This is a genomic window from Paenibacillus sp. FSL K6-4396, assembly GCF_038002525.1.
GTDB lineage: Bacteria > Bacillota > Bacilli > Paenibacillales > Paenibacillaceae > Paenibacillus > Paenibacillus amylolyticus_B.
Window position 1 is genome coordinate 4,902,084 of the sequence record NZ_JBBOCR010000001.1, and the last position, 57,671, is coordinate 4,959,754.

The 57,671-nt window shown below is 45.0% G+C and carries 53 protein-coding genes, 3 tRNA genes and 1 other annotated feature (2 of these 57 cut by a window edge); of the genes, 6 read left to right on the plus strand and 50 right to left on the minus strand.

Annotated elements, in window-relative coordinates:
- A protein-coding gene (locus tag MHB85_RS21585; RefSeq protein WP_341073684.1) for a hypothetical protein crosses the window boundary here: on the plus strand, positions 1–197 show its 3' portion. It extends 61 nt beyond the left edge of the window; the window shows 197 of its 258 coding nt (coding positions 62–258); the start codon falls outside the window, past its left edge; its stop codon occupies positions 195–197.
- Between the two features lie 11 nt (positions 198–208).
- Here MHB85_RS21585 and MHB85_RS21590 read toward each other — a convergent pair whose 3' ends face one another.
- The 5 genes from MHB85_RS21590 to MHB85_RS21610 all read right to left on the minus strand — a co-directional run bounded on the left by MHB85_RS21590 (position 209) and on the right by MHB85_RS21610 (position 6,729).
- The gene (locus tag MHB85_RS21590; RefSeq protein ID WP_341073685.1) at positions 209–2,875 is read right to left on the minus strand and encodes an AAA family ATPase; all 2,667 of its coding nucleotides are present in this window, start codon (positions 2,873–2,875) and stop codon (positions 209–211) included.
- Position 2,876: 1 nt separating this feature from the next.
- Entirely contained in the window at positions 2,877–3,407 is a 531-nt protein-coding gene (locus MHB85_RS21595) for an ABC-three component system middle component 1 (RefSeq protein WP_341073686.1), read from the minus strand.
- A 1-nt stretch (position 3,408) separates the two neighbouring features.
- Positions 3,409–5,079 carry a dsDNA nuclease domain-containing protein gene (locus MHB85_RS21600; RefSeq protein ID WP_341073687.1) on the minus strand — a complete coding sequence of 557 codons (1,671 nt, stop codon included), beginning with the start codon at positions 5,077–5,079 and terminating at the stop codon, positions 3,409–3,411.
- A gap of 783 nt (positions 5,080–5,862) precedes the next feature.
- Positions 5,863–5,948 (minus strand) — tRNA-Leu (locus MHB85_RS21605).
- 331 nt (positions 5,949–6,279) lie between these two features.
- Positions 6,280–6,729 carry a hypothetical protein gene (locus MHB85_RS21610; protein ID WP_341073688.1) on the minus strand — a complete coding sequence of 150 codons (450 nt, stop codon included), beginning with the start codon at positions 6,727–6,729 and terminating at the stop codon, positions 6,280–6,282.
- 207 nt (positions 6,730–6,936) lie between these two features.
- Between MHB85_RS21610 and MHB85_RS21615 the strand changes: the two genes are divergently transcribed.
- Positions 6,937–7,161, plus strand: a complete 225-nt coding sequence (locus MHB85_RS21615; RefSeq protein ID WP_036614778.1) for a hypothetical protein — start codon at positions 6,937–6,939, stop codon at positions 7,159–7,161.
- 117 nt (positions 7,162–7,278) lie between these two features.
- Here the strand turns inward: MHB85_RS21615 and MHB85_RS21620 are convergent, their stop codons facing one another.
- Entirely contained in the window at positions 7,279–7,761 is a 483-nt protein-coding gene (locus tag MHB85_RS21620) for a NucA/NucB deoxyribonuclease domain-containing protein (protein ID WP_091014144.1), read from the minus strand.
- Positions 7,762–7,869: 108 nt separating this feature from the next.
- Positions 7,870–9,018: a sensor histidine kinase gene (locus MHB85_RS21625; protein WP_341073689.1), complete on the minus strand. Its 1,149-nt coding sequence runs from the start codon at positions 9,016–9,018 to the stop codon at positions 7,870–7,872.
- A gap of 313 nt (positions 9,019–9,331) precedes the next feature.
- Here MHB85_RS21625 and MHB85_RS21630 point away from each other — a divergent pair, with 313 nt between their 5' ends.
- Both MHB85_RS21630 and MHB85_RS21635 read left to right on the plus strand, forming a co-directional pair.
- Positions 9,332–9,520, plus strand: a complete 189-nt coding sequence (locus MHB85_RS21630; RefSeq protein WP_341073691.1) for a DUF6199 family natural product biosynthesis protein — start codon at positions 9,332–9,334, stop codon at positions 9,518–9,520.
- A 140-nt stretch (positions 9,521–9,660) separates the two neighbouring features.
- Positions 9,661–10,884: an MFS transporter gene (locus tag MHB85_RS21635; RefSeq protein WP_341073692.1), complete on the plus strand. Its 1,224-nt coding sequence runs from the start codon at positions 9,661–9,663 to the stop codon at positions 10,882–10,884.
- 41 nt (positions 10,885–10,925) lie between these two features.
- On the opposite strand, the gene MHB85_RS21640 is transcribed toward MHB85_RS21635, so the two are convergent.
- From MHB85_RS21640 to pyrR, 21 genes are all read right to left on the minus strand, one after another.
- Positions 10,926–11,255, minus strand: coding sequence for a DUF1904 family protein (locus MHB85_RS21640; protein WP_017687348.1), 330 nt, complete (start codon positions 11,253–11,255; stop codon positions 10,926–10,928).
- Positions 11,256–11,414: 159 nt separating this feature from the next.
- On the minus strand, positions 11,415–11,531 hold the full coding sequence (locus MHB85_RS21645) for a YjcZ family sporulation protein (protein WP_017687347.1): 117 nt from the start codon (positions 11,529–11,531) through the stop codon (positions 11,415–11,417).
- A gap of 116 nt (positions 11,532–11,647) precedes the next feature.
- Positions 11,648–12,322: a hypothetical protein gene (locus MHB85_RS21650; protein ID WP_091014136.1), complete on the minus strand. Its 675-nt coding sequence runs from the start codon at positions 12,320–12,322 to the stop codon at positions 11,648–11,650.
- Between the two features lie 171 nt (positions 12,323–12,493).
- Positions 12,494–12,673 (minus strand): hypothetical protein, encoded by a 180-nt coding sequence (locus tag MHB85_RS21655; protein ID WP_091014133.1) that lies wholly within the window; start codon positions 12,671–12,673, stop codon positions 12,494–12,496.
- 138 nt (positions 12,674–12,811) lie between these two features.
- On the minus strand, positions 12,812–14,368 hold the full coding sequence (locus MHB85_RS21660; RefSeq protein WP_091014131.1) for a hypothetical protein: 1,557 nt from the start codon (positions 14,366–14,368) through the stop codon (positions 12,812–12,814).
- 241 nt (positions 14,369–14,609) lie between these two features.
- On the minus strand, positions 14,610–15,035 hold the full coding sequence (locus MHB85_RS21665; RefSeq protein WP_091014129.1) for a hypothetical protein: 426 nt from the start codon (positions 15,033–15,035) through the stop codon (positions 14,610–14,612).
- Between the two features lie 183 nt (positions 15,036–15,218).
- Positions 15,219–15,292: transfer RNA gene (locus tag MHB85_RS21670), tRNA-Ile, on the minus strand.
- A gap of 56 nt (positions 15,293–15,348) precedes the next feature.
- A tRNA-Met gene (locus tag MHB85_RS21675) sits at positions 15,349–15,422 on the minus strand.
- A 71-nt stretch (positions 15,423–15,493) separates the two neighbouring features.
- Positions 15,494–15,685 (minus strand): hypothetical protein, encoded by a 192-nt coding sequence (locus tag MHB85_RS21680; RefSeq protein ID WP_047843730.1) that lies wholly within the window; start codon positions 15,683–15,685, stop codon positions 15,494–15,496.
- Positions 15,686–15,793: 108 nt separating this feature from the next.
- A complete protein-coding gene (locus tag MHB85_RS21685) occupies positions 15,794–17,245 on the minus strand; it encodes an ABC transporter substrate-binding protein (RefSeq protein WP_091014127.1) in 1,452 nt (483 codons plus the stop codon).
- Between the two features lie 21 nt (positions 17,246–17,266).
- Positions 17,267–18,130 (minus strand): ABC transporter ATP-binding protein, encoded by an 864-nt coding sequence (locus tag MHB85_RS21690; protein ID WP_341073694.1) that lies wholly within the window; start codon positions 18,128–18,130, stop codon positions 17,267–17,269.
- A gap of 2 nt (positions 18,131–18,132) precedes the next feature.
- Complete coding sequence (locus MHB85_RS21695; protein WP_091014125.1) at positions 18,133–21,051, minus strand: ABC transporter permease; 2,919 nt, start codon at positions 21,049–21,051, stop codon at positions 18,133–18,135.
- A complete protein-coding gene (locus MHB85_RS21700) occupies positions 21,051–22,160 on the minus strand; it encodes an efflux RND transporter periplasmic adaptor subunit (protein ID WP_192134151.1) in 1,110 nt (369 codons plus the stop codon). Before MHB85_RS21700 ends, MHB85_RS21695 begins: the two co-directional genes overlap by 1 nt.
- The gene (locus MHB85_RS21705) at positions 22,123–23,052 is read right to left on the minus strand and encodes an ABC transporter ATP-binding protein (RefSeq protein WP_223199737.1); all 930 of its coding nucleotides are present in this window, start codon (positions 23,050–23,052) and stop codon (positions 22,123–22,125) included. Before MHB85_RS21705 ends, MHB85_RS21700 begins: the two co-directional genes overlap by 38 nt.
- Positions 23,053–23,342: 290 nt before the next feature.
- Positions 23,343–23,984, minus strand: a complete 642-nt coding sequence (gene pyrE / locus MHB85_RS21710) for an orotate phosphoribosyltransferase (RefSeq protein ID WP_192134155.1) — start codon at positions 23,982–23,984, stop codon at positions 23,343–23,345.
- Entirely contained in the window at positions 23,981–24,721 is a 741-nt protein-coding gene (gene pyrF, locus MHB85_RS21715) for an orotidine-5'-phosphate decarboxylase (RefSeq protein WP_274599281.1), read from the minus strand. The genes pyrE and pyrF overlap by 4 nt, the downstream gene beginning before the upstream one ends.
- A 102-nt stretch (positions 24,722–24,823) precedes the next feature.
- Entirely contained in the window at positions 24,824–28,042 is a 3,219-nt protein-coding gene (gene carB, locus MHB85_RS21720) for a carbamoyl-phosphate synthase large subunit (RefSeq protein ID WP_149846739.1), read from the minus strand.
- Between the two features lies 1 nt (position 28,043).
- Complete coding sequence (gene carA, locus MHB85_RS21725) at positions 28,044–29,186, minus strand: glutamine-hydrolyzing carbamoyl-phosphate synthase small subunit (protein ID WP_192134156.1); 1,143 nt, start codon at positions 29,184–29,186, stop codon at positions 28,044–28,046.
- A gap of 428 nt (positions 29,187–29,614) precedes the next feature.
- Entirely contained in the window at positions 29,615–30,919 is a 1,305-nt protein-coding gene (locus MHB85_RS21730) for a dihydroorotase (protein WP_192134157.1), read from the minus strand.
- Positions 30,920–31,045: 126 nt separating this feature from the next.
- Entirely contained in the window at positions 31,046–31,957 is a 912-nt protein-coding gene (locus tag MHB85_RS21735; RefSeq protein ID WP_036614815.1) for an aspartate carbamoyltransferase catalytic subunit, read from the minus strand.
- Positions 31,957–32,520 (minus strand): bifunctional pyr operon transcriptional regulator/uracil phosphoribosyltransferase PyrR, encoded by a 564-nt coding sequence (pyrR, locus tag MHB85_RS21740; protein WP_192134158.1) that lies wholly within the window; start codon positions 32,518–32,520, stop codon positions 31,957–31,959. Before pyrR ends, MHB85_RS21735 begins: the two co-directional genes overlap by 1 nt.
- 711 nt (positions 32,521–33,231) lie before the next feature.
- On the opposite strand from pyrR, the gene MHB85_RS21745 reads away from it, so the two are divergent.
- A complete protein-coding gene (locus tag MHB85_RS21745; protein ID WP_192134159.1) occupies positions 33,232–35,907 on the plus strand; it encodes a YhgE/Pip domain-containing protein in 2,676 nt (891 codons plus the stop codon).
- Positions 35,908–36,003: 96 nt separating this feature from the next.
- Here MHB85_RS21745 and MHB85_RS21750 read toward each other — a convergent pair whose 3' ends face one another.
- The 8 genes from MHB85_RS21750 to lspA form a co-directional block, all read right to left on the minus strand.
- Positions 36,004–37,308, minus strand: coding sequence for a DUF6080 domain-containing protein (locus MHB85_RS21750; protein WP_192134160.1), 1,305 nt, complete (start codon positions 37,306–37,308; stop codon positions 36,004–36,006).
- Positions 37,309–37,339: 31 nt separating this feature from the next.
- On the minus strand, positions 37,340–37,660 hold the full coding sequence (locus tag MHB85_RS21755) for an EamA family transporter (protein ID WP_314825574.1): 321 nt from the start codon (positions 37,658–37,660) through the stop codon (positions 37,340–37,342).
- Entirely contained in the window at positions 37,647–37,937 is a 291-nt protein-coding gene (locus MHB85_RS21760) for an EamA family transporter (protein ID WP_197997836.1), read from the minus strand. The genes MHB85_RS21755 and MHB85_RS21760 overlap by 14 nt, the downstream gene beginning before the upstream one ends.
- Positions 37,938–37,963: 26 nt before the next feature.
- Positions 37,964–38,596: an HAD family hydrolase gene (locus MHB85_RS21765; RefSeq protein WP_082762814.1), complete on the minus strand. Its 633-nt coding sequence runs from the start codon at positions 38,594–38,596 to the stop codon at positions 37,964–37,966.
- An 18-nt stretch (positions 38,597–38,614) separates the two neighbouring features.
- The gene (locus tag MHB85_RS21770) at positions 38,615–39,505 is read right to left on the minus strand and encodes a decaprenyl-phosphate phosphoribosyltransferase (RefSeq protein ID WP_341074261.1); all 891 of its coding nucleotides are present in this window, start codon (positions 39,503–39,505) and stop codon (positions 38,615–38,617) included.
- Positions 39,506–39,708: 203 nt separating this feature from the next.
- On the minus strand, positions 39,709–40,962 hold the full coding sequence (locus MHB85_RS21775; RefSeq protein ID WP_036674844.1) for an LL-diaminopimelate aminotransferase: 1,254 nt from the start codon (positions 40,960–40,962) through the stop codon (positions 39,709–39,711).
- A gap of 110 nt (positions 40,963–41,072) precedes the next feature.
- Entirely contained in the window at positions 41,073–42,035 is a 963-nt protein-coding gene (locus tag MHB85_RS21780) for an RluA family pseudouridine synthase (protein ID WP_397376315.1), read from the minus strand.
- Positions 42,028–42,522, minus strand: coding sequence for a signal peptidase II (gene lspA, locus MHB85_RS21785; RefSeq protein WP_091028497.1), 495 nt, complete (start codon positions 42,520–42,522; stop codon positions 42,028–42,030). Before lspA ends, MHB85_RS21780 begins: the two co-directional genes overlap by 8 nt.
- A gap of 222 nt (positions 42,523–42,744) precedes the next feature.
- On the opposite strand from lspA, the gene MHB85_RS21790 reads away from it, so the two are divergent.
- Entirely contained in the window at positions 42,745–43,482 is a 738-nt protein-coding gene (locus MHB85_RS21790) for a TraR/DksA C4-type zinc finger protein (RefSeq protein WP_192134164.1), read from the plus strand.
- A gap of 31 nt (positions 43,483–43,513) precedes the next feature.
- Here MHB85_RS21790 and MHB85_RS21795 read toward each other — a convergent pair whose 3' ends face one another.
- The 14 genes from MHB85_RS21795 to ftsA all read right to left on the minus strand — a co-directional run.
- Positions 43,514–43,873, minus strand: a complete 360-nt coding sequence (locus MHB85_RS21795) for a DUF5665 domain-containing protein (RefSeq protein WP_192134166.1) — start codon at positions 43,871–43,873, stop codon at positions 43,514–43,516.
- A gap of 165 nt (positions 43,874–44,038) precedes the next feature.
- Positions 44,039–47,137: an isoleucine--tRNA ligase gene (gene ileS, locus MHB85_RS21800; protein WP_192134168.1), complete on the minus strand. Its 3,099-nt coding sequence runs from the start codon at positions 47,135–47,137 to the stop codon at positions 44,039–44,041.
- Between the two features lie 519 nt (positions 47,138–47,656).
- Positions 47,657–47,949, minus strand: a binding site (T-box leader).
- Positions 47,950–48,006: 57 nt separating this feature from the next.
- Positions 48,007–48,516, minus strand: coding sequence for a DivIVA domain-containing protein (locus tag MHB85_RS21805; RefSeq protein WP_017687316.1), 510 nt, complete (start codon positions 48,514–48,516; stop codon positions 48,007–48,009).
- 147 nt (positions 48,517–48,663) lie between these two features.
- Positions 48,664–49,446, minus strand: a complete 783-nt coding sequence (locus MHB85_RS21810) for a YlmH family RNA-binding protein (protein ID WP_091014083.1) — start codon at positions 49,444–49,446, stop codon at positions 48,664–48,666.
- 15 nt (positions 49,447–49,461) lie between these two features.
- Complete coding sequence (locus MHB85_RS21815; RefSeq protein ID WP_036674839.1) at positions 49,462–49,731, minus strand: YggT family protein; 270 nt, start codon at positions 49,729–49,731, stop codon at positions 49,462–49,464.
- A 7-nt stretch (positions 49,732–49,738) separates the two neighbouring features.
- Complete coding sequence (locus MHB85_RS21820) at positions 49,739–50,206, minus strand: cell division protein SepF (protein WP_017687313.1); 468 nt, start codon at positions 50,204–50,206, stop codon at positions 49,739–49,741.
- A complete protein-coding gene (locus MHB85_RS21825) occupies positions 50,197–50,898 on the minus strand; it encodes a YggS family pyridoxal phosphate-dependent enzyme (protein ID WP_017687312.1) in 702 nt (233 codons plus the stop codon). The genes MHB85_RS21820 and MHB85_RS21825 overlap by 10 nt, the downstream gene beginning before the upstream one ends.
- Positions 50,899–50,904: 6 nt before the next feature.
- Positions 50,905–51,804 carry a peptidoglycan editing factor PgeF gene (gene pgeF, locus MHB85_RS21830; protein WP_192134170.1) on the minus strand — a complete coding sequence of 300 codons (900 nt, stop codon included), beginning with the start codon at positions 51,802–51,804 and terminating at the stop codon, positions 50,905–50,907.
- Between the two features lie 51 nt (positions 51,805–51,855).
- Positions 51,856–52,248 carry a YlmC/YmxH family sporulation protein gene (locus MHB85_RS21835; protein WP_017687310.1) on the minus strand — a complete coding sequence of 131 codons (393 nt, stop codon included), beginning with the start codon at positions 52,246–52,248 and terminating at the stop codon, positions 51,856–51,858.
- A 174-nt stretch (positions 52,249–52,422) separates the two neighbouring features.
- Entirely contained in the window at positions 52,423–53,205 is a 783-nt protein-coding gene (gene sigG, locus MHB85_RS21840; RefSeq protein ID WP_017687309.1) for an RNA polymerase sporulation sigma factor SigG, read from the minus strand.
- Positions 53,206–53,316: 111 nt separating this feature from the next.
- Entirely contained in the window at positions 53,317–54,039 is a 723-nt protein-coding gene (sigE, locus tag MHB85_RS21845; protein ID WP_017687308.1) for an RNA polymerase sporulation sigma factor SigE, read from the minus strand.
- 11 nt (positions 54,040–54,050) lie between these two features.
- Positions 54,051–55,031 (minus strand): sigma-E processing peptidase SpoIIGA, encoded by a 981-nt coding sequence (spoIIGA, locus tag MHB85_RS21850; RefSeq protein ID WP_091014080.1) that lies wholly within the window; start codon positions 55,029–55,031, stop codon positions 54,051–54,053.
- Between the two features lie 261 nt (positions 55,032–55,292).
- Complete coding sequence (gene ftsZ, locus MHB85_RS21855; protein ID WP_192134172.1) at positions 55,293–56,408, minus strand: cell division protein FtsZ; 1,116 nt, start codon at positions 56,406–56,408, stop codon at positions 55,293–55,295.
- 150 nt (positions 56,409–56,558) lie between these two features.
- Positions 56,559–57,671, minus strand: partial view of a cell division protein FtsA gene (gene ftsA / locus MHB85_RS21860; RefSeq protein ID WP_036614863.1) — the 3' portion only. 171 nt of this gene lie beyond the right edge of the window; only the last 1,113 of its 1,284 coding nucleotides appear in the window; its start codon lies off the right edge, out of view — the gene reads right to left on this strand; the stop codon is at positions 56,559–56,561.

The window sequence follows — 57,671 nt, forward strand, 5'->3', positions numbered from 1 at the left end:
TTCTTGGATTTGAAATCAATAAATTGTCTGAGGATGTTTCGATAAAAATTTTAAAGTGTTTCTCAACTTACCAAGTAACTAAATTATTTCCAACAAATTATAGAGTAATTGTTGAAAGTAACACAAATGTCGCTTTTGCCAAGAATTTAGTTGACGCGGTTTGTATCGCAGCTTTAAAAGCTAAAGGATACTACTGACTAATTCCAAGTTAATGAAACTTAATGTGTTTTATATTATCTTTTGTAAGAGTTGGCGAATCAATCATGAAAAGTTGAATTTGTTCTCTTCTATGTTCATTTTTCTTTATAAATAATTTAACAAAATCAAGATCGTGTGTGGAAAATAAAAGTTGCTTTTTTATAATACTTAATACATCACAAACTGAGAATTGATTTACGTCATCCATATTCTGTATCGGATCATCAATTCCTACAAAATCTAGAATACTCACTTTCTGCGATTCGTTTATTGCCAGAAATATCGAGATAGCAAGAACATTTAGTTGACCTGAACTCAAAGTATATTGCGCGTTTGAAAGCCCCTCACCCTCGTTAGGAAGTTGAACCATGATTTTCAATTCTTCATTTCCACCCTCAAATCTTATGGGAACTGTGCTCGGAAGCGGATTAAGGTAACGGAAATATCGCTGAATAGTAGAATAAGAACTATTAAGTATATCTTCTGCAGTAGTCCCTAATTGTAATGCTACCTTATTAAGAAACTCCGATATCTTAGACAATTTCAGATCATACTTTTGCTTTATCAAAGCATCTTTCTTCTCCTTTTCTAAGGAAAGCTCTTTTATCTTGATATTAACTCGTTGATTATTTGAAAATTTTTCGGAAAACGACGCCACCAGATTAAACTCTATTTGTAGATCTATTTTCTTTTTCTGATACTGTTTAATTAATTCATCAATGGGATAAGTCAATTCTAGTTCTGATAAAATATCGGGAATGGGAGTAAGTACTTTGTTAAAATTCTGCACCTTTATTTGAGTAGTTTTAATTTCCTCTTTCATGTCATTTATGTAAGAGACTACTCGATTCTGTGCACGTTGCAGACGGTGTAATTCACCGGGAACATCTGCATCATCAAGTGCATGCTGGAGACCCGTAACAGAACGAAGATTATCCAAATCTTTTCTTACCATTGCTAGTGACTGAATTGCCTCTTTTGACACTTCATCCATTTTAATGTGAGAAAGAAGATTATTCCTGGTCTTCTCAAGTTCAGGTTTCGTTCCTAACAATAGTTCATTATCATAATTAGGGAGGTTTTGAATTGCATTCAATCTTTCAATTGAAGAGCGATGTTTATTGTCAATTTGTTTAATTTCATCTTGATGAGAAATAAGCTCTCTATTGTTACTTTCAATTCTCATTGACAGTCTCTCTTTATTTTGTATTAACTCCTCCGTAACCTCAGCATATTGCCTTATCTTTTCTAAGTGTTCTTCAATCGATGAATAAATTTTGCTCTTTAGTTCACTTCCATGGTTAGCAGAGCATACTGGGCAAGTTCCATCTTTGTCATTATTTTGTATGGAAACATATTCATACACACTTCGTACATCTGCTACTAGTTTTATCATAGGCCCGCCAGAATGATTTTCTATCCTTTTATTCACAACCTGAAGCATTGCTTCAAGTCGTTTACTTCTACGCACAAATTTTGAGAGCCTTTTTTCTGCACCTAACTTGCGGTTAGGAAGATCTTTTTTTTCATTTCTCAACTTTTGATATTCTTCAAGATAAGATATAGCTAAATCATATTTAACTAATTCCTTTTGCTTATCAGAAATAGATTTTATAATATTATCCAAATCAAGAATTTCCGGGGAATTTGATGAAGATTGAAGCAATCTTATAAGCCTTTTTTCTTCTTTCTCCATTTTTCTAAAACGATCATTGTGATTTTTTGCTTCATTAACTCCTTTTATTTCCAAATTAATTTGGAGTAATAATTTTTCCGCTCTTTCTAGGCGTGAAGTATAACTTCTTAAGTTATCTCTACAATTCTTTTCTTCAGTAATGCAATCACCAATGTTTGAAAATTCTAATTTTCCGACTTTATCTAAGCGATCAAGCTTATCAAGAACTACGCTGGATTCTTGTAATAAGCGTTCTTTAAGTTTGTTTAAATTTGCATATACTATATTTATATCCGGAGATATATTCAGTAAATTTGCCCACTCTTCAATCTTAGATAAATCCAAAGTTAATAAATCTGCAGTCCTTTGTTCAATCATGGATTTTAGTTGTTCAGATTCTATTTCTATTTTTGAACGTTGAGCTGAAAGTTTAGAAGATACTTCCTTAATGTTATTCGTTAAATTCAAAACATTCTTTAAGCCCATTATATCTGCTAGAGCCTCGAACCTACTTTTAGCATCGTCATGTGAAACAAACTCTGTTATTTGATCTTGGGATAAAATATGTGATTGTTTTATTAGCCCTCCCATCATCCCTTTACCTTCAGTACGATAAAATTCCCTCCTCAAAAATGTGTCTACTTTCCCTTTTGTGCGAATAATTTTTCCATTTGGAGGCTTTATTGAAACAGTAACGCTTTTCGCTTTTCCATTTTCCACTCGGAAACTACGTTTTAATATGTGCCCCTCAAACTCGATTTCCACAAAACAAGTCTCTGCGGTCTTAACACATTGGAAACATATAATATCCTGCTCTGTGAAATCTTTTTGTTTAGAAAATCTACTAATGCTTCCTGACAAACACCACTCTAAAGCATCAAAGAAAGTACTCTTTCCAAATCCATTAGGACCATAGAAAATAGTTATTTGCTTATCTAAATTAAATTCATGTAAACCTAAGTATTTGCGAAAATTTTGAATCCTAACTTTATCAATTTTCATTTTATTTCTCCTTATCTAACAAGTCATTAATCACACTCTCAATTTCTTTTTGAGAGAGCTTTTTTCTTTCCCCTTCTTTATCACGAAGATTTTTAAGTAAATATGATATGGTAGGATCCTGTTCAATATCATCAATTGAATTTTTATTTAACTCTGTATATGTATCATTGTTGTCATCCAAGAATGGAATACGTCGAATATCTGCCATTGACCGAATGACAAACTTCCTAATAGACAATGAATCTCGTTCAATAGTATAGATTGTTTCTTCATCAATTAAACGATCTCCACCAGTACATAGTAAGTAATAAGAATTCCAAACATTCAATTTCTGGCGTAAAAGAATATCCCTCACAAGACTAGCTTCAAGAATAATTTTTCGTGCTGGTGTTTCATTTTCCCACCTTTGTAAAACCACAAAATTCAGACCATTAGTAAACAACTTAACTCCTATATTCAAAAGATCACTATTAATAACATGAGAAAAACCTAAATCTAATAACAATTTATTTGTTAGAACATATGCCTCCATATTACTCGTTTAACTCCTTCCAAAACTCACATAGATGAGTTCGTAGATCTTCCATAGTGTTGAAAGTAAATAAGTTATCAAATTCATCATTTAACCTTCCACCCGGTACAAAATCCATAATTATTTTCATATCTTTAAGTGAGTCACTTTGCGGAAGTCCCGATACTTCTGGCTTCTCCTCGCAAATAATAACAGATTCTATTCTCCCCTTATTTCCCGCAAAACTCCCATTCAAAATAATACTAGATGGTGGATTCAGTAAAATATCTGAACACTTTTCAGGTTCTTGTAACAATTGACGGATTTTATCAACTGCAGTGTTTAAAGTATCTCCCCGGCTTAAGCTCAAAAATGATAAATATTGAGAGCTAATCTGTTTAACTAAAAGTGACGTGTGATTAGTTGATACTTTTAATAAATCTTTATTAATTAAGATTAATAATAATGCACAGTTAAAGAGTTCTAAGAGTCTTCTTGTTTGATCATGTTCTGTTATTTCTCTGTATTTACTAGATATAGGTCTACAATCTAAATACCTATTGACAAGATCTCTTATCGTACCTCCTCCATCAATCCATTCAATCATATTCTCTTTGTAGCCAATAATATCTCGCTCCAATTCTATAAATAAATCTATATCCTTAATATCAAGTATCATTTGATCAAAAACTTTATTTATAACTTCTTTTGTTTCACTCTTTCTTACAGATTCCCCAGTTATCGCAAAAGCATTATCATGGATTAATTGTCTTATTTCCTCTACTTCTTCAGAGCCCAAATATAGAATAAGATTATCTCCAATTTTTTGACATTTTTCCATCAGAAGTCCAATTAACCATTGAATATTATCTACTTCAACTCTGACCCCAGGCTCAATATTTTTTCCCAGTTCATCTAATAGAAATCCGACATATTCACGAGTTTGAAGTAAATCTAACCTTTTGCGAATATGAAATCTTGATAGTAATTCAGTAAGTTTTTCACCACACAACGATTCATAAGTTAAGAGTGAATTATCATGCTTATCGTAAAATTCTTCAGATAGACGTCTCAGTAAATGATCATCCTCAGGAACGGAAAGGTTATAACTATAATTTTTGGTATAAGGTGTAACATTTGCTTCCTTTGAAGGTGTGACAACAAAACTAGTTAGTAATTCAAACTGTGTTTGAAACTCTTTGTTCGGAAAGTATTTTGCTTTCATTAAAAGCTTATCTAACCAGCTATCCGGTCTTCTATATTTAAATCCATCTTCCTCTTTAAAAGACCTGCTGTAGATTCCAGTTTCACTTGTCTTTAGATCAGTTTGGGCACTTGTTTTCACTTGAATAAAACGTATAAGATTATCTTTTCCAACTATAACATCTTCGTGCAGTTCCATCGAAACAAAGTCCCACGTACCCTTCATTACTTCAATCATGTATTCAATGGTTACTAAAAATTGATAGTAAAAACCTGCCAGTGCAACTCTACCACCTATTTCTTCTGGTTCATTAATTAATAATAATTCCTGAACTAAGTCCTTAGGATTATTTTCTACTCTCTTAATCAGAAGATTCTTCTCAGGCTCCCTTTCTGAGTTTTCTGACAAAACTGAAACAACTAGACTTTTAAGCATATTCCCCTGCCAACCACCCTTCATTAAGCCCTTTTCTTTTTTGATTTTTTTCAATTGCAGAATCGCTAATCAACCACCTTGCTCATATCTTCTTTTAACTTAACCATGCTTAGGTCTTCAATGCTTCAAACTCATTTTCAACCTTATGAATCAAAGCGCCTTTTTTTCATATAAAACCCATTATGTAAATTATTTAAAATTCACCAATAAAAATCAATATATCTACCTTCCAAAGAAATGACATTATTATATCTAGTTCTACACTTTCCTTAATTATCCTCCAAACTCCCATCAATTATAATTTCATATTTCTTTGAAAGTTCACTTTGTATAATAACCAAACTAATTCTTCTAACGTTTTAAACTCCATAAAATTCTACTTTCATTTATAATTTTTTATTGTATTTTCATTTTTCTTTTCCCATCCCTTATTCTCTCAGTCTTTTCAAAGCCAGAGGAGAAACAACAGCAGGGTATAAGATTCACCTGAGAAACTGCATAAAACCTAAAAAATCTAGAAAGTACGTGAACAGATTAAAAAATCTGCAAAGAAATTCGTTTAGATCTGTTACACTAACCCCAATATTAAAATAGATAATAAGAACGAATCTAATGAACTGGTAAAAGCGGATTCAATATGCAGCAGCTATTCTAAAAATCCGACATTTATTCACACTTAAAATACAACTCTGAAGCAACTCCAGCAACAATTTATTATTCTTATCTTTTAATACAAAATAAAAAATACAAAAAAAGACGTATGACTCTCAATATTTCATAAGAGTCATACGTCCTTCATTTCGTTCTCTTTTTCAAGAAAACCTTTTAAATGCAATATGCCGAGGACCGGGATCGAACCGGTACGGTAGTCACCTACCGCAGGATTTTAAGTCCTGTGCGTCTGCCAATTCCGCCACCCCGGCAGGATTATGTATTTCTTGGCGACAAGAAATATCTTACCATGAACTAATTAACTTTGCAACACTTTTTATAAAATAATCTAACTATATAAGTTTAACTAATGATTTACACGATAACGGAGAGGACAAAAAAAACTGAAAAGCGAAGCGTTCGCCTAAAAGCTTTCTGAAAGACTTATATAAATGAAACAGGCACTGCAAGCGTCAGCTCACAGTGCCTAGAAAGTCCGAGTTGCGGTCCCGGACTTCCGGTAAACCAATCTATATTAAGGGAGGTGTGAGATAAGAATACCTCCCCAACATTAAAGAAACCTAAAATCAGCCTTAAATTAAACTAAAAAAGTAAAATCGGGCGAACACGAGCTGCCTCTTCCTCACTGCACTCCACGATAACCAAGATATGGTCCTTTAACAGCCAATCTTCATAATACCGTGCGTCTTCTTCCGAGATCCCCGCTTCAGTCAGTGTAAGCACCAAATCATCGGTCTCACTCCCGATCTCATTGCCAGCGAGTCTACGGACTGCTTTTCCGATCGACATCGTCTGATCCATTCGCTTCCCCAGACCAGCCAATATGCCTTTCAGAGCGCCAAAGGCACCATCCGTTCCGGCACCCTTCAAAGGTTTGGGCAGCCCCGTCTTTTCGCTCACCAGCTCCAGATTAAGCTGCTCCTTCGCCACCGCTCCCAAGTATTTTTCCTTGATGCCTTCCTCTTTCACCTGATTCAGCATCAATATAGCCTCGTTCTCCGTACGGGCCAGCCCAATCATCAATTGTGTCATTCCGTTCCCCTCCTTTTACCCTAATATAACCCCGTAATGCCTATTCAAAAACGGATCATCCATAGCTAAGACAAATCACCTAGAAGAATGTTGATTTCTCTTCTGGAAATCTATACCTAGTTCTGATAGACTAGATAAAGAAGACAAATTAACCATTGAAAAAATTGACATATGTATTTAACATCTCATAATCAGGAGCAATGACTTATGAAAAAAGAGGTAGAAATTGCCATCCGGCGCAAACAACAGATCATGGTTCGTAATACAAGCGGTCAGACGGTAACCGGATTTCCCGAGCGTACCGCTGATTCATCCATTCTCTCCTTACGTACGGTTCACGGCAGTCTGTGGATACCGTTTGATGAGGTTGAACATGTTACGCGTCTGTTAAGCATACGGTCTCATCATTTAAGCGGAATGCAACTCGTTTAGCCGGATATGTAATCCTTGAAACTCCAGTTCCCGTATAGATACGTTAACTAGATCTATTTATGCCAGCACTTTATACCAAAAAACCAGACGCATGCACGTCTGGTTTTTCTCTTCTTGTTACTTCACTACAAACTTCACTCGTGTTCCATCCGGATATGTACTTAACTGATTCCCTACCCATGAACCTGCACCACGATTATCTTTCGGGGTAATGTACTGGATATCTGCACCTGTTCCTCCTTCAGCACACATCGCCATAGGCCACTCGTCACGATCCTTACCTTTTTTGACCGGAACACCTTTAAGGGATAAATCCCGATTGCCTTCCGCTCCATTACGATCAATGGTGCATACATCCGAATGCCCTGCCTTGATAGCAGCTTTAATATGTTTGGCTGTTTCGGGATAACGCTCTGAAGGGAACGTAATGGTGTGGTCCACACTCTTATTAGCACCTCCGAATGGATTAGGTATCTCCTCCGGCCATTCTCCCCCTGCCCAGGCGTAGAGGGCTACCAGCAGCATCGCTACCAGTGTCAGTACCTGCTTTTTGAAGCCTTGTTTACCTTTTCGTTTTCGTCCTGTGCGTCTCTTACTCATGCTGTGTCTCCCCCATTCAACACTTACATTATAACAGAACGCCCGTTCGTAAAACAATTCAATACAATAAAAAAACAGCCGAGACCACCCGGCTGTCCTGCTTGATTATTATCCTACATTGGGAATGGCCTGTTGGCGCAGCAAGGGCAGTGTCACCTCAAACTGTGTACCTTTCCCTTCTGTACTTTCCACCGAAATCTGACCATTCATCAGTTCCAGCAGTTCTTTGCAGATGGTCAGACCAAGACCGCTTCCGCCAAATCGGCGCGCATGGGAGATGTCGGTCTGGGTAAATGCATCAAACAATTGTTCGATCTGATGCTGAGGAATGCCAATTCCCGTATCACGCACAGAGAATACCAATACAACGGTATCCATCAGTTGATGCCTCACATCCACCTGTAACTGCACTTCACCTTGTTCTGTGAACTTGATCGCATTACTCAGCAAATTATCCAGTACCTGCCGAAGTCTTAGCGGATCACCGATAAGCACATCAGGAACATTCAGATCAGCATGACAGAGCAAACGTATGTGTTTATTCTGTGCCGCAGGTTCATGTGTCTTCACAATCTGTTGAATCAGCTTCAGAGGTTGAAACTCAATGTTTTCAACATCCATTTTGCCTCTGCCCAGCTTCGCCATATCCAGGCTATTGTTAATGATGTTCAGCAGCGCCTCACCTGATTGACGTGCAAGCTCCAGATATTCTTTCTGCTCATCCGTAGTTTCACCCATACTAGCAAGTTCGATCATGCCCATAATGCCGTTAAGCGGGGTACGAAGCTCGTGATTCAACTTGCCGATGAATTCCAATTGCCCTCTGCTGTTCATCTCAGCCATGGAAGTTGCAAACTTCAACTGCTGTTCGGCATACTTCCGTTCTGAAATATCGTATTGAATGCCTACAAAATATAAACACTCTCCGGATTCATTAAAGATCGGATCAATATTCAGTTCGTTCCAGAACTTCTGACCACTTTTTGTATAATTTAAAATATCAATCTTAATGGATTGTTGTTTCTTTAATGCATCACGAATCTGCATTACCGTTTCGGGGTCTGTATCCTGCCCTTGCAAAAATCGGCAATTGTGTCCGACAGACTCTTCATACGTGTATCCTGTCAGTTGGGTAAAGTGTTCGTTTACATACATGAGCGGAAGCTCAGGCAAGGTAGCATCGACCACCGTCACGGAGGATTTCACTTTCGAGATGATAAATTCCCATTGTAATGAGAGTTGATTATGTTGGCTCATGCCTTCCTCCTTCATCTCACACACATTAATGTTTATATATTCTGCAATCGTACATTATAAGGAGAGAAAACTAACCAAACGGAATGTGTTGATATTAAATCAATATATTTTAATTGTAACACAGTTATTCAAGTCATGTGGTTCTTGGGTAATAGTTGATAACTAACATTACACAATAACCTAACTATTCATCAGGAGGAACATACATGAAATTTCTGTTAATTATCATCATTATCATTTTGATTGTAGTCTTTTTTACCAGACGCAAACGTTAAGATGAGATCCGTTATGTAAGTGAGAAAGGAAGATGGGTATGAGAACCCTCTTTTTTATATTCATGGTACTCTGTATCATCAATCTCTGTTTCCCAAAATTCGGCTGGTATCTACGTTATGGCTGGATTTCCCAGGGTGAAGCCGAACCCAGCAGGCCTTATATGACTTTGGTCAGAACGACCAGCCTGCTGATGTTGCTTATCGCCTTCACACTCGCTATGGCATGAACTATAGGCATTAGAAGATGACTGCCCTGTTGGGCAGTTTTTTTGTGGTGAAATGACGGGAAAATGATAACTTTGTTTGTGGTGCAATGATGACAATGCCCGTAATATAGATATATCGTTTCGGAAAGGACATCATTGGCATGAACATCGCATTTTATCCGTACTGGGCCGCTAAAACGCTGCTCTCACTTATTAATGTCATATATATCATGGTCATTACTACGTTTATATACGGTCTCACTGGATCGGTACTCTCTGCTGCAATGTTTCCACTGATTCAGATCACTGCACGCATAATAGCAGGTTTCTCTTTGCCATTACTTGTGAACCGTTTCCCATTCTCCAAACTATTGATCAGCATTTCCATAGCCAAAACATTCATCATGACCTGTATAGCCATTTCGTTGAATCATTTGATTTCACAACTGCCACTTCTATTGATCGGAGTGGTCATACTATCCTTATTGGACGGATGGGAAACTCCGTTACTGAAGATTTTAACGCCAAGATTGGTTCAAGGTGAAGACCTTATAAAAGCAAATAGCCTTCTATCTTTCTCCAATCAGACTGTAACCATTGTCGGTTACGCCATGACGGGATTCGCCGTGATGAACTGGGGGGCGTCACAGACCTTCTGGGCAGCTACAAGCCTGTCCTGGGCCGTTCTGATTTTCATGATTGCCATGGGTTCGCTCACACAGAATGTAGAAAAACTCCAGAAATCTGCTGTATCCCGAAATGTATTGAGGGAAGGCTGGAGTATACTTTGGAACAACCCATCATTACGACTGATCACGCTTATGGACATTGCCCAGGCTCTTGCGGGTTCCATCTGGATCGGAGCTGTTACGCTAGCCTTTGCAAAAGAAGCTCTGGGACGAGGAGAAGGTTGGTGGGGACTCATGAACTCGAGTTACGCTGCCGGAACCATGCTTGGAGGTATTCTGGCTCTTGCACTGGCCAAACGTATTCAGAAGCATCTAATCGCTAGTATGACCATGGGTTCCCTTCTCTTCAGCCTGCTGACCGTCGTTTATGGTCTAAACAACCTGCCATGGCTCGCTTTGGTGTTATGCATACTCATGGGTCCAGTTCATCAGATTCGTGATGTGGCTCAGCAGACAGCGCTTCAGAACAGTGTACCTGTCGAATCCCTAACCAAGGTATACGCCACCCATGGCGTCCTGATATCCACGGTGATGAGTGTATCCATAGTCATCTTTGGTCTAGTCGCCGATCAACTGGGCGTTCGGTGGGTATACCTTATCGGTGGAGCCTTGTTTATTATGTCTGCGATATGCTCATTATCGTTGAGCAGGGCTCACAGGAACCATCCCATTGCTGAACGTACAAAAAATATGTAAATCAAAAGAGACGAGCAATATTCTGCTCGTCCCTCACAATCTCAATCCAATCGATAATCTGTCAGCGGCCTGCCTTTTTTATAATACAAAGTAGGTGACAATATATTGAAGAAAATATGCACATCCGGCATGTATGCTTCTTCCAAAATAGCTTGCACCGACGATGCAATCCGATTATGAATCTCCTGGTCACGTTGAAACATTAGAATCTCTATAGAAGCCGGAGAAGGTGTTAGCGCTTGTACATCATGACGCTCTGCCTTCATTCTCTCCCTTGGAATATGAGTAATTAGGGCCATCTGCTCTGTAATTTGGGGTACAACTTCCTCTAGTTGAGGACCTGTGAATCCTTTAAAGCGAATAAACGGCATTGCTATCCCTTCAATCTCTGTTAATAGTCTCTTATGTGATTTTAAGCACATTGTTTTCAGTTGTCAAATGTCATGGATGGCATATGTTGCTTCTTATAAACAGGAAAAGCCCCGCTGAAGTCTCAGCGGAGCCACTGTTTGCACGTTTCTATACGTGACTTACAGCCAGAAAGATTTTGTGATAATCACGAGCAGAATGAACAGTACGAGAATTGCACTTGTGGAAGTCCATCCGCCGCCACCAACATTACAACAACCGTATCCAACTTGACTCATTTGATTGGCCTCCTTTGAATTTCAAGGTATGCCATAACATATGCGTATTCTGCGCAAGTGATCGGGCTATTCGACAAGTTCATCAGCCCATTCATCTGGGATTCATACCCGGTAACTTAACCAGATGGGTCGATGGAGATTTTCAGTGGTTTTTCTTGTGACTCCTGAGGTGAAGGGTCTGTATTTCCTCTTTCCAGAAGGATTGTACGAGTACGTGTATCACTTCGGGATGCCAGAACAACCTCTCCATCAGGTGTTATACAATAGGCGATCGGAATGGAGATCTCGCTATCACGGTACGAACCATCCGCATGGCTTGTCCCCATGACAATACATTGATGCTTCATGGCGATCTGCCGAGCCTCTTCGACCCACTCACTGTACTGCTCTTCACTGAACATGCCCACACCAATGGAATGCATCACAATGTCCACATTCCCTATATTCTCATTTCCAAATCCTTGCAGGACCAGCTCATCACACAACAAAGTGCTTATTACCAAACCCTGTTCCTCAACCGTCTCAGCAGGTGTATACTTAGCTTTCTCCAACACAATCTCTCCAGCCTTACTGATGATAATCGATCGGTCTTTTGGACGTTCGTCCAGTCTGCGATGACCTGATACAATCATAGTCCCATATTCAGCCGCCAACCTGCAAGCTTCCTCAACATTCTGGTTCAGATAACCTTCAGGAAAAAACAATATATCCGCATCAGAGTGTTGCTTGAGTTCGGCTTCAAGCTGCAGCAGGTGCTGTTCCAACCTCGGTTGTCCAATGATAACCTTCATCTGGTATCCCCCATTCATAAATAAAAGCCGGTTCATACCTGAATAAGGTACGAAACCGGCTTAAAGGTTGTACGGACAGAACTCCTGCTCACCGTACTTTGCTTTAAGAGTAATTGGTTCTCATGTTATTGCTCGACGACACAATTACCTTTACAGTTGAATGATATGTAGTTAGGCATTTCTACGTTCAATACTATCATAGATAGCCTGCCCATCATAGCTTCGATCTGTAGCGATATCCTTAGCCAATAGAGCGCTGTCTGCGACACTGTTTGCATTTCCAGATAAGATACTCAGTGCCCCCAGCACCCAAGCAAGTGGATATAATGCAACGGATAACATTTTCTTCATAACTCTGTCTCCTTTTCTGCTTAAACAGATAATTGGTTGAATATCCCATTAATACGATTACAATCCAATTAGGTTTCAATTTTATATACAACCATCACTATTTCTAGACATATAGGAGACAAACTAAAATTGTTCTGTTCAGATCAACTCGAAACTCTGGAGCAACGCTGCTGCCTCTTCATGATCAGGTTCCAGAGCCAAAACTTTATGGGTATATGATAGGGTTTCTTCTTCCAGTTCAAGTTCATAACAGCACACAGCCAAATCGTATAAGACGGCTGGATTATGGTTACTCGGGTCTGCAACCAACGATATCTCCAGAAACCGTTTCGCATCCTCATACATATACATTTCATATAATAACTGCCCTGCCAGAAATGCGAGCCCCCCTTGCTGCTCCATCACATAGTAGGACGACCACATCGTATGAATACCAGATTGAATATCAAGCATTTCCTCATCACTTGCATCAGGAAGAAGACTTGAAATGTGCGTTGCACTGTGGATCAAGAACTCTGCATCATACCCGCCCAGACGCCAAAACGGTAAAATATGCTTCAACTCCATACTTTCTATTCGAGAGTCTACCCATTGTTTCATGCTGAAAAAGTCATCCGGGCCAAAACGTTCGACAAATCGATGGTAGGCCAAACGTGTGTTCACATAACTGATGGGTTCGTCCAACATCAACATGCACCCAACATTCAGGTCTTTATAATGATGTGTTGTGAATCGTGTATGGGCACCCTGTTGTTCCAAGACATATTGAATGGCATGATAGTTAGCAGTTAGCGAAAAACTCCCGTGAAGAACAAATTCAGGTGGCTCTGCGAACTTCCAGTTATCCAGCCGATGATCCCCTTTATCAGCGGTAATCAGCACATAACCTGACTGTGACAGCTTGTTCAACCGTTCGAGACAAGACAACCCGATTGCTGGGAACAAAATGTGAGAATCCTCCAGTTCCTCTTTGTACAATGTGATAAGCTCCTGATAAGGATAGTTATCCTCACTGTATTCCGGTGCTCGGCGATACTCATAACTCAGCGTCATGTTCTTCAGCATCTCAGCAGGCTCAAGATCGAGACGACGATCCGGAGACTGTACAAGCAGATCGCACTCATAGATCTCGCCATCCCCAATGTAGATTAATTCCTGTGGGATGCTGTCAAAAAAGTAATTAGCAATCAACAACAACGGTTGTTTCAGATCACCGGGCCGAATAACCGTGCCTGCAACGACCAGATTTAATTCCGTATCCACTACAGCGTCAAAACGTGCAAAATCCACTATACCTTGTTGAATAAAGGATTGCATGGATGGATGCTCCTGCCAACCCAGCACATTCTCCGCTACCAGATCCGTCATCACATATCTGAAAGGCGGTAACTGTATTGCGGCAAATTCCTTTAACTCAAGCAGTTTCAGGAGAATTTGGTGTGCCAACCGCCCTACCCCCGCTCCAAGTTCCAGAATGGTTACGGTCTCGCTGATCTTTCCCTTGTTCGAGAGGTCCTGAAGAAAGCCAAAGATCATCTCTGCATACGCCGTGGCAATCACCGGATTACTCGTAATATATTGAGGGACTTGATTCTCTGTCCAAGCTTGTAACCCCTTCTGTTCATAATAAGCTCTCTGCCAATCCCAGACCGGAGCTTCACTGTAACGAAAACGTTGACTTTCATTTTGCGTCATTAAAGGTAAACCTGCTTTCTATCACTAATTTCGTAAAATTCTCAAAAAAATTCATGTTTTACTTTATTCGTAAATACCGTTCCAATCTCTGTAATGCATTATATCATAGAACCCTACCTACTCGATGAAGTTCAGTTTTCCCCTTCAACAGGTAAAAAACCTGCTTTTGAGGGCAGGTCTGTTATTACCTTCATTTAAAAAGAATATTAATCTAGTTTCACTTAGGCATGAGCGCTCAATATTAGTCGGAATACAACACTCCGTCAAAGTTCTCAGGACCTACACGGATCGTACCGAGCAAGTTGGAACTGACAAATGCAGTGTACGTCAATTGAGGCGTGATAGGCGGATTGAAGTCATCTGCAGAGAACGTAATAATCTGAGGGGCAAGTATACTCAAGCTGAACGTAGACGTTGCGGAATAAATCACAGGATCCGTAGCCAAAGTTCCCCTAACAATTGTGATGGTTATACCAACAAGTGCCAAAGGAAGTTGCACAGACACCGTTCCTTTGAATTGTACCCGTGGGTTAGCTCCAATGCTGCCACCTGTGACTAGACCAATCTGGCCAAATAATTGTGGTGTGTTAATTACAAGGATTGGAATGGCGATAGAGTTAGCCAAACTCGCATTCTGCGAAGTTCTTGCATCAATAAATTGACTCATGAAATCTACCTCCTATGGGTTGGGATAAGGTAGTATATGCGAGATTTGAGATATGGCATGGACATACACTGACATTCGCAAAAAAAGGCATATTAGAAAGATACCATTTACAAGTTACCTTTTTGCTCTAGCACCTAATTGTAGACAGAAAAAAACCCTTGCTAGGCAAGGGTTTCAAGAGTATGGGCCCTACAGGACTCGAACCTGTGACCAATCGGTTATGAGCCGACCGCTCTAACCAACTGAGCTAAGGGCCCTAGACATAATGTATAACGTGCAGATGATGGCTGTAAATCATCCAAGTGAAACTAAATTGCGGGGGCAGGATTTGAACCTGCGGCCTTCGGGTTATGAGCCCGACGAGCTACCGGGCTGCTCCACCCCGCGTCAGTAAAAAATATTAAAACAGCGACTTAATTAATATACACTATCGTCACCCTATAAGTCAAGGGGTAATGTCAGGGAATAAAACGCACACCGTAACGTCCTTTACGTGATCGATAAACTTCCACTTCCGCTGGTTCATTATGACCGTAAATCCACCCATCCTGCTCCATACGTTTGGCCAGACATCCTGCCTGAAATTTGGTTGCATACAACTTGCTGAAATATACCCAGTGCATACCGCTCGTCCTTTCCGGAGTCGTCATTTATTCCTGCTTTTTGTAGAATACCCCATTTTCATAAAAATAGCCGCCAAAGATTAAAATCTTCAGCGACTATATCCTTAACTTATGATATGACTACTTCATCAAATCTCATTGAAACGTAGCTTTAGGATCTTTTTTCAATTTCTGCAGCATCTCGTTTCCTTTCGCTGCCCACTCACCAAGTGCTTCTTTTGGTGTCTTTTTGTTCTCAAGTACCTGATTGAAATATTCCATGCCTTTTTCATTGACTTGCCATAAGCCTGGGGATTTTTGATACATTTTATCCAGATTGGTATTGGTTGGCGGAATCGGCTTCAAAGAATAGAATGCTTGAATGTTGTAATCCAGGCCGTCTTTGGGCTTAATGAAGCTCTTCCGGGATACCATCTCATAGCTGCTACGCGCCTTGATTTTAGCCCAATCTTCACTGTTCATGTACTTGATCAGTTCCCACGCATCATCCGGGTTCTGAGCCGCACTATTGATCGCCATGAGATTGCTCAGGTAGATACTGCCTCCAATTTCAGGAGCTTCCGGGTGAACTGGAGGTGTTACCACATCCCAATCCACTTTCGTAAAGTCTTTCATTTTATCCGCATTTTTATTGGCATCAATTAATTGATTAATATAGCTGTAATCACCAATAGCCATGGCTGCCTTGCCACTCAGGAACAGGTCACCCTGTACTGGATCATAACGTCCACTCGGATTCTGATCCTGTGGTTCGTCGCCTTTAGGGATGACTTTGTCAATGGCAAGTTTGCTGATGGTGCTCCACACTTTCTCCCATTGAGGAGAATCTACGGTCATCTTCTCTGCTTTGTCATCAAACGTCTTCAGCTGCAACGCGCTGTAGTACTGCTGCATGGAGTAGTAAGGCGAACCACCCTGATATGTCGTGAAGGCGAAACCAAATACGTGATCTTTACCCTCACCTTTTGTAAGTCGGGTACCCAGATTGAAGATATCGTCCCAAGTCATATTGTCCGTTGGCGGTTCCACACCTGCTTTTTCAAACATGCCCTTGTTATAGAACAAAGCGGAAGATGAGAACGTTGGTGTCAATGCATAGATGCTCTGATCCCCCAGATCTTTGATACCCTCCAGCACACTAGGAACAATGTCAGTGGTATCAAACTTGTCTTCTTGCATTAATGGGTCCAGCTGTTTCACCAGATTCTCCTGAATTAATGATTTGACAGTAGCGGTATCCGCCACGATGACGTCAACCGGGTTATCGCCAGTCATAATCTTCTTCAGACTTTCCATCGTATCCGGAACTTCCGGCTGTTCTTCGGTGTTGCCATACCCGTACATGCTGCTCTGATCAACAGCAGCTACAATCTCAATGGTTACATTGGGATGGGTCAGCTCAAAAGCATCAGTAAACTGTTGACGGAAATAACTGTCGTCTTGTCCTCCCCACATTGTAGCCACACGTAATACACGTTGCTCTGTATCTTTCGCCTCACTTGCCGTACAGCCAGCAATCAGCGGCAATGCTAGCGTCGCAGTAGCCATGACAGCCAGCACACGTTTTCCCCACAACCTGTTCTTCATTTCCCAATTCCCCCTCATTAATTATCTTGGCGGTGTAATAACAATACGTTCACCGTCAAATTCCAATGTCGCCCGGTTATCAATGGATAAGGCCTCCAGATACTCTTTTGGTACCTGAAGTCGTCCTGCACGGTCTATAATGACAAATGCTTCATGGATGTCCGGCATACCCGCCTCGGACAAGTTATGCTCATCATCCAGATTCGGGTTGCGCTTCACAAACTCGGTACTGGTCAAGCCGTCCCGAATCGCAACGATCCGGTCTACCTTGCCAGCAAGCGTCAAGTCATGGGTAACGATGACAATCGTAACGCCGAGCTCCTTGTTCATTCTTCGGAAAATGCCCATGATTGTATCACATGTCTCGGAATCGACCGAACCGGTAGGTTCATCTGCAAGCAGAATTTTGGGACGATTGGATAAGGAGATCGCAATCGCTACCCGTTGTTGCTCTCCTCCTGACAATTGATGCAATTTGCTATGCATCCGATCCTTAAGGCCTACCCATTCAAGCAACTGTTTTGCATAAGCACGATCTCGCTTGCCTCCCAGAATCATGGGAGTCTCCACATTTTCCAGTGCAGTGAGATAAGGCAGCAAGTTACGACCGTTATTTTGCCAGATAAAACCTACCGTATGACGTTTGTATTCGACCAATTGGGCATCTGTCATCTTGAGCAAATCCCAGTCTCCCACAACGGCCGTACCAGCCGTAGGACGATCAAGCCCGCCCAGAATATTCAGCAGTGTGGATTTACCGCTACCGCTGTTACCGATGATGGCCATCATTTCACCTTGATTGACAGTCAGGTTGAGACCCTGAAGGGCAACGACTTCCACATCGCTGGATTTAAAAATTTTGACAAGTCCTTCGCATTGGATCACGTTTACCTCTCCTCTCCCATTTTGACTGCCTGGTGAACCCGCAATCTGCGAATCTGCCAGAGCAACATCGTTGCACCAATAACCAGCATCACTACGGTGACCCCATACAGTTGCAACATATCTTGCTGTTCAAACACAATCCGAAACGGAGGTACCTGAGCAGATACATTATCCGTCGTTTGCAGGAATGGCAGGAATAAACGACTGGATACCTGACCAATTCCAATACCTAGCAGGATCGATAGCCCCGCTGTGAACACCTGCTCCAGCAGCAGCATACCACTCAGTTGTGCCCGGGATAAACCCATGGCCCGTAATACACCAAACTGCACAACACGTCCGGACAGGTTGAAGAACCAGTACAGCACGTATCCGATCAACGAGATGATAACCGATACCAGGAATCCAAGGCTCAGTATTCCGAATACGCCACCTCTTGACGGATGTTTACCCTGAGATACCAATTCGGTACGTACGTCACGCACAGAAGATAACTCAATGCCTTCTGCTGCGAGTTTCTCCATTAATGGAGCCACTTTGGCATCCGGTTCCATTTTCAGCCATACCTCATAAGGAATCAAAGGCACCTGATCATAGATATAATCCAGATTCGCCACGAAGAATGGCATCTGATCCGGATATTGGGCTGGCCAGTAAGGAATGATCCCAAACACGACGAATTCAATCGCCTGTCCCTGTACACCCATGGAGACGAGGTCTCCAGTTTTCAACTTAAATTTGTCAGCAAATTTGGAAGAGATCAATACAGCCCCTTCATATTTACCAAGCAAGTCAAGGTACTTGTAGGGATGTGCCGGGAACAGATCATTGCGGAACCATGCCACTTGAGCAAAATCCACATTATCAATTCCGACCAGCATCCCCTGTCCGCCCGATTTACCAGAGACGATAATATTACCTTTGGTCTGCAGCACTCGTGCTGCATGTTCAACCCCGTCTAATCTGCGGAACACTTCGAATGGAGGTTCGGAGTAGATGACTTTGGATGGCTGCGAAGAACCGCCACCACCTGGAGCACCTCCACCGCCATTGCCTCCGCCGGAACCACCACCAGCAGAACCTCCTCCTCCATTGCCACCACCTTGTTGACCTCCACCAGAACCGCCATTCTGTCCAGAACCACCGGGTTTAACCTCAGGTGTTCCTTCCCACACCGTCTGCATAATCACATCAGAACCATAACGGTACAAGGTACGCTCAGTGGAATTCAGATCAATCGTCCGAGCAGCAGCCGAGTTGTACACCCCAAGTCCCAGTGTCAGTACAAGAAGGATCATCAACGGATAATAAGAAGATGATGAACGTGATAACTGCGTTAAAGTCAGATACAACGGGACCGGGAGAAATTTGCGACCGATCAGCTGGATGAGCTTTAAAATCCACGGGAACAAGCGCAGGAAGAATAGTCCGAGCGCAAAAATCGCGAGTGCCGGTACAAAGAACAGAAACGGCTGTACCTGCAGCTGATCGGTTGTCATTCCGGTCTGGAAGGTCAACATCTGACGTTCATAGAACAGGTAATATCCATATCCAGCCAGACCCAGTAACACAACGTCCAGGAACCAGCGTTGCCATACTGGAGCACGGTCTGTCCGTGCTTGCCGCCGTTTGGCAGATACAATGGTTGCCCGTGCATAGGTTATCGCAGGGATAAGTGATGCGATGATCGCAACAAGGACCGCTGCTACGCCCAGGAGAATAGCTTCTTTTGATACACCGATCGGAATAGACTTCCGATCTACGAACGAGAGAAAGCCACTTGCTGAACCGATACTCTTGGCCATAAACCAACCAAGCAACGGCCCAATAACCAGCGCAATAGCGCCCAGAAATATGCCTTCAAGCAGGTAGAGAGAGAAGATCTGCCGAGCTGAAGCTCCACGGCTGCGCAATACCGCAATATCACTCTCTTGCTTCTGTAATGACTGTCTGGCATTCATCGCAATAAAATAAAAGACCATCGCAATCATCGGTGCTGCCAAGGTAAACAACATCGTCTGCAGTTGCAGACTCTGACTGCGGAACTGCTTGAGCAGATCACCAAAGGTGATGTCCACTTTTGTATCTTTCAGCCGCTGGTACAGATCGATATCCAGCCTTTCCAGCATGGAAGTCAGACCTGATAACTGGCTGGTTTGAATTTCTTTCAGATCAAAGGCATAATACCAACGTGAATTTTGAAGTGGAATCCCTTTTTCCTTCAGTAAAACATCATTAAAAACCGATTCATCCACATAAAGTCCATTCATCATGCCGTCAAATCCTTGTACCCAGTAAGGGCTGTTCGGATCATCTGCCTTGAAGGAACCCGTAATCTTCACACGTAACGTGATATCAAGACCGCTATACACCGGATATTCCAGAATGTCACCGATATGCAGGTCGTTACGGTACATGCCCTCTTCCAACATGACTGCCTCGATCGTGTCATCTTTGACCTGGTTTCCAGGTTTCACCCCGGCAGAGTAATTCACCTGTGCATCCAGCCCACTCATCGTACCCAGACTCATACTGCGCGCCCTGCTGGCATCCACTTTGGTTGGATCTTCCGGGCTCACCTCTGTGCTGCGAATAGATCTTGAATTCACATACGTATGAAAAGGAAAACCAATATCGCGAGGGACATCCTCACGAATATAACGATCTACTTCATCCAGACCCCGTGTGTCTGTCTTCACGCCACCGGGTGCCTGATAACTCATAAGCAACGAACCGGCTGGCAACCCTTCACTGTTATCCTGCAGCGTTTGCGCGACGACCCGTTTCAACGCACCATCGGCATACATTGGAATACTGACGGTGAACGCTACCGCCACAATCAATCCGATCAGTGTGCTGAAGGTCATCCAGCGCGTGTTCCACATTTTGCGGAACAGCAGCCGAAGCAATGGCAGCCCCATTAGCGTCCCACTACTTTCTGGCCTACGGTCAGACCTTTCAGAATCTCGACATCTGTCGATGTCTGCTGACCAACTTCAACGTCCACTTCACGCTTGCTGCCATCACTCTCCACCACTTGCACATACGTTCTTGAACCGATGGAGCGTAAAGCGGATACAGGAATCACAATTGCGTTCTCGGTACGCTGCGTTACAATCGAGACCGATAGTGGTGTACCACGTTCGACGCCTTTTGGCATTTTCGCAAGTGTAACGATAACATACTTATCCAGCGTTTCCTTGGTTGGAGGCGTACCGCCTTCACCCGTCCCTTCGCCACTGCCGCTTCCCGATGCTTCCGCGATAGGCATAACTTTAATTTTGCCAGAGACTTTACCAGCTCCATTAATATCTACTTCTGCCTTCATACCCGCGGAGAACTTCTCCAGATCTTCCTTGGCAAAGGTAGCTGCCACAACCAGATTGGATGTATCCGCAATCGTAGCAATCGGATCATACGCTTTCACGGCTGCACCCTTCTCTACCTGCACAGCAATAACGGTACCGCCAAACGGAGCTGTCAACGTGGCTTTGCCCAGTTGTTCCTCCAGATCAGCGAGTTCCTGGCGCAGTTCTTCAAACGCAATCGTTGATTCTTCAAACTCCACCGGGTCCATCTCATCCTTCTTGCGAAGTGTTTCCTTCATTTGAACTTCGGATTTGCGAATAGCCAGTTTCTTGCCACGGATCTCCTTCTCCACACTCTCCACATCCAGGACAGCAAGAAGTTGACCCTTTTTCACTTTATCCCCTGGTTTAACATTTAACTCTTTGATATGCATGCCATCAAGCGTGAAGTACACCTTCTCTTCCCGCTGACTCATCATTTTTCCACTGCCACTTACTTTTTTCTCCAACGTTTCCGTCCGGACTTCATATTCCGGTTTCTTGGAGATCGTTGGTGGTGTAATAGGCGGAAGTACTTCTTCCTCTGTTTCTGACGGCAGCAATGAGCAGCCGGACATCGTTGCAAGCATTATCGCACCAAGTACAATAAGTGCTGCGCGTTTCCCCCTCTTCGGAGCGGCCCCTTTACTTGATAAATCTGCCGTCCGCCATTTCATAAACATGGTCCGCAACCTCCAAAATTGTAGGATCGTGTGTAGTCATACATATCGTTACTTGTTCTACTTCAATAATATTGCGGAATACGGCCATGACCTGAGCGCCCATCTTGGAATCCAGTTCCGCTGTAGGTTCATCCGCAAGCAATAATCTGGGTCTATGGGCAATCGCCTTGGCTATAGCCACCCGCTGTTGTTCTCCCCCGGACATCTCGAATGGCCGGTGCTTCACCCGTTTGGATAGTCCAACCAGATCCAGACAGTGACCAACCCTGTCCTTCCACTCCGCTCGCGGAACATCCGCCATTCGCAGCGACAGTTCTACATTTTCCCAAGCAGATAATAAGGGCATGAGTGCATATGCCTGAAAAATGAAACCGATCTCTTTGCGCCGCAAAGCGGTTCGCCGCCGGTCTCCCCAATCCTGAAGAGGCTGGCCAGAGAACAGAATGTCTCCACTTGAAGGCTGATCCAGTCCACCGAGCATATTCAGCAGTGTTGTTTTGCCTGAGCCCGATCGCCCCTTCAGCATGACTAGTTGTTGCGGATTCACTTCCATATCAATGCCTTTGAGCACATGGATAATGCGACTGCCTGTCTGGAAACTGCGATGCACGTTACGCACCTCCAGTACAGGTCCATCATATGGAGGCAACATATCCTTCTTTGGTTTGATCTTCTTCTGGGGTTCATCAACGGTGGTGACAGCCGTTGCAGCCACTTCATCCGAACCAATTCCACTTTCAGATAAAGATGCTTCACTTGTCGGGTGCGCTGGGTCACTTATGTATGTATTTTCCCCCGACTCCGTCGATGCTTCCAACGGTGTTTCCTCTTGTTGATGTTCATCGCCTGACTGGCTCTTGGCAGGTCTTTTTCTGAGAAATAAATTCTTCATGCCAGCAATCACGCTCATCCTTTCTTGATATCCCGATCATTTCTTCAAAAAACCTAAAATTAGAAATCTGTTCCAACCTACACTGAATTATAAACGACCGATCCCAACTAAAAGTTACAAGCTTTTTACAACGGTAGAGAGAAAAAGTTAATATTTTGATGAACAAACGAAAAAAGCACCCCAAAGTGCGGGATGCCTCTTGCATATTCGATGCTTTTGCCGCTATGACGGCAATCATTACAATTTTGATACCGTTCATTCATGAACATTTTTTCGAGGTATCAATGATATTATTTACCAAATGAAGAAGGATCTTCACGCCAGGATTTTAGCAATTCAAAATCGCTTTCCTGAATCGTTCCCTGAGCCAAAGCCACATCCATCAGCGCGGTGTAATTAGATAGCGTCTGAAGTGGAATTCCAGCATCTTCAAATGCTTTAACACCTTTATCAAGCTGGTAGCTGAAAATGGCAAGCACAGCCAACGGTGTTGCACCTGCAACGCGTACAGCTTCGGCTGCTTTGATCGAACTTCCACCTGTAGAGATCAGATCTTCGATGACAACCACTTTCTGTCCTTCGGTAATCAGACCTTCAATCAAGTTCTCCTTGCCGTGTCCTTTCGCTTTATCACGAATGTAGGCCATCGGCAGATCCAGCTTCTGAGCCACCCAGGCAGCATGCGGGATACCCGCAGTTGCCGTACCTGCAATGACTGCTGCATCCGGGTATTGGTTACGAATGATCGTTGCAAAGGCTTCAGCGATATCGTTGCGAATCTCGGGATAGGACATCGTTAAGCGGTTATCGCAGTATATTGGTGATTTGATGCCGGATGTCCATGTAAATGGCTGCTGCGGACGTAACGCCACGGCTTTAATTTTCAACAGTTGGGAAGCAATATGATTCGGAATCTCATTCAGTTCGATCATGCGTTCAACATCTCCTTCAAAATGGTTTCTGCCGCTTCACGAGGATTGGGAGCGCCTGTAATGGGTCTGCCTACAACAATGTAATGACTTCCTCTGGCGATGGCTTCACCCGGCGTCAAGACTCGTGTCTGATCTCCCAGACCACTACCCGCTGGACGAATTCCTGGTGTAACGGTGTGAAAAGCACTGCCACACGCTGCCCGAATTGCAGGCACTTCCAGTGGAGAAGCAACAACCCCATCCAGTCCGGCCTCTTGGGCCAATCCTGCATAACGGACCACAGCAGCTTCCACACTTCCCGGGATGCCAATCTCGTTATTCATCGTTTCCAGACTTGTACTGGTGAGTTGGGTGACTGCAATGATCTCGGGCTTGCTAAGGGAAGGATCGGCAGCGATTGCTGCCTCAGCACCTTCACGTGCAGCACGCATCATGATCGTTCCACCCGCGGCATGCACATTAAACATGTCTACCCCAAGACGTGTGATACTCTCAGCACCGCCACGAACGGTGTTGGGAATGTCATGCATTTTCACATCCAGAAAAACGGAATAACCTTTGGATTTCAGCTCCCGAATGAAGTCCGGTCCTGCTGCGTAGAACAGCTGCATACCCACTTTCAGATAACAGGGAATGCCTTCAAGAGCTTGTACCAATGCTTTCGCTTCTTCCGCTCCAGGATAATCGAGTGCCACCATCAGACGGCCAGCCATTTCATTGAAACTCGCTTGATTCATCACCAGCGCTCCCCTCCACTTGCTCATTTTTTCCGTTTTTGCCCGATATAAAGGACATCCCGCCAGCCCGCAGGCTGACTGATGTCCTTCATCAGTGAATATTTATTTTATAAAGGCAGGCATTGCTTCAGAAGAGAAGTTGATCGTTTGCAGCATGATCAGCAGCGCACGAATCGTATCCAATGAAGTCATACATACAATGCCGTTTTCTACCGCTTCACGACGGATACGGAATCCATCACGTTGCGGTGTTTTGCCTTTGGTGAGTGTGTTGAAGACAAAGTTTGCTTCGCCGCTACGGATCATATCCAGAATGTTCGGCGAACCTTCACTTAATTTGTTCACAGTCGTTACCGGAATGTTCGCTGCTTCAAGCGCAGCTGCTGTTCCGCCGGTAGCCATGATTTTGTAACCCAGTCTGTAGAAACCTTCGAGCAAAGGAACCGCTTCGTCCTTGTCTTTGTCTGCTACAGTCACAACAATCGCTCCGGTTGCCGGAATTTTCATTCCTGCGCCGATGAGACCTTTGAACAACGCTTTAGCGTAATTCGGGTCACGGCCCATAACCTCACCTGTAGACTTCATCTCAGGTCCGAGGGTTGGCTCTACACGACGCAGCTTCGCGAAGGAGAAGACCGGAACTTTAACAGATACATGATCCGATTCAGGCCACAGCCCGTCAACATAACCAAGATCTTTTAGTTTCACACCCAGAATGGCTTGAGTTGCCAAGTTTGCCATCGGAATGTTGGTTACTTTGCTCAGGAATGGTACGGTACGGGATGAACGCGGGTTCACCTCGATAATGTACACTTGGCCATCATGGATAACAAACTGGATGTTGACCAAACCTACCGTTTTCAGTTCTTTCGCAATTTTGATTGTAATCTCTACAATTTTCTCTTTCAAATCCTGGGACAGGTGTTGAGGAGGATATACCGCGATGGAGTCACCCGAGTGAACCCCTGCACGCTCGATATGTTCCATGATTCCCGGGATCAATACCGTTTCACCATCACAGATGGCGTCAACCTCAACTTCTTTACCCATCATGTAACGGTCGATCAGGACCGGATGCTCCGGATTGATTTTAACTGCCTGTTCCATGTATGTCAGCAATTCAGCATCGGAGTATACAATCTCCATCGCACGACCGCCGAGTACATAGGAAGGACGAACCAGTACCGGGTAGCCCAGACTTTGAGCCGTTTCTACCGCATCATCAACGGAAATGACCGTTTTACCTTTTGGCTGTGCAATCTCCAGACGGGAGAGCAGACGTTCGAATTTCTTGCGATCCTCCGCCTCATCGATGCTTTCCAGATCCGTTCCGAGAATGGTTACACCTGCATTACGCAGTGGCGCTGCCAGGTTGATGGCCGTTTGACCACCGAACTGTACGATAACCCCTACTGGTTTCTCCTGTTCAATCACGTTCATGACATCTTCGAAGAAGAGCGGTTCAAAGTACAGGCGATCCGATGTATTAAAGTCCGTAGACACCGTCTCCGGGTTATTGTTGATAATGACTGCTTCATAGCCTGCTTTTTGCAAAGCCCATACTGCGTGTACAGTAGAGTAGTCAAACTCGATCCCTTGACCGATCCGGATTGGTCCTGAACCCAGTACCACAACTTTTTTCTTGTCGGAAGGGATCACTTCGTTCTCTGTCTCGTATGTTGAGTAGTAATATGGCGTTGTTGCTTCAAACTCAGCTGCACATGTATCTACCATTTTGTACACCGGGCGCAGGTTCTCTGCTTCCCGACGAGTTCTAACTTCCGCTTCAGTTGTTAATGTGCCTCCTGGTTGACCTTGCGCACGCAGTTCAGCAATGGCACGGTCTGTGAATCCAAGGCGTTTCGCTTGATACAGAATATCGGAAGACAATTCGGATTCTTCGCGAATGCGATCTTCGAATGCGATCAGACCTTCGATTTTGTCCAGGAACCACCAGTCAATCTTGGTCAGATCCTGCAGTTGTTGCAACGTATACCCTCTGCGGAATGCTTCGGCAATCAGGAAGATACGCTCATCATCTGCTTTGATCAGACGCTCGTTCAGCGTAGCTTCATCCAGCGTTTCGGCATCCTTCAGGTAGAGGCGGTGTACGCCAATCTCCAGGGAACGCACTGCTTTGTGAATCGACTCTTCAAATGTCCGGCCAATAGCCATCACTTCGCCTGTTGCTTTCATCTGAGTTCCCAGTTTACGGTTCGCCGAGATGAACTTGTCGAACGGCCAGCGTGGGATTTTGCTCACAATATAATCCAGTGTAGGCTCGAAGCAAGCATACGTTTGGCCTGTTACCGGGTTCACGATTTCGTCCAGTGTGTAACCCATGGCAATTTTGGCAGCCATTTTCGCAATCGGATAACCCGTTGCTTTGGAAGCCAGAGCCGATGAACGGCTTACCCGTGGGTTAACTTCGATAACATAGTATTGGAAGCTGTGTGGGTCCAGTGCAAACTGTACGTTACATCCACCCTCGATGTTCAGGGCACGGATGATTTTCAGTGAAGCTGAACGCAGCATTTGATATTCACGGTCCGACAAAGTTTGGCTTGGTGCTACAACGATACTGTCGCCTGTATGAACACCTACCGGGTCAAAGTTTTCCATGTTGCAGACAACGATACAGTTATCGTTTTTGTCCCGCATAACTTCATACTCGACTTCTTTCATGCCTGCAATGCTCTTCTCGACCAGACATTGCCCAATTGGGCTATAACGAATTCCCGCTGCCACAGTTTCGCGCAGCTCTTCTTCGTTCGCACAGATTCCGCCACCTGTTCCGCCCAGTGTATAGGCTGGACGCACGATGATTGGATAACCAATCTCATTTGCAAATTCAAGTGATTCTTCAAGTGTCGTTACAATCACACTCTCAGGTACAGGCTGTTCAAGTTCACGCATCAGGTCACGGAACAGATCACGATCTTCCGCTTTCTCGATGGATGTCAGCTGCGTTCCGAGCAATTTTACATTTTCACGTTCCAACACGCCTGCACGTGCCAGTTCCACAGCCATGTTCAGACCTGTCTGACCACCCAGTGTTGGCAACAAGCCGTCTGGACGCTCCTGACGAATGATTTGGGTTACAAAATCCAGTGTGATTGGCTCAATGTAGACTTTGTCAGCCATGTTGGTATCCGTCATAATGGTCGCCGGGTTGCTGTTGATAAGTACAACTTCCACGCCTTCTTCTTTCAGAGCCTGGCAAGCTTGTGTACCGGCATAGTCGAACTCGGCCGCTTGACCGATGACGATTGGACCGGAACCAATCACCAGGATTTTTTTGAGATCTTTGTTAATCGGCATGTTATTGTGCTCCTTTCACTGCGGCTGCCAATACGGCTTGACGCGGCTTTTGCGGGTTAGTGATCTTGTGCTCGCGAATCATCTCGATGAAGCGGTCGAACAGATAGCTGTTGTCGTAAGGACCCGGGGCTGCTTCAGGGTGATATTGAACCGAGAATGCCGGGAATGATTTATGTTTCAGACCTTCAATGGTCTTATCGTTATTGTTGATATGTGTAACTTCCAGATCTGTGTTCTTCACAGACTCTTCGTTTACGGTAAATCCGTGATTCTGGGATGTGATGAAGCAACGTCCGCTCTCCAGTTCTTTCACCGGGTGGTTTCCTCCGCGATGTCCAAACTTAAGTTTTTCGGTGTCTGCTCCTGCCGCAAGTGCGAACAACTGGTGACCCAGGCAGATACCGAAGATCGGGTATTCGCCAAGCAGTTCACTGATCATCTTAACTGCATGAGGTACGTCTTTCGGGTCCCCAGGGCCGTTGGACAGTTGAATGCCGTCCGGGTTCAAGCGACGAATCTCGTCTGCTGTTACATCGTGTGGAACAACAACAACGTCACAGTTACGTTTGCTGAGTTCGCGCAAGATTCCTGTTTTAGCACCATAATCCACGAGCACAATACGCTCAGCCGTTCCCGGGCTGTTGTAGACATGCTCTGTAGAAGTCAATGGCACTTGGTTACGCAGCTCGGCAATGGTAGTGTCTCCCATCATCTCCAGCAGTTCTTCCACAGGCTTCGATCCTGTTGTGAGAATTCCCTTCATTGTGCCGTGGTGACGAATCCGGCGAGTCAACATGCGTGTATCAATTTCGCTGATTCCTACGATACCGTATTCCTTAAGCAGATTGTCTACGCTATATTCCGCACGCCAGTTGCTTGGCGTTGGCTCATGACGACGTACAACGAAACCGTGCACGTATGGACGAATCGACTCAAAGTCATCACGCGTAATGCCGTAGTTTCCGATCAGCGGATACGTCATGGTTACGATTTGACCGCAATAGGAAGGATCCGAAAGCACCTCTTGATAGCCTGTAATTCCCGTATTAAAAACGACCTCACCTGTCGTTTCACCTTCAGCACCAAATGCTTTCCCGGTGAACAGTGTGCCGTCTTCCAACAATAATCTTGCCTGTGCCTGCATCCCATTTCACTCCTCTGTGTTTATCAACGTTGAATGGCATTTGGGTTGAACTTTGGGAGCGTTACGATTGTGCGGCTCCGCGTACAGAAAACCCTTTGATCGCTGTTATCCCCGGATTACTTTTTATCATTTTTCAAATGATGTAATCCGGTGATAAAGGCGAACGCTTTGCTTCTTCGGGTCTTTTCTGTCCGCTCCGCAGTTACGTTGGTATCCAAGTTCAAAATCATGACATTCAACTTTGCTTGTTTCGTATGTTAGACTCTCGGCATGATTTGCCTCGAGTTAGTTGAAAAGATGTTACTGGTGTAAAAGTTGTAGATTAAGTTTTAGAATTAGAAAGATGTGTTGTTTTAAAAAGTTAAGAATTACTGTTACTGTTTTAAAGATATAGAGTTAGTAATTTATAAATTTACTAAATTACCGTTTTACTGTTGTACCGTGTTATCCCACACGCTTTTGCCATCCACCCAAGTTTGTACGGCCCAGCCTTTAAGCTTCCAGCCTGTGAATGGTGTGTTTCTTCCTTTGGTTGCAAACGTTGCAGGATCAACTGCTTTTTCCTCGTTCAGGTCAATCATTGTGATATCGGCTGGTGCTCCCTCTTCCAGTTTGCCTGTATCCAGTCGGAATACACGTGCCGGATCAGCTGTCATACGTTTCACCAGGAAGTCCAAGCTCCACAGTCCTGTTTCCACAAACTTGGTGTACAGCAGTGGGAAGGCTGTTTCGAATCCTACGATTCCGAAAGGTGCCAGCTCCATGCCTTTGGCTTTTTCTTCTTCACTGTGTGGCGCGTGATCAGTTACGATCATATCCAGCGTGCCGTCCAGCAAACCTTCGATACAAGCCTGCACATCGCGTGGTGAACGCAGCGGCGGGTTCATTTTCCAGTTGGCGTCCATGCCTGGGATATCTTCATCCGACAACACCAGATGGTGCGGACATACCTCAGCAGTTACTTTAATGCCGATGGACTTCGCCAGACGAATCAGACGAACCGATTGCTCTGTACTTACGTGGCAGACGTGGTAATGAACTCCCGTTGCTTCTGCGAGCAAGATATCACGGCCAACGTGGATGGCTTCGGATTCATTTGGAATCCCTTTGATTCCGTGACGCTTCGAAAACTCACCTTCCGTCACATATCCACCAACAACCAGTGAGTCATCTTCACAGTGAGCGATCACTGGCATATCCATGCTTGCCGCGAGGCTCATGGCATCTTTCATCATTTGAGCGTTTTGTACGCCTACACCGTCATCCGTGAATCCAATAGCGCCTGCTTCTTTTAATGCGGCAAAATCGGTAAGTTCACGACCCAGTTCATTTTTTGTAATGGCTGCATAAGGCAACACTTTAACCAGATCGGCTTCTTTGGCCTTATCCAGTACCAGCTTCACAACTTCCGCTGTATCTGTTACTGGTCTTGTGTTCGGCATGCAAGCGATTGTTGTAAAACCACCTTGTGCTGCTGAACGGGCACCTGTCTCGATCGTCTCTTTGTGTTCGAATCCAGGTTCACGCAGATGTACGTGCATATCGATCAATCCCGGAATAACCAGTTTGCCTGATGCGTCTGTCACACTTTGCGCTGACTTTTCGGCATCCAGAACGGCTTGGTCTTCCAGACCAGCGATCTTTTTAATTTTACCTTCATCTATAATGATGGTTTTCCGTTCAAGTTCCCCTTTTTGGTTCAAGACGTTCGCGTTTTTTATAATCTGTAGCATAATTGCCCTCCGCTTCGGTTCTGTCCGGCTTACCAGGCAAACCGGATGATTTTCTTTATCGTGTACTCTCTTATTGCTCTATAAGAACTACCGTACCGTCAGCCTATGACCCACAGCCAGACCCTGTTACAGTTTCATCGCACGTTCCATAACCGCCATGCGGATTGGAACGCCGTTTGCCATCTGTGGGAAGATCCGCGATGCTTCACTCTCCACAACCGCGTCATCTACCTCGACATTGCGATTCACAGGAGCAGGGTGCATGATAATGGTGCTTGGTTTTAGGCGTGATGCCCGTTCTTCCGTCAATCCGTAGTGTTCGCGATAATCCTCAGCTGAAGTAATTAAGCCATGTTGATGACGTTCCAGTTGAACACGGAGCATCATGACCACATCTGCATCAAGCGCTTCTTCAAGACCGACATAAGGAGCATGCTCTGCGAGTTCCGGTGCCTGCATCGTTTGCGGAGCACAGAAGCGTACATCTGCACCAAACTTTTGCAGTGCCCACAGATTGGAACGAGCTACACGGCTATGCAGAATGTCACCAATGATGGAAACACGCAAGCCTTTCAGTTCGCCAAATGCTTTCCTCATCGTGTAGAGATCCAGCAACGCCTGTGTGGGATGCTCATTGTTGCCGTCTCCGGCGTTCACGAGTGGTACATTCACTTTCTGAGCCAGTTGTTGCAGAACGCCTGCCGGTTTCAACCGGATCACGCCTGCATCAATGCCCATCGACTCAAGTGTTCGTACCGTATCGTAGATGGACTCTCCTTTTTCCACACTGGATGCGGCTGCCGTAAAGTTCAGCACTTGTGCACCCAGGCGTTTCTCTGCCATTTCGAAGGAGAAGCGGGTACGTGTGCTGTTCTCGAAGAACATGTTCGCAACAAAGCGTGATTCCAGTACAGGAGCCAGTTTCTCTTTCTGCGCTTCCCAGTGAGCCGCTCTGTTCAGAATGGACTCGATTTCTCCTCGACTAAGTTCCTTCAGTCCAAGCAAGCTTCGGTCTCTCAATGCTGTCTGTGTAATCATTATGCTTGCTCCCCCCGGTTCTGAGTGATTTTGACTTCGTCCTGTCCGTCCGTTTCCATGAGTGCAACTTCGATCTCCTCTGATTTGGAAGTCGGCACATTCTTGCCGATAAAATCAGGTCGAATTGGAAGTTCCCGGTGTCCGCGGTCTGCGAGTACAGCCAGCTGAATGTTCTGCGGTCTTCCACAGTCCATCAGGGCATCCATCGCTGCGCGAATCGTCCGTCCGGTATAGAGCACATCATCGAACAAAATCACTTTTTTGTTATGGATCGAAAGTGATTCAGGTGTCATAATCAACATTCCCTTGCGATTCGCTTTATTTTCGTCCAAGCGGTCATCGCGGTAAGGAGTCACATCCAGTTCTCCCCAGGGGACTTTGGCGCCTTCGATTTCTTCAATCTTGGCGGCAATCCGTTCCGCGAGGTAAACCCCGCGTGTGCGGATACCGACCAGCACACAATCGTCGATTCCTTTGTTTTTCTCCAATATCTCATGGGCAATCCGTGTTAGTGCGCGGCGGATCGCCGTCTCATCCATAATGACATGTGTCTCTGTGCTCATGCGTTCAGCCTCCTCAGGATTTCCCTTCAGCATCATGGCCCCGTGACGAGGAGAAAAAAAAAGACTCCTTGCCGTGTTTATTGGCAAGGAGTCTCCGAACTTCAGACCGCTCTGAAGAAAGTTTACTCTCGGGGATGCATCGCTTCATTTGCCGCAGCAAAAAAAACGATGTATCGTTCACGTTACCTTGCCAGTCTCACGGGACTGATTTAAAGGTGCTATTCATGTCGTTCATATTGCAGGACCTCACAGGGTTCTGTAATCAACATGTCCGTTTGTCTTCATGAATTATGACAGAAAGACAACCCCCTGTCAACACCTCACCATCGCAGGTGAAAACCCTCTGCTACGTTCTTCTTAGAATCAGCAGTTAGGCTGAAAAACATCCATGCACAATACATCTCATTGGTTATTCATAATTATACAACATTTCTGCATATTTATCCATAGGCAAATGAGAAATTTGATATAACCAAAATAAACCTCTGACTATACTTAAGTAGAGACAAAACACTTCTTTTGAGAACAAACGGTGAGTTTCGTTTTACGCGATATATGAAGGCTGTGAATTAGTACATAGTGAAATGGGTACAGTTTATAAACATGAACCCATTCATAGATGCTGCAATAATGCCGATATACATAAGATTCACAATTATGCGACATAGAAATAAGATACGCCCTACATTTATGTACATTTAGGAGGAAGTCATGCGTCACATTTGGCACGTTTACAAAACAGACTGGTTACATATTCTGAAGGTTCCCACAGGTATATTTCTAATTGTGGCTATTATTCTACTCCCCGGGGTGTATGACTGGGTCAACGTGAAGTCCGTATGGGACCCGTACAGTAATACCCAGGGGATCAAAATTGCTGTGACAAGCGAGGACGCGGGTGCGACTGTTGAAGGAACCAGTATTAATATCGGAAACGAACTGGTATCCAGCCTCAAAAACAACGAAAAGTTGGGCTGGACTTTTGTAGATCGAGCTGAGGCTAGTCGGGGGGTACAAACAGGACAATATTATGCCAGCCTGCTCATTCCCGGAGACTTTTCGTCCAAAATTACAGGTATCGTTGACGGAAAGCTGGAACGCCCAGAGGTAATCTATACCGTTAATGAAAAGGTGAATGCCATTGCTCCTAAAATCACTGGCTCTGGTGTATCTGCCATAACAACACAAATCAATGAAAATTTCACTGAAGCCGTCAGTGAGGCCGTTCTAACCAAGTTGAATGAAGCCGGGGTTGAGATTAATTCCCAGCTTCCAACATTACGCAAAATGGAGAATGGCATTTTTACACTGGAGAAAAATCTTCCGGCTATTCAAGCCGCAGGTCAAAAGGTTCTGGGAGTAGAAAAAGCCATGCCCGAGATTGTAAAAGATGCTCAAAAGATCGTTGACATCGAGAAAAAACTGCCTGAAATCAATGAAGCAGCACAGTATGTGCTCAAGGTGCAGGAGTATTGGCCACAAATTAATGATGCGGCTTCCGAGGTGTTGGCTATTCAAGGGCGGATACCGGATATACAAAAAGCGGTAGAACGCATTCGAGAAGTGGATGAAAACTTTGGTCAGGTATCAGCTGTCATCCAAACGGCGCTGGATAAAACCAACAAAGCTCTGTCTATCGTAACGGCCGCAGAACAAGATCTGGACAAAGTATCACAAATCGCTGGCAACGGGATTGAGCTTGCAGAGGGATTAAATCAGTTCGTGGATTCCAGTGAAGAAGCGTTTCAGACAATTAGCCCGGCGATCCACCAAAATCTGCTGCTGGTGCAGCAGATTACTAACGCTGCAGGAGACGTATTTACACAATTGCAAAATTCGGATCTTAATAACCTGCCTATAGCAGAAGATCTCGACCGGATTGCTTCACGTTTAGGGATTGCGGTAAAACTCGTCGACAGTATGGCAGAACTACTGGGCAAAATAGACAACTTGCTTCCAAGCCATCCACTTGCCGATAAAATTACACAACTGAACTCCATTTCAGATAAACTTCAGTTGCAAATCCGCTTGGCTGGCATCATCAGTGATGCCATGCGTCGTAATACAACTCCACCGACAGACGTCATCGCTCAGTTAAATGCTCTCTCGAAGGACATTAGCAGCGGGATTGGCAATATCTTAAACACCTATGAAAGTGAAATATCGCCTGCACTTGCAGCTGGTGCGGATAAACTCAGGTCTATCCTCTCCACTTCATCAGAAACTCTACAAGGAGCAAAGGATCGTATTCCGGATATTGCGGACATTCTGGCATCAGCCAAAGAAGGGATTATGTTCGGGCAGACCGAGTTGACAAAAATCCAGAGCGAACTGCCTCAAGTACAATCGAAGATCCATGAGGTATCAGAGACACTCGCGAACAAAAGTGAAGGTTTTATCCAAGCTTTGAACACCGTGTCTTCATTAATTCGAAACGATCTGCCCAAGCTGGGAAACAAACTGAACGAAGCCGCTGATTTTGTTCGTAATGATCTGCCTAATGCCGAGAAACAGATAGGCAAGGCATCCGATTTTGTCCAGAACCAGCTTCCGGAGGTCGAAAAAGGAGTACATCGTGTTGCCACGCTGGTACGTGATGATCTGCCAGCATTAGAACGTGCCATCAGTAAGGCTGCTGACAAACTTCGGGAAGTCGAAGGTAATAACCAATTTGCCGAACTTGCCAAACTTTTGCGTGGCGATATCGAAGAAGAAAGTGCTTTCCTTGCAAGTCCGGTGCAAATTAAGGAACAACAGCTTTACCCAATTCCGAATTATGGATCGGCTATGTCACCATTTTATGGCGTGCTGTCCTTGTGGGTTGGCTCAACACTGCTGATATCTCTGCTTCGTGCCGAAGCCGAAAATCCAGAGGGCAAGTTCCGGGGATATGAGTTGTATCTTGGACGTCTTGCTACTTTTCTGACCATTGGGTTACTTCAGGCGTTATGCGTCACCCTCGGAGATATCTTAATCCTGGGTACCTATGTTGCAGATAAACTGTGGTTTGTCCTGTTTGCCATGCTGGTGAGTGCCGTATTTGTCACCATCACGTACACCCTGCTGTCCGTTTTTGGGAATATCGGAAAAGGGATCGCCATTATCTTCATGGTGTTCCAGTTCTCCAGCTCCGGCGGTACGTTCCCAATCAGCATGACATCACCCTTTTTCCAGGCATTGAATCCGTTCATGCCCTTCACGTATGCAATCAGTCTGCTGCGTGAGTCGGTAGGCGGCATATTGTGGTCTACTGCCATCAAGGATATTCTGTGGTTGTGTATGTTCATCGCGCTGAGTCTCATTGTTGCTCTCACTTTGAAACGTCCACTCAGCAGTCTCACCAAACGTTCAGCCGAGAATGCCAAGAAGACCAAAATTATTGCTTAACTCATTTGCTCAACACTAAATAAGATAAGGCCATTGGACTTTCCATCCCATGGCCTTATCTTATTTCATTTCATTATATGAATCGATACATTTTGATTATTTCACTGAGCGTTCCTGTTCCAACTGATTATAGGATTGTTTGATTGTTATTAATGTTTCTACATGGCGATAGATGTTGTTACTTGCCGTAACGATAACACATAACATGATCAAGCCTATAACCACTTTTTTCCCCAATCCCGGACGAAGGCTGATGACAAAACCTCCACCCAACAGGAAGAACGCAAACAGATAATGCCCCGCATACAGGTACATATCATATTGAAATACAGCCAAACCAAAGCCCACGACTACGTGAAGCAAAAAGGCAAACAGAATATATGGCACAAGGGTCCACACTTCTCGTTCACGAATTCCTTTAATGAAGCCCATGAATGCCAGTAGTAAAATAAAGATACCTGTCATCTGCACAACGATTGGATTGGAACGGGATAGATCCGTAACAAAGGCTGCCATGCCCGGGTCCAGTAAATGCATCTTCGGTGTCAACATCGGATTAATAGTTAGCATGTTCAATGCTTTCCAGTGAACAGCGAACTGGAATGGTGTTGCATAGCTTGTTCCACCATTTTGAATGCCCAACAGCCAGTTACTTACCCAACTGCGACCTCCAAAGGCAACATACTGAATACCAGTTAATACGACGATGATCAGAACCGCCAATGCCATGATACCGATGTATTTTTTCAAATTCGTCTTATTTCGCCATGCATGCATATTGAAGAATGTGGCAGCAGCAAATGGTACGATATTGGTCGAGGTTAGTCCAAAGTTAATCGATGCAAGCAATGCATTGGGTACATAACGTACGTCCTGACGCTCACGAGTATACTGCATGTAAACTACAGAGAGAAGGATAACGAACTGTACGTACGGATACGAGTCCGGAATCAACGCAGTATACATCAGGTAGGAACTGAAACCAAACAGTAAGGCCAACAGCAACGGTACGATGGTCGGTTTATCTTCTTTTTGACTCAGGAACAGATAGGCCAGCACCACCGAACCGGCATTTATCATCGATTGCAAGATTAGAAAGAACCAGTTGCCTCCCAGCAGTTTCGCTACAGCCGCAAGAGCGACTGCGAGAAAGGAAATCAGCGGATGGATCACGGAAGAACTGTTGTCCCCATAATACATTGAAGGATCAAAGTTGAATAAATTAATTGGAAACAGCGTTGTATTAAATGGGCTATACGCCCCCAGCATCTCTGCATTACTTTCAATGTACAGAACATACGAGCCGTTCATTAAACCATAGAACAAAGCAAATCCTGCAAACAGGTAAAAGGCTGTCCAGTTGGCTCTGCGATTATAAAATAAGTAATCTAAAAAGTTCATGCTTTCATTTCACATCCTGATTAATTAAGTTCTAGAACACCAATAAACATAGCCCGCCCATAATACATGCCACACCTATCCAGCGTAAAGGGCCCACTGTCTCTTTAAATACCAACATCGCAATGATGAGAGTCCACACATATGTTAATGCGTTCGCAGGCAACACTACGGTTAAGGGAAGAAACTTCAACAACACAATATTCAGCAACGCTCCGGTTCCGTAAAATCCGAGTCCCATGAGTACATGCAGGCGATTGCGACTGGATGCATAAGCTTTCAGTCCGGCCCCGCCCAGTGCACCACACAACGTCATGACAATTAATACGGCAACCATCCAGCTATCGATCAACACTGGTTAATGTCACCCCGATTCCAAGCAACACAACTGCTGCCAACTTCTGCACCGTAATTTCTTCCCCAAGCAAAAAATATCCATAGATTAAGGCAAATACGTAGCTGGCACACATCAGAGGATAAGCAACAGAGAGTTTTTCCAGAGCAAAAGCTTTAATCATCAAAATCGCTCCAAGTCCATAACAAAGAAAACCAACACCCAGGTAGATCCACTCGGTTAGTCCCCATTTCCAAAACAATTGACCCGTTGCTGTCAGAAAAGCGGAAACGAGCATCAACCATTTACCGGTATGACGCGATTTTATTTCCCCCACGTTAATGCCTCCATGTCCGGAACACGCTTGTTAATAAAGTATCGTTGACTCACTAGCTGCATGACTGGAAGATCGGATAAGGAGTCCGAGTAGGAACATGACTGGTCATAATCAATGACCATATTTTTCTCACTCAGATAAGCCTGAATTCGGCGTACCTTCTCTTCCCCTTTGCAATTGCTGCCATCAATTCTGCATGTGTAACCATTCTCATGTCGGACAAGTTCAGTTCCAATGACATGATCCACCCAGGGAAAGTTTTTAAAGTATTTCATATAGGCATGCGGAGATGCGGTTACCAGCAAGACATGATAGCCTGCTTCTTTACGATGTTGCATCTCTACACTGGCCTCGGCAAAAATGGATGTACGCAAGCGGGTATCAAAGAAATGTTCGAGATCTTTTTCAGACATACGCTCAATTTCTTGAAAGTAGGATCGTTTGACTTGTTCAACCGTCATGAAGCCTGCCTTGAATAACACGGTATGTAATGCAATGACAGGCAATCTCCATACCTGCCACGGGTAACGGCGAACACCGTAATGCACAAATTGAAACATGGAATCACTGCGTATGATCGTTTTATCAATATCGAAAATTGCGACTTTCGTGCTTTTCACCCTGATCCCCCTCAGCCTTTATTCAAAGATTGCAAAGATTGTAATAACACTTATCACATACAACATAACCGTAATTAATATGGGCTTGTCCTCAAATAGCACTCGATCGGGCGAGCCACCTTGGTTCTTCATGTGGATCAGATACAGATAACGGAACATGCCATAAATGACCAGTGGAATTGTCCACATCAGGTGAATGGTCCGATCTGAAGTGAATGTGAACAGGGAATAACTGATAATCGTAGCTGTCGTCACAATCGTATTGAATTGATCCAGTAACGTAATGGAGTAGTTATCCAAAACCTTACGATGTGATCCCGTATTTCCCTCAAGCAACGTAAGTTCATTTCTGCGTTTGCCAATGGCCAGAAATAACGACAACAGCATAGTACAGATCAAAAACCACGGTGTGAACGGCACATGGATCAACACACCACCTGCAATGGCACGAAGTACAAACCCGGCTGCAATGGTCATCATATCTAGAATAACGAGATGTTTCAGCACAAATGAATACGATACATTCAACAGGAAATAGACGATACATAACACCCCGAATAGAGGGTTCATCATGAAAGCCGTTCCTACGGAAAGGATTAATAGAATAATGCCAAACAACAAAGCATGACTCGGATTCACTTGCCCAGAAGCCATAGGACGATACTTTTTCACCGGATGCTGTCGATCCCTGTCCCGGTCTACAAAGTCATTTAAAATATACACACAGCCTGCAACAAGGCTAAATAGAATAAAACCGAGCAACGTCGCAAGAATGGTTTCAGCCCGAATCTCCTCAAAAGAGAATAATAACGCAGCAAATAACAGCAGATTTTTAGTCCACTGTTTGGGTCTTAACAATCTGAATAATCCTGACACTGTACTGCCTGTTCCTGTAGTCGGTGAAGACACCGTACTTGTTCGTGATGATAACAATTGTAATAACTCCCTTCAAAAACAACTTCTGTATATAACAAATAACGTAAAGATCTAATCATATGTTGCTTGTATAATTTTGTAAAGGGAGTAAATGAAAAAAATCTAATATGGGCATAAAAAAAGAGACCGTTTCCGGTCTCTTCGTTAATACGTGATTTAACTAATGGGTAATGCGATTAAAATTCAAATTGTACGTCGCTCAGTCGACGTTTGATTTCAGCAATAACACGTTTCTCTTCTTCTTCACCCTTCGCTTCAAAGGTTACGGAGAAACGAACAAAGTTACCAGCATCATCCCAAGGTACGGATGAGATCAGTTTCTCACGGATCAGGAATTGGGAGAAATCTTCGCCAGATTCGAAGCGACGTCCGCCAACCACTCCTTTTGGTGCTTCTACATACAGGAAGAATGAACCTTTGGGTTTTTCAGCCTGGAAGCCCAGTTCGTTCAATGCGGCAACGAGCATATCGTGACGACGGGAATATTTCTCTGCAATTTTTTCCGTAATTTCAGGGTGATTCAATCCATAAGCAGCAGCCTTTTGAATCGCGATGAACTGACCGGAGTCATTGTTGTCCTTCACGTCACTGAATGCTTTGACTACAAGCGGGTTACCCGCTACGAATCCGATTCTCCAACCTGTCATGTTGTAGGACTTGGATAAAGAGTGCAGCTCTACGCCGACATCCTTCGCACCAGGTACCGATAGGAAGCTGAACGGTTTTTTGCCATCATACGTCAATGCTGCGTATGGAGCATCATGTACAACCACAACGTTGTATTTCTTAGCCCACTCAACGACTTCAGTGAAGAACTCCACCGTTGCACTTGCGCCTGTTGGGTTGTTCGGGTAGTTCAGGTAGAGCAACTTCGCACGTTTTGCGATGTCTTCCGGAATAGCCGTCAGATCAGGCAAGAAGTTGTTCTCTTTCGTCAATTGGATGTTGAACACTTCTCCACCCAGATACTTTGTATGTGTACCCATAACCGGGTACCCCGGAACGGTCATGATGGTCACATCACCTGGATTGATGAAGCATGAAGGCATCATCGCCAAAGCCGGTTTGGAACCAATAGAGTGCACGATTTCAGTATCTGCATCGATACCTTCTACGTTAAACACGTTTTTCAAGTAGGAAGCAGCAGCAGCTTTGAATTCAGGAATACCATTGTCGGCATAACCACGGTTCTCGGGTCTGGAAGCTTCTTCTGCAAGTGCAGCTACAATGCCTGCATCCGCCATTTCGTCCGGTTCACCTACACCAAGGTCAATCAGTTCCACATCGGGAAAATCTTTTTTGGCCGAAGCTTTGGCACGTTTGATTTTCTCGAATTTATAAATGTTCGTGTCTTTACCATAGTTGGAGCCACCGATACGGTCGGCAAAATTAGTCTGAATGTAAGTTTCTTGATATTTATCGATACTCATAACGTTGTTCATCTCCTCATTTGACGCAAATTTCTACACTTTAATATGAAGCATTTGCGTAATCAAAGCCATGGACAAAGTATCCGAACATTTGTACTTTCTTGGAGCTGTTAACGGCTGCGTAGCGAGGCAAGCACGTCTTCCATATCTTGCGGAATCGGAGCTGAAAATTCAAGGTATTCTCCCGTTGTTGGATGCACAAATCCAAGAATGGCCGCATGAAGAGCCTGTCCTTGCATTTTGATGCCTTTATTCCGTCCATAAGTTGGATCTCCTACAAGCGGATGACCAATAAATTTCATGTGAACCCGAATCTGGTGAGTACGTCCTGTCTCCAGTTTCAATTCCAACAAGGTGTAATCATTAATCCGCTCTGTAACGGTAAAATGCGTAACGGCATGTTTACTGTTACGTTCTGTGACCGTATACATTTTGCGGTCATTGGTATCTCGTCCAATGGGTGCATCAACGGTCCCTTGATCATGGTTAAGATGACCATGTACAAGCGCGATATAACGTCTGTTCACCGTATGGTCTTTCAACTGGGCAGCCAGTGATGCATGCGCACGATCGTTCTTGGCAGCCATGATCAAACCTGATGTATCTTTATCAATGCGATGCACAATACCAGGACGCAACTCCCCATTAATACCCGAGAGGTCTTTGCAGTGATGCATAAGTGCATTAACGAGGGTACCCGACGTATGTCCTGGTGCCGGATGCACCACAAGACCACGCTGTTTGTTAATCACGATCAGGTCGCTGTCTTCATATACCACTTCCAGCGGAATATCTTCAGCAACGATCTCCACAGCAGCTGGTTCCGGGATCTGTAACTCAACCAGATCCCCTTCGGATAACTTGGCGTTGGCTTTGACTACAGCACCATTTACCGTAACCATTCCGTCTCCGATCCACAATTGAACCTGGGAGCGAGATACGTTATCCACAGCTTCCGTAATATATTTGTCAATTCGTTCTTTTTTATGTTCAGCGGCAACGGTCCATTCCATACGTTCATTGCCATTCATTAGTTCTTCGTCGTTAATCTGTTCCTTATTCGGATTACTCATGATGTTCATTCCCTTCAATCTTCGCGGCTGCTTTTTCGCGCCGTCCTTCAAGCAACGTCTCCACAATGATCAACGCTACACCGATGCAGATTGCCGAATCGGCGATGTTAAAAATGGGAAACGTATAACTCCCAAAATTAAGTTGTACAAAATCTACAACTTCTCCGGTCAATGCCCGGTCAAGGAAGTTGCCAATTGCTCCACCAAGCACCAAACTAAGCGCCACAGGCAGCAATTTGTGCGGGGTATCTTTTACCTTTTGCAAATACCAAATCAAAGCAACGACCACAATCAACGTAACCACGATAAAGAACCAACGCTGGTCTTGCAGAATGCCAAATGCTGCTCCTGAGTTACGATGTGATGTGATGACAAAGAAATTGCCAATGACCGGAATTTCTTCTCTGAGTTCCATCCGGGTTGCAATCAGATACTTGGTTCCCTGATCCAATAAAAATACGATAAAAGCGAGGATATAATACACCACGTTTGTTTGTCACTCCGTTCTTGTCTTTTCCAAACGATACCAGGCTTACGCCAGACTTGTTTATTGTAGCACAGCTGTTTGGAAATCGTCCACGACGCACTATATCAGCAATGCTTATGGCAAAAACGATAACATTTCCCTTCTGTAATCTTGCCCTAAATGGCACATCCTACAATAGAGTCAAAATCCGGATTCCAGCATGAAAGCAGAAAGGGGAAAATCATGTCACATTTTACTAACGAACAACTACAATTTTTACGTTCCCAACTGATGTCCGATAAGCGCGATATTGAACATAGACTTTCGGAAACCGAGCATTATGGCCTTGGAGACTCCCTTAAACTACAGACAGGTGAATTATCACCGATTGATAACCATCCTGGCGACTTAGCCACGGAAGTGTATGAGCGCGAAAAGGATATTTCCCTGCTGGAACATGATGAATTCCAATTGGAGCGAATCGATTCGGCACTGCACTCCATCGAAGAAGGACATTATGGTACATGTGCGGTCTGCCAGCAACCCATTCCTTATGAACGCATGGAAGCTGTTCCCTACACCAAATACTGCAAAAAACATCAACCGGAAACCGTTGTCTCCGAAAACCGTCCTGTAGAGGAAGAGTTCCTTGCCCCGGCATTTGGTCGAACCAGTCTGGACGAGCGTGATGACCAAAACGGCTTCGATGGTGAGGACACCTGGCAGATTGTTGAAAGCTGGGGCACTTCGAATTCGCCAGCCATGGCTGAAGGACGCGATATCGACAGCTATGATGTTATGGCCATTGAAGCCACCGATGAAGTGGAGGGCTGCGTTGAAGCGTACGAAAGCTTCGTTGCAACAGACATCTATGGTCATGACGTCTCCATCGTGCGCAATCGGCAATATCGCCAGTACCTGGAGAACCGTGAGGGCGAGGGTCTGTTAGAACCGGACATGGAGACGGATGACATGTACTAAATGCACTCTGATATCCTTCACCTTTAATCGCTTAGTAGGTGTTCATATCAAGCTGACGCTGGACAATGCGCACAATATCAGCGATGTAGTCTCCAACAATGGGAAGATTGAGCGCCCCAAGTAGCTGTAAAACGTAAATGATCGTTGCTGCGAAAAAGGTAAACCCAATCGCGATCCCCACACCTCGTGCGGCTCCAGACAACAAGTTAAGTCCGATTAATTTCCATGGTCTGTTCAGCAATTCTGTGTATTGCGCAATGCGTGAACGTTCCAGTTCATTCGCCAGACGGTTCGTCAGGGTATGTAGCTCTTCAATTTTGTCATGGGAACTCGGATTATCTGATGTTGATTGTTGTGAAGTGGATACGGTTTGCTTATCATGTTCGCTCATGTTTTGGTCAGTTCCTTTGATCAATATAGATTGACTGCATTATAGAATCATTGCCTTTTTGCTTAAAAAACAAACGAGCCCAGAACCAGGGAATATGTCCCTGCCTCTGCGGCTCGTTTGTTTATACTCTATATTCTATCCCTGTTGAATGGGACATGCTCCGAATTACGCTTCGATGTAAATACCGATCGATTTGCCTCCAGCTTCAACACGTTCCATCGACTCATTCGTACCAAATGTCACTTCGGTTACGAGAACATTTTCACGCAATACATCATCAAACGCCTGAATTGCTTCCTGTAGGGATGCATCTACATCCAGTGTCAATCGTACTCTTTTTTCAATCGGCAAGTCGAGTCGTTTCCGGGTATCCTGCACAGCACGAACCACTTCACGGACCCAGCCTTCCTGTTCCAGTGATGCTGTGATTTCGGTATTGAGCGCAACCGTCAGACCGTAACCTGATGCAGAAGCAAAACCTGATTTAGCCTGCTTATCAACCAATAATTCTTCGCTCGTCACTTGCAGCTCTTCGCCTTCCGGAGAAACAATGTTCAGCACGCCTTCCGAAACCACTTTACGCGTCTCATCGGCCGACATTCCCTTGAAGAAGTTTTGCAAAAATCCTACGTTTTTACCGTATTTCTTACCTGCAACTTTCAGATTCAGCTTCAATGTAAAGTCAACGAATTCCGCATCATTATGCTCCGTACGGATTCCTTTTACATTGATCTCTTCCTTGATGATCTCTTCATAACTTGCCAGGTCAAATCCTTTATCCAGAGAAACGATCAATTCGGACAGCGGCTGACGTGTCTTGATGCCTGTTTCGTTACGAACGTTACGGGCAAGTTCAACCACACGGCGAGCCGTCTCCATATCCTGTTCCAGACCTGCATCAATCAGCGATTCATTAGCTACCGGATAGTCTTCCATGTGCACACTCTCACCTGTTGCAAGGTTCAGATAGATGTCTTCTGCCAGCATCGGTGTGAACGGAGCAACCAATTTCGCAGTAGTCACCAGTACCTCAGTCAATGTGCGGTAAGCGTCGAGTTTATCCTCTGTCAGGCCACTTCCCCAGAACCGGTCACGGGAACGACGGATATACCAGTTACTCAACTCATCAACAAATGCTTCAATCGCTTTGGAAGAGTTCAGATAGTCGTTAACCAGCAACGCTTTTTCTACAACCAGGATCAGGCTGTTCAGTCTCGACAGAATCCAGCGATCCAGCTTGTGTGCGGACAGTTGGAACGGGTGCTCCTGTGGATCAAATCCATCAATGGTAGCATAAAGCGTCAGGAATGCATGGGTGTTGACCAGCGTATCCACCATTTTGGATTTGGCTTCGCCTACGATACCTTTGGAGAAACGTTTGCTGTTCCACGGTGCACTGTCAGACAACAAAGCCCAGCGGAATGCATCTGTACCATATTCTTCAATCACTTCCCAAGGATCGATAACGTTACCTTTGGATTTGGACATCTTCTGTCCGTTCTCGTCCAGAACGTGTCCTGTAGCCATAACCGCTTTGTAAGGCGCTTTGCCTGTCAAAAGGGTGGAAACCGCCAGCAAGCTGTAGAACCAGCCACGTGTCTGGTCAATTCCCTCACAGATCATATCAGCAGGATACTGCTGTTCGAATACTTCTTTATTTTCAAATGGATAGTGCTGCTGAGCAAACGGCATGGAGCCGCTGTCGAACCAGACATCGATCACTTCCGGTGTACGTTTCATCTCATATTTGCCACAAGAGCTCATGACTTTAACGTCATCCACATATGGTTTATGCAATTCAAGATTCTCAGGCACATCACCTACCGCACGGGCACGCAATTCTGCAATGCTGTGTGGAGCAAATTGTTCGCCAGTCTCCTCGCACACCCAGATGTTCAGCGGAGTCCCCCAATAGCGATCACGGCTGATATTCCAATCCACCAGATCCTCAAGGAATTTCCCGAATCGACCTTCACGAACATGACCTGGATACCAATCCACTTCACTATTGTTTGCAATCAGTTGGTCCTTGATGGCTGTTGTTTGGATAAACCAGCTGTCCATTGCATAGTACAGAAGTGGTGTATCACAACGCCAGCAGAATGGATAGCTGTGCTCATATTTTTCTTTGCTGAACAAACGTCCATTCTCGGACAAGTATCGCACGATATCAATATCACAATCCTTAACGAAACGTCCGGCAAAGTCAGTAACCTCAGCGACAAATTTACCTTCCAGGTCCACCATGTTCACAAAGCTGATCCCATTCTCACGGCATACACGGTAGTCATCTTCACCATGGGCAGGAGCCATGTGTACGATACCCGTACCACTTGCATCCGTTACAAAGCCTGCGCCCAGAATGATGTTTGCTTTCTCAGCCTGTACATAGTTAAACGGAGGATCATACGTTTTGCCAACCAGATCGGCACCTTTCAGTGCACCGATGATCTCATACTCCCCCTTGGTATCTTTCATCACTTTTTCAACCAGATTGGTTGCCATGATGTACACTTCATCACCTTGACGAACACGGGAGTAGTCCATATCCGGATTCACGGCAAGTGCAACATGTGAAGGCAGCGTCCAAGGTGTTGTTGTCCAAGCCAGTACAAATTCTCCGCTGTCATTCAGTTTAAATTTCGCTGTAGCGCTCAGGTCCTTGACGTCTTTGTACCCTTGTGCAACTTCATGGGAACTCAGTGTCGTCTGGCAAGATGGGCAATACGGACTCACACGGTGACCACGATACAACAGGCCTTTCTCATGGATTGTCGCCAGGATGTTCCATACACTCTCAATATAGTTGTTATCTAGAGTGATATATGGGTTATCCATATCCGTCCAATATCCGATGCCTTCTGTCAGATCACGCCATTGTTGCTCATACTCGAATACGCTCGCTTTACATTCGTTAATGAATTTCTCCACGCCGTAATCTTCGATTTCCCACTTGTGGGAGATACCAAGCTTCTTCTGTACACCCAGTTCTACTGGCAGACCGTGTGTATCCCAACCCGCTTTACGAACAACACGGTAACCCTTCATCGTGTTATAACGACCAACGAAATCCTTGATTACGCGTCCCAGAACGTGACCGATATGCGGTTTTCCGTTCGCTGTAGGTGGCCCTTCATAAAATACGAAGTTTGGTTTGCCCTCCCGGTTTTCGATAGATCTTTTGAATGTATTCTCCGTTTTCCATTTATCTAACACGCGTAATTCTCTGGCACGTGCCTTCTCTTTGACGTCAACTCGTTGCATGATGATTATCTTCCCTTTCTTTGGTTAGATTGTGGACCGTCCACAAAAAGCGTTTCAATCCCCCTAAATCCCCCTTGCCAAGGGGGACCCCATAGGCGCTCCGCCCTCTGGACACCCGGAATCGGTTGTCGATTGGGGAACAGTTGCGCCGCTTGTGGGCGAGGGTTTATGTGCGTAGTGGCGGCCATTTTGAGGCTGTTCCCTGCGTGAACGCCGCATGGCCTTACCGCGAGGCGGGTGTTGCCGGGTGCTTCGCTCACCCGTCGGGTGGCTCTCTCCTTGAGGTCCCTTCGGGCCTCATGGACGTTCGCCTTGGCGAAACCCCGGCTGCAGGGTGCTTCGCTCACCCGGCGAGTGGCTCTCTCCATGAGGTCCCTTCGGGCCTCATGGGCGTTCGCCTTGTCGAAACCCCGACTGCAGGGTGCTTCGCTTTCCCGGCGGTTGGCTCTCTCCTTGAGGTCCCTTTGGGCCTCATGGGCGTTCGCCCTTTTTTTGAAAACAAAAAAAGCCCCATCCCTGGAAAGGGACGAGGCTATACTCGCGTTACCACCCTAATTCTGTTCATCACAAACCACATCCAGGCAAGCCTGGGTATGCTCTGTCATCAACAGCGCTTATGCCCCGCTATACTACCGCAGGGTGCCGTTATAACGTACGGCTTACGGTTCGGCTTACACACGGCATTCAAGATCACCGCTTCAGCGTCACTTCTCCGGGGAGATATTCGGCTATAACTCATCCATTGGTTTGCACCAACCACCAACTCTCTGAGGGATGAGATCATAACGTACTGAACCCGTCATGGAATCACTATTCATTATGAATATAGTTATAGCCTCTTTGCAGACAAAAGTCAACCAGGCGACAGACTAGTAAATTTCTTTCATCTCCCGCTCACGGTCACGCACTTCCTGCTCCCGGCTCTCCAGCACTTCCCAACCATCCTGAGTCAACAGTTCAAGCTGCGCTTCAACAAGCGTGCGGAAACGGGCACGATAAATCGAGGCCTGCTTTTTCAGTTCTTCCACTTCCAAAGCAATTTTACGCGATTTTCCCAATGATTCGTTCACGATCCGGTCTGCATTTTTCTCTGCTTCCTTCACGATCAACTGCGCTTCTTTCTTCGCATTACCCTTCACATCATCAGCAGCTTCCTGCGCAATGATGATCGTTTTGCTAAGCGTCTCTTCAATTGTAGAAAAATGATCCAGCTTTTCCTGAACGGACAGCAACTGATTGCTCAGCTCTTTGTTCTCGCGAATGACGCCTTCGTAATCTTTGATGACTTGATCCAGGAATTCATTGACTTCATCCTCGTCATACCCGCGCAAACGTCGGGAAAATTCCTTGTTGTGTATGTCCAGCGGCGTTAATGGCATGCTGTCCACCTCCTGTTAAAGTTCCTTCTCGTCCAGAGAAGGTTTGCAGCATAAATCTTTGACTTAATGTATATCGGATACACCGCGTATTTTCTACACCTTTATGATAAACATTTCGACAAGAAAGCGGATTTTCCTGCAACAGACTCAGGCAAATTTGCCGATTTTCACTCGGCAGCGCCCTTTTTTAGTCATCCCATCCTGTTCCATAACCTTGAAACGGCCAAATCCCTGAATGGATACGACATCACCCGCTTTTAGCGATTTGGAGGGATCTTCCTCAACTTTCCAGTTCACACGGCAGCGACCAGCTTTGATCGGCACCAGCACTTTACTGCGGCTAAGCCGATACACATCTGCGCAGATTCCATCCAAACGAAGAGAAGCGACCGTAATGTCCATCGTCTCCAGTTTGCTCTCTGACCATCGCATCTGATCCAAAGGAAGTAACTCTGTGAACACATGTAACCGATGCACCTGATTCAGTTGAAGCGATAAAAAAGCGCCGGTTTCCGCCGCCACCACTGTATGGCAACCGTCCTCCAGCACTTGGATATCCCCGATCTTTCCACGTTTCATCCCAAGCCCGAGCAGGGAACCCATATAGTCCCCATGTTCCAGCTCCGAGATTTTCTGATCATCAGACGTGATACTGAGCACCTGCATTCCCATATCCTCATCATCCAGATACATATAATCAGGTGCAACCAGCGCACGCTTGCGTTCAGCAGCTTCGTAACCACCATCCAGACGAATCTGAACGTCGTTACGACGATTGGCAAGAGTCTGTAAGATAAAAACCTGTCTTGGATCAAGGAAGTCAGTTAGCTTCATGTCATGATACTTGCCTGCCCGCTCAACCCAATCCGAAGCCTTATCTACAAAATCTCGCTCATCATGGCTAAAATGTTCGTAAATTTCACCGCTCATCTATATCACCCTACCCTAATATGCAAAATACCGGAGTATGGAAATCAGCCCATTAAGCGCGAGTTGGAGAACGATCAGCGCCACAATTGGGGAAATATCCAGCACACCGAACAAAGGGGGGATAAATCGACGGAATGGTCTTAGATATGGCTCCACTAATTTGCCCAGCCATTCACCGATGAAGCTTTCCCGCGCATTGGGAAGCCAAGACATCAATATGTAGACAATAACCATGTAAAAGTAAATCTGGTATAACGTGTACAACACGCTTTCGATCTGATACAAAAGTGGCTCACCTCATTCTGTTATAATCTTGCTCGCTGTCAGCCAGTATTTCCGTAATTGAGCCCTGAATTTCAACCGTATCTGGCGTACAGAGAAAAATGTTTCCGCCGATTTTGGAAATACCGCCACCCAATGCATATACCGTGCCACTCAAAAAATCAATAACGCGCAGCGCTTGGTCCTGGCGAATTCGTTGCAAGTTCACCACAACAGTACGATGCGAACGCAGATGGTCGGCAATTTCCTGAGCCTCGTCATAAGAACGCGGTTCATACAGGACAACTTTAACATTTTTCTGGGAATGAATGCTCACCACATTATTCCCCCTTTGGTTTCTACGTTTATCGAGACTGGAGGTTTCAGCTTCCTGATGTTCAGACTCATTTTCCTCCTGCGCAGCCATTCGTTCACGTTCCACAATCTCTTCCTCTTCCTGAAGTCCGAGGAAATTCATAAATTTATTCATTACGCCCATCGTGAACCCTCCTCTTTTCCTACGAGAATCGATCCTAGCCGTACCCAGGTTGCACCTTCTTCAATGGCCACTTCAAAATCATTGGACATCCCCATTGACAGCTCAGTCAATGGCTCTGCTGTAAGGGCTTGTCCATTCAATTGATCTCTCAGCTCACGCAATCCACGAAATACGGGACGCGTCAGCTCCGGATCTTCCTCATGAGGTGCCATAGTCATCAGGCCAACGACCTTGAGATTGTTGAACGAACGAATATCACGCAAAAAAGAACTTGCCTGTTCAGGCTGTAATCCATACTTGCTCTCTTCACCCGAAATATTCACCTGCAAAAACGTTTCCACCTGGATGCCAAGTGAAGCTGCTTTTTTATCCAACTCCTTCGCCAATGACAAACGATCCAGTGAATGGATGTAACGAAACTTGCCAATCACGTCTTTCACCTTGTTTGTCTGCAAATGACCGATAAAGTGCCAGGTACCCTGCTGACCAAAAGCTTCCCATTTGGCCTGTGCATCCTGCCACCGGTTTTCTCCAATATGCTCAAGACCATGATTCAGCACCGATCCCGTTGTTTCAAGTGAGACATATTTCGTGACCGCAATCACATTCACATCATCACGATGACGGTTACTGCGCCGACATGCGTCCTCGATCTTCTGATTTACCTGTTGAATACGCTCCTCCAATGACACAGAGGGTCACCTCTCTTCCAGCCCAATCCAGCTCGCCATCCGCCCTGTAACACCATTTTCCTTCCGATAGGAGAAAAATAGTTCGGGATGACAACTTGTACACCATGTTGTACATTCGATATGATCCGGCATTATTCCTGCTTTCATCATAATGTGTCGATTACATTCTTTCAAGTTTAACATCGTTTTACCGTTATTCACGGCTCGATATGCTTGTTTGGAAGCAGAATCCTTGTATTCATCATTAACCTGGGAATCATCAAACCAAACCCGTACATGCTGCATGACCGCCTCATCCACTTCATAACAGCAATCCCCAATCGACGGACCGATTGCAGCTCGAATGTCCTGCCTACGGCTGCCATACTCCCGTTCCATCGTCTCCACCATGGATACAGCGATACCCGCGACTGTACCTTTCCAGCCGGCATGAGCAAGACCTACCGCCTGCTGTACAGGGTCATAGAAATAAAGCGGCACACAGTCTGCGTAGAAAGAAGTCAGCAGCACACCAGGCACATTCGTGACCAATCCATCCGTATCCTGCAACGCAGATTGACGATCAAGTAATCCTCTGCTCCGATCTTCAGCGGTAATTACTGCGACATGTTTGCCATGCACCTGCTCTCCACAGGTCCAAGCTTCTGCTGCAAAACCAAGCTTCTCGGTTACAAGCCTGCGGTTGTTAAGTACAATTTCAGGGTCATCCCCCACATGATAAGCACAATTGAGCGTAGCATACGGAACTTTTCCAACTCCACCATGCCTCGTCGTAAACCCGACTGACAACTGTTCAAATTGCTGTGTCCAGGGCTCAACATATAATAATAACGGATCAGGACCGAAATCTGAATTTGGGTTCTTGGTCCGTTCAAGTAATTCTTTATCCAATACAAAGGGTTCCATTATCTCACCTCACCACTTCCAGTGTACCAAATGAGCCACATTCTGTCTCCTTTATATCGTTCGACGCTGATTACGTTCCGACCGTTCAATGCGTTCCACTCGCTCTGTGCGGTTATGCTGCTGTTCATCATACAGGCGCGCTTCGCGATCACGCTCGTCATACGTATTTTCCTTCACCTCATCCATCTTCACCAGTATCACATCTGAACCAATCTTCACAATGTTTCTCCAAGGAATGACCAGGTCAGTTCCCCCGCCAAAGAGACCCATAAAACGGCTGTACCCTGGCACAACAATCGCTTCAATTCGTCCCTGCTTCAGATCCAGTTCCAAATCACTGATCTGACCGAGGCGTTTACCATCCGTAATGTTAATGACATCCTTTGTCTGAAAGTCCGAGATTTTCATGCCTCGTGCCGCTACTTCGCTCGTATTTACTTTCATTCATTCCCGCCCCCTGTTATTCCTCTTCTGCCCGTTCTTCACGCTTCTATACAATATATGTTTCAAGGGCGAAAAATGTCCTGTTTTTCATCGAATGTGGAAACGGTCCATAACAAAAAGACGACCAACGGTATACACTGCCCCGATTGATCGTCCCTCTGCCTTTGCATCGTGTTATGACTTTACATGTTTTTGCATCTGCTGTATCGCTGATTTCTCCAGACGTGATACCTGAGCCTGGGAAATGCCAATTTCATCAGCCACTTCCATCTGGGTTTTCCCTTCGAAAAACCGCATCGACAGAATCATTTTTTCCCGCTGACCAAGACGATGCATCGCTTCACGAAGTGCAATTTCCTCGATCCATGACACATCCTTGTTTCTGTCATCGCTGATCTGATCCATAACATAGATCGGATCACCACCATCATGATAAATCGGTTCGAAGAGCGAGACCGGGTCCTGAATGGCGTCCAATGCAAAAACAACATCTTCCTTCGGCACATTCAGTACTTCCGCAATTTCGAATATCGTCGGTTCCCGAGAGTTTTTATTCGTCAGGCTGTCACGGACCTGAAGTGCTTTGTAAGCAATATCCCTCAAGGAGCGAGATACCCGAATCGGGTTATTGTCACGCAGGTATCGACGGATTTCACCGATAATCATCGGCACCGCGTAGGTTGAAAATTTGACATTCTGGGATAAATCAAAATTATCAATGGCTTTCATCAGGCCGATGCAACCAACCTGGAACAGATCATCGACAAACTCCCCCCGATTGTTAAAACGCTGAATGACACTGAGCACAAGACGCAGGTTGCCATTCACTAATTTCTCTCTTGCTGAGCGATCATGGTGTTGCTGAAGGGAATGAAACAATTCCCGCATTTCAGTGTTGGTGAGGACAGGCAATTTTGCGGTGTCCACGCCACAAATCTCGACTTTGTTTCGGGTCATCGTGATTTACCTCCCAAGGAGAAACATTAATGTACATTATCTCCGGGGCAGGCTTTTTTATTCGTACTTGGCACCCTTGCCAGTAATACCCATTCTGACCAATGATGTATTTCAGACCATTTTATTGAACTCTTTGCGGAGTCTTTTAATGATTCTTTTTTCGAGACGAGAGATGTAGGATTGGGAGATTCCGAGGAGATCTGCTACATCTTTTTGTGTCTTTTCTTCCCCATCCGTCAGGCCAAAACGAAGCTCCATAATCATTCGCTCGCGCTCCGTTAATTTTTCCAGTGCCTTGTGCAGAAGTTTTCGGTCTACCTGCTCTTCAATATTCCGATAGATTGTATCGTTTTCTGTACCCAATACATCGGATAATAATAGTTCATTTCCATCCCAATCAATGTTGAGCGGTTCATCAAAAGAAACTTCAGTTCGGATCTTACTATTACGTCTTAGGTACATCAAAATTTCATTTTCGATACAACGTGAAGCATAGGTTGCCAGTTTGATTTTCTTTTCCGGGTCAAATGTATTCACTGCCTTAATCAATCCGATGGCTCCAATGGAGACCAAATCCTCAATATTGATTCCTGTGTTTTCAAATTTGCGTGCAATGTACACCACCAGACGCAGGTTGCGCTCAATGAGCATCGCGCGAATGGCCGAGTCTCCCGAGGATAATTTTTGCAGCAAAAATTCTTCCTCTTCCCGGGTCAATGGCGGCGGAAGTGCCTCACTTCCCCCAATATAATAGATCTCTTCGCTTTTGAGTCCCAATAAAAATAACAGACGGTAATATTGCAGCTGCGCCACCAGTTTCCATTTCACAAGCATGTACGTTCCTCCTATACCACATTCAGCGGCTTTTCTGTTGCTCCCGCAGAGAGAGCCGTAGACTGCGCAGAAGCAGCGTCTTGCACAAGTTCAGGATGAATCACGGCCTGGTATTTCCCATCCGACGACAAAACACCTCCATCCAGCCCAATAAGTACCCTTGTCGTCTCATAACATGTTTCCTCCATCGTCACCTTCACCCGGTCCGGCTTCATTGCCAGCATAAACGCAGTCCCTTTGTTAATGCCCCGATAAGGCACTAGCCGCAGTCGATCCTGCCACTGAAAACTTTCCTGATCAAGCTCCAGAATAAGGTTGTCCGGCGCCTCGTCCTTGAGTCTACCCTTCCATGAAGCAGGTAACATGTCTTGCCATAACGAAACCTCCATCACCATGACCGGCATGCGCGATAAGGGATCTGTAAGTTGATTGCCCGTATCCAGAAGGCCTGTACAAGAAATGACTACCTCATCGATGCAGACCTCAACTTTGCCCAAATAGGTCGTCATGCGATCCGTTTTCCGTTTTGAACTCTGCACAGCTTTAAATAAAAACAGGACAGCAAAAAATACGATAAACGTGAACCAGAAAGCAATTTTCAGATCAAATGACATACCGCCAGAAGCCGTGAACCAAATGCCGTTAAACAACTCACCGGAGCTCTGAAGCATGTAATGCACACCCAGAATACCTCCAGCAGCGACAAAATTAATCACATAGAAGGTACCCAGCGTCCTCGCAAAAGCCTGCAGACCTTTAAACCCAAAAGCAATCGTAAGCATGACCAGCGAGAACCCGAACTTGATCAAAAAGGTGAACATAAAATCAAACTCCGGTACAAACATCATGACCACGTATAATGCACCGACAATGGCTGACAGCAACCATCGCCACCAAACCAGCTTTGTCTTGCGCATCCAGGCGGTCATTCCGATGAGTGCACCGTCAATACACAGGTTTGTCAAAAAAATTAGATCCACATAAACAACCAAAGTCTTCACCTGCCTGCGCGCAACATATCGAAATATCGGTACCCGATATCCTGATATTCATGAGCATATTCACAAGTATACGGAGCCCCCTGTTCAAAGTCTGTCTAATCATGGGGGTGTGGTTCCAACTTTTTTTGTCGGAATTGCTCAGGCCCTTTGTTCAGAATTTGTTCATTGCTGTATGCTATGATATCTAAATAAACAGAAAAAACCCGGTCGCTCCATAAGGAGTACCGGGTTTCCAATACATTGATTTGCGTATTAATCGTTGTTATTATTGCGTGAACGATTGCGTAAAAATGTCGGAATGTCCAGCTGATCATTGCTCGGCTGATTTCCGAAAGGACGCAGGTTCGGAGAACGCGTATCCGTCGTCTCCGTTGTTGCTGGAGCTGGCTTACGTCCTGGTGGTGGTGGAGCAGGTTTATCTTCAAAACCGGTTGCAATAACCGTAACCTTAATCTCCTCTTTCAGGTCTTCGTCAATGATGGCACCAAAGATCATGTTCACTTCCGGGTCGGAAGCAGACGTTACGATCTCTGCCGCTTCATTCACTTCATACAGGGACAGATTAACGCCACCCGTAATGTTCATGATTACCCCGCGAGCACCTTCAATAGAAGTTTCAAGCAAAGGACTCATAATGGCTTTCCGTGCTGCTTCTGCGGCACGATTCTCACCAGTTGATTCACCAATCCCCATAAGGGCTGAACCACGTTCGTGCATAATCGTTTTGACGTCAGCAAAGTCAAGGTTGATCAGACCCGGTACAGCGATCAAATCAGAGATACCTTGTACCGCTTGACGAAGTACGTTATCCGCTTGACGGAATGCTTCAAGCATAGGAGTCTTTTTGTCTACGATCTCGAGCAAACGATCATTAGGAATCACGATCAGTGTGTCGACTTTTTCCTTGAGAGCTTCAATACCTTGCTCTGCATGGCTGGAACGCTTGCGTCCTTCAAATGTAAATGGACGAGTTACGACACCCACGGTAAGTGCACCACACTCTTTAGCGATTTCGGCAATAACCGGAGCCGCACCTGTACCTGTACCGCCGCCCATACCGGCTGTAACAAATACCATGTCTGCACCTTTCAACGTGTTCATGATCAGATCGCGGGACTCTTCCGCTGCTTTTTTACCTACATCCGGGTTGGCGCCAGCACCAAGACCACGAGTCAATTTATCACCGATTTGCAATTTATGCTCGGATTTCGCCAGGTGTAACGCCTGAGCATCCGTATTCACCGTAATAAATTCAACACCTTGTACACCATTTTCAATCATACGGTTGACTGCATTGCTTCCGCCGCCGCCTACACCGATGACTTTAATTTGAGCCAAGCTCTCCATCTCGAAATCAAATTCCAACATATTATTCCATCTCCCCCTCAATGTGCATGGATGGCCCGTCCAATTTTTGATTTGAACCGAATCAATTTCATATATCGACGAACGAAAGCGTTTATTTTAGTACCGGCGCATTCAGACGGCTTCAAGAATGTATGAAATGGATCCAACCTGTTATATAAATTCGCTGAACATATTCTTCAGCCGCTCGAACAGACCGGGTTTTTGCTCCGATTCCTGTGCCGTATTTGGCTTCGGACGGTTGGTCGGTTTCTTGTTGTTATTATTGTTGTTGTTATTTCCACCGCCGTTATTGATCGAGGGACGAATGCGCAAACTGCGAATTACACTGTGCAATATGCCAACTCCGCTTGTAAACCCGGGGTCACGCACACCAATATAATCCGGAACTGCAACTCGTACCGAAGCAGCAAGCTCATGCTGAGCGACCTGCAGAACCCCCGGCATAGAGACCGTACCTCCCGTTAGTATATAACCTCCAGGAAGCTCGTTGTAACCAAGACGCTTCACTTCTTGGGATATCATCTGGAATATTTCTTGAACCCTAGGTTCAATAATTGCTGCCAGATCCTCCTGTGAAAACTCCTTGTCTACATTACTGCCAATTCGGGTGACTTTGAACATCACATCCGCAGCAGCATCATCCAACCAGGCGCAGCCATATTTCAGTTTCACTTTCTCTGCCTGATCCGTTAACGTGCGTAAGCCATAGGCGATATCATTTGTTACGAATTCCCCACCTATAGGCAATGTTGATGTTGCAACAAGACTGTCTTCTTCAAAAATGGCGATGGTTGTTGCACCTGCTCCAATATCAACAAGCACTGAACCCATCGTTTTTTCATCTTTGGACAAAGCCAGTTGACCCGCTCCAAGCGACATGAGAACCAGATCGCTTACTTTCAGACCCGCTTTTTCCACGCAGCGCAAAAGATTATGTATCGCGGTTTTTGCACCCGTAATGATCGTTGCTTCAACTTCCAGACGAACACCAATCATACCACGGGGGTCCTGTATGCCCTCCAAGCCATCTACAACATATTGCTTGGCGACAACATCAATAATTTCCCGTTCCGGCGGAACTGCAATGACTTCGGCTGCTTTCAACACCCGTTCCATGTCTTCTTCTCCGATTTCACGATCCTCGTTAGACACAGCCACGACGCCGTGACTGCTCATCAGTCCGATATGATTTCCCGAGATTCCAACATACACTTCGGATATTTGAATACCTACCATACGTTCTGCATGATCCACTGCGTTGCG

Excerpts from the sequence above, each read along its gene's own strand:
- MHB85_RS21590 (WP_341073685.1), bottom strand. The coding sequence starts at position 2,875 with ATGAAAATTGATAAAGTTAGGATTCAAAATTTTCGCAAATACTTAGGT.
- MHB85_RS21595 (WP_341073686.1), bottom strand. The coding sequence starts at position 3,407 with ATGGAGGCATATGTTCTAACAAATAAATTGTTATTAGATTTAGGTTTT.
- MHB85_RS21610 (WP_341073688.1), bottom strand. The coding sequence starts at position 6,729 with ATGACACAATTGATGATTGGGCTGGCCCGTACGGAGAACGAGGCTATA.
- MHB85_RS21615 (WP_036614778.1), top strand. The coding sequence starts at position 6,937 with ATGAAAAAAGAGGTAGAAATTGCCATCCGGCGCAAACAACAGATCATG.
- MHB85_RS21620 (WP_091014144.1), bottom strand. The coding sequence starts at position 7,761 with ATGAGTAAGAGACGCACAGGACGAAAACGAAAAGGTAAACAAGGCTTC.
- MHB85_RS21625 (WP_341073689.1), bottom strand. The coding sequence starts at position 9,018 with ATGAGCCAACATAATCAACTCTCATTACAATGGGAATTTATCATCTCG.
- MHB85_RS21630 (WP_341073691.1), top strand. The coding sequence starts at position 9,332 with ATGAGAACCCTCTTTTTTATATTCATGGTACTCTGTATCATCAATCTC.
- MHB85_RS21635 (WP_341073692.1), top strand. The coding sequence starts at position 9,661 with ATGAACATCGCATTTTATCCGTACTGGGCCGCTAAAACGCTGCTCTCA.
- MHB85_RS21640 (WP_017687348.1), bottom strand. The coding sequence starts at position 11,255 with ATGCCGTTTATTCGCTTTAAAGGATTCACAGGTCCTCAACTAGAGGAA.
- MHB85_RS21645 (WP_017687347.1), bottom strand. The coding sequence starts at position 11,531 with ATGAGTCAAGTTGGATACGGTTGTTGTAATGTTGGTGGCGGCGGATGG.
- MHB85_RS21650 (WP_091014136.1), bottom strand. The coding sequence starts at position 12,322 with ATGAAGGTTATCATTGGACAACCGAGGTTGGAACAGCACCTGCTGCAG.
- MHB85_RS21655 (WP_091014133.1), bottom strand. The coding sequence starts at position 12,673 with ATGAAGAAAATGTTATCCGTTGCATTATATCCACTTGCTTGGGTGCTG.
- MHB85_RS21660 (WP_091014131.1), bottom strand. The coding sequence starts at position 14,368 with ATGACGCAAAATGAAAGTCAACGTTTTCGTTACAGTGAAGCTCCGGTC.
- MHB85_RS21665 (WP_091014129.1), bottom strand. The coding sequence starts at position 15,035 with ATGAGTCAATTTATTGATGCAAGAACTTCGCAGAATGCGAGTTTGGCT.
- MHB85_RS21680 (WP_047843730.1), bottom strand. The coding sequence starts at position 15,685 with ATGACGACTCCGGAAAGGACGAGCGGTATGCACTGGGTATATTTCAGC.
- MHB85_RS21685 (WP_091014127.1), bottom strand. The coding sequence starts at position 17,245 with ATGAAGAACAGGTTGTGGGGAAAACGTGTGCTGGCTGTCATGGCTACT.
- MHB85_RS21695 (WP_091014125.1), bottom strand. The coding sequence starts at position 21,051 with ATGGGGCTGCCATTGCTTCGGCTGCTGTTCCGCAAAATGTGGAACACG.
- MHB85_RS21700 (WP_192134151.1), bottom strand. The coding sequence starts at position 22,160 with ATGTTTATGAAATGGCGGACGGCAGATTTATCAAGTAAAGGGGCCGCT.
- MHB85_RS21705 (WP_223199737.1), bottom strand. The coding sequence starts at position 23,052 with ATGAAGAATTTATTTCTCAGAAAAAGACCTGCCAAGAGCCAGTCAGGC.
- pyrE (WP_192134155.1), bottom strand. The coding sequence starts at position 23,984 with ATGATCGAACTGAATGAGATTCCGAATCATATTGCTTCCCAACTGTTG.
- pyrF (WP_274599281.1), bottom strand. The coding sequence starts at position 24,721 with ATGAATCAAGCGAGTTTCAATGAAATGGCTGGCCGTCTGATGGTGGCA.
- carB (WP_149846739.1), bottom strand. The coding sequence starts at position 28,042 with ATGCCGATTAACAAAGATCTCAAAAAAATCCTGGTGATTGGTTCCGGT.
- carA (WP_192134156.1), bottom strand. The coding sequence starts at position 29,186 with ATGCAGGCACAGGCAAGATTATTGTTGGAAGACGGCACACTGTTCACC.
- MHB85_RS21730 (WP_192134157.1), bottom strand. The coding sequence starts at position 30,919 with ATGCTACAGATTATAAAAAACGCGAACGTCTTGAACCAAAAAGGGGAA.
- MHB85_RS21735 (WP_036614815.1), bottom strand. The coding sequence starts at position 31,957 with ATGATTACACAGACAGCATTGAGAGACCGAAGCTTGCTTGGACTGAAG.
- pyrR (WP_192134158.1), bottom strand. The coding sequence starts at position 32,520 with ATGAGCACAGAGACACATGTCATTATGGATGAGACGGCGATCCGCCGC.
- MHB85_RS21745 (WP_192134159.1), top strand. The coding sequence starts at position 33,232 with ATGCGTCACATTTGGCACGTTTACAAAACAGACTGGTTACATATTCTG.
- MHB85_RS21750 (WP_192134160.1), bottom strand. The coding sequence starts at position 37,308 with ATGAACTTTTTAGATTACTTATTTTATAATCGCAGAGCCAACTGGACA.
- MHB85_RS21760 (WP_197997836.1), bottom strand. The coding sequence starts at position 37,937 with ATGCTCGTTTCCGCTTTTCTGACAGCAACGGGTCAATTGTTTTGGAAA.
- MHB85_RS21775 (WP_036674844.1), bottom strand. The coding sequence starts at position 40,962 with ATGAGTATCGATAAATATCAAGAAACTTACATTCAGACTAATTTTGCC.
- MHB85_RS21780 (WP_397376315.1), bottom strand. The coding sequence starts at position 42,035 with ATGAGTAATCCGAATAAGGAACAGATTAACGACGAAGAACTAATGAAT.
- MHB85_RS21790 (WP_192134164.1), top strand. The coding sequence starts at position 42,745 with ATGTCACATTTTACTAACGAACAACTACAATTTTTACGTTCCCAACTG.
- MHB85_RS21795 (WP_192134166.1), bottom strand. The coding sequence starts at position 43,873 with ATGAGCGAACATGATAAGCAAACCGTATCCACTTCACAACAATCAACA.
- ileS (WP_192134168.1), bottom strand. The coding sequence starts at position 47,137 with ATGCAACGAGTTGACGTCAAAGAGAAGGCACGTGCCAGAGAATTACGC.
- MHB85_RS21805 (WP_017687316.1), bottom strand. The coding sequence starts at position 48,516 with ATGCCATTAACGCCGCTGGACATACACAACAAGGAATTTTCCCGACGT.
- MHB85_RS21810 (WP_091014083.1), bottom strand. The coding sequence starts at position 49,446 with ATGAGCGGTGAAATTTACGAACATTTTAGCCATGATGAGCGAGATTTT.
- MHB85_RS21820 (WP_017687313.1), bottom strand. The coding sequence starts at position 50,206 with ATGGGCGTAATGAATAAATTTATGAATTTCCTCGGACTTCAGGAAGAG.
- pgeF (WP_192134170.1), bottom strand. The coding sequence starts at position 51,804 with ATGGAACCCTTTGTATTGGATAAAGAATTACTTGAACGGACCAAGAAC.
- MHB85_RS21835 (WP_017687310.1), bottom strand. The coding sequence starts at position 52,248 with ATGAAAGTAAATACGAGCGAAGTAGCGGCACGAGGCATGAAAATCTCG.
- sigG (WP_017687309.1), bottom strand. The coding sequence starts at position 53,205 with ATGACCCGAAACAAAGTCGAGATTTGTGGCGTGGACACCGCAAAATTG.
- sigE (WP_017687308.1), bottom strand. The coding sequence starts at position 54,039 with ATGCTTGTGAAATGGAAACTGGTGGCGCAGCTGCAATATTACCGTCTG.
- ftsZ (WP_192134172.1), bottom strand. The coding sequence starts at position 56,408 with ATGTTGGAATTTGATTTCGAGATGGAGAGCTTGGCTCAAATTAAAGTC.